The organism is Cribrihabitans neustonicus (assembly GCF_048820895.1).
GTDB classification, from domain to species: Bacteria; Pseudomonadota; Alphaproteobacteria; order Rhodobacterales; family Rhodobacteraceae; genus Cribrihabitans_A; species Cribrihabitans_A neustonicus.
In genome coordinates this window covers 1-57671 of the sequence record NZ_JBMERQ010000014.1, presented here as the reverse complement: position 1 = coordinate 57671, position 57671 = coordinate 1, and the positions used below count along the sequence as shown (strand labels likewise).

Here is a 57671-nt window from a genome sequence, read left to right as displayed (position 1 = left end):
GGGCCGACGATGGCGCCCATCCCGGCGACGATGCCGCCCATGAAGCCCGCGCCGATCCCGACCTGCCAGGCAAGCATCGGATCGTTGGTCGCCCAGTAGATCGGCCCGATAACGCCGAACAGGTAGACGAACATCACCGGGGTCGAGATGCCATAGGGCAGCGCGGTCACGTCGCGGCCTTCCTTCTCGGCCACGCGTTTGGCAAGCCAGGTATAGACCGCGATGCCCGCGAGGATCGCCACCGCGGCGCCCGGCACGATGCGGCCAAAGACGATGTCCGCCGGCATGTTGAAGACGAACTGGCAAATCCCCGCCAGCACGATCAGATTAATCAGGTTGTCCGTGAAAAGCGCCCAGAACGCACTGAAGTCATTGCGCGCGAACAGCTTGTAAGTGTAGCTCCGCCCCGAAGTCATGGCGGCCTCCTCCTCTGTGAGGATGCGGTCTTACCGGCCGGAATTCTCCGCCGGCTCTCCCTCCGCACCCGGTTGATTGCCCTCTCCGGGCAGGTCGTTGCCTCCTTCGGAGGCGGTCGCGGCAGTTTCAGAGGTCAAATCAGCAATCACTTCCGCTGCCACGAAGGCTGCGATGACGCTGGGCCGCTTGTCGCGGCTGCCGCTTGCCCCGATGGGGCATATCAGACGGTCCGTTCCCAGACCGCCGCAATGGTCCCGGCACCAGCGGCGGAATTTCTCCCGCTTGGTGGCCGAACCGATCAGGCCGACGTAACCCGCATCACCGCGCTGCAACGCAGCGGAGGCCAGCAGGAAGTCGAGCGCGTGATCATGGGTGAGCACGATAAAGGCGCTGCCCGCAGGGGCATTGGCGATATCGATCTCGGGGATCGCGCTCTGGCGGATTTCCACATCCGCCTGGCATAGGGCCAGTTCTTCGGCGCGCTGGTCGATCAGGATGCAGCGCACCGGCAGGTGCTGGAACAGATCCGCCAGCGCCCGGCCGACGTGGCCGGCGCCCATCACATAGACATGCGGCAGCGCCTGATCCTCGGTCCGGGCCTGGGCTGCCGCTTCGTCGCGGTCCGCCTGACACATCTGCACCAGCGACATTTCCACCCGGCCGCCGCAGCACTGGCCAATTTCCGGCCCCAGCGGCACGTCGAGAGTATCCGCCGCCAAACCCTGCACCAGCATCCGCCGGGCGTGGTCAATGGCGATGTATTCCAGCTGGCCGCCGCCAATGGTGCCCCACAGGCCGTCCGCCGCAACGAACATGCAGGTACCGGCCTCGCGCGGGGAAGACCCCCGCACGCGGGTGAGGCGGACCTGCACCACTTGCTCGTGGCGGCCCAGAAAGTCCTGCAGGGAGGGGCGGCGGGCCATGGCTCAGCCCTGCCCTTTGAGGGTTTCGATCGCCAGCAGCACGCGCTCCGGCGTCGCGGGCGCATCCAGCCGCGGGCAGACCTTGTAGTCTGCGGTGCTGGCCACCGCCATCGACAGCGCTTCGAACACTGAGATGCCGAGCATGAAGGGCGGCTCGCCGACGGCCTTGGAGCGTTTGATGGTGCGTTCCTTGTTCACCGACCATTCCGCCAGATTGACGTTGAAGACGCGCGGCCGGTCGGAGGCCAGCGGGATCTTGTAGGTCGAAGGCGCATGGGTGCGCAGGCGGCCTTCGCCGTCCCACCACAGCTCCTCGGTCGTGAGCCAGCCCATGCCCTGGATGAAGGCGCCCTCGACCTGGCCCTTGTCCAGCACCGGATTCAGCGAGCGGCCCACGTCATGCAGGATGTCGGTGCGCTCGACCCGGTATTCCCCGGTCAGCGTATCGACGGACACTTCCGAGCAGGAGGCGCCATAGGCGTAGTAAAAGAACGGGCGCCCCTTGCCGGCCGCGCGGTCCCAGTGGATCTTGGGCGTCTTGTAGAAGCCCGCCGCAGACAGGTGCACGCGGGCCATGTAGGCCTCTTTCACCAGCCTGTCGAAAGGCACCGCGGTTTCGCCCGCCCAGACGGTATTGGCGCGGAACTCCACCGCATCCTCGGCAACGCCGTATTTCTCCGCCGCGAAGGCGACCAGCCGCGCCTTGATCTGCTCGGCCGCGTCCAGCGCTGCCATGCCGTTCAGATCGGAGCCCGAAGACGCCGCGGTAGCGGAGGTGTTCGGGACCTTTTCGGTCGTGGTCTTGGTGATCTTGATGCGTTCGAAATCCACCTGGAAGGCATCGGCCACCACCTGCGCCACCTTGGTGTTGAGGCCCTGCCCCATCTCGGTGCCGCCGTGGTTCAGGTGGATCGAACCGTCGTTGTAGACATGAATCAGCGACCCCGCCTGGTTGTACCAGGTCGCGGTGAAGGAGATGCCGAATTTCACCGGGGTGAGCGCGATGCCCTTCTTGATGATCTTCGACTGCTTGTTGAAGGCGATGATCTCTTCCCGGCGCTTGCGGTACTCGGCGCTGTCCTCCAGCTCACCGATCAGCCGGTCGAGGATATTGTCCTCCACCTTCTGATGGTAAGGCGTGAGGTCCCGGCCTTCCTCGCCATAGAAGTTGGCCTTGCGCACATCCAGCGGGTCCTTGCCAAGCGCGTAGGCGATCTCCTCGATCATCCGCTCCGCCGCGACCACACCCTGCGGGCCGCCAAACCCGCGGAAGGCGGTGTTGGAGACGGTGTTGGTCTTCATCGGGTGGCTTTCAAGCCGCACATGCGGGTAGAAATAGGCGTTATCCGCATGGAACAGCGCGCGGTCCGTGACCGGCCCCGACAGGTCCGAGGAATAGCCGCAGCGCGCGGCAAAGGCGCTCTCGACCGCCTGGATGCGGCCGGTGCCGTCGAAAGCGACGTCATAGTCCACCACGAAGTCGTGGCGCTTGCCGGTGGCAGTCATGTCCTGGTCGCGGTCCGGGCGGATCTTCACCGCGCGGTTTAGCTTCTTCGCGGCAATCGCAGCCACGGCGCAGAACAGGTTCATCTGGCTTTCCTTGCCGCCAAAGCCGCCGCCCATGCGGCGCACGTTGACCGTAACGGCGTTGTTAGCCACGCCCAGGACATGCGCCACCATATGCTGCGCCTCGCTAGGGTGCTGGGTGGAGCAATGCACCGTCACATCCTCGTCCTCGCCCGGGATGGCAAAGGCGATGTGGCCTTCCAGATACATGTGGTCCTGGCCGCCGATGGTGATCCGGCCCTTCAGCCGGTGCTCGGCCGCAGCCTGGCCCTCGGCCACGTTGCCGCGCTCCAATTTCAGAGGGTCGGTGATATGCGGGTAGCCTGCTTCCTGCGCCTCGATCGGGCCGAGCGCGTGGGGAAGCACCTCGTATTCGATATTGGCAAGCTCTGCCGCACGGCGCGCCGCGTCGCGGGTCTCGGCTACCACGGCAAACACCGGCTGGCCGTGGAACTCCACTTTCTCGGTAGGGAAAACCGGCTCATCATTTTTGCCGGTGGGACTGATGTCGTTAACGCCCGGCACGTCATCGGCGGTCAGCACGTCGACCACCCCAGATGCTGCACGCACCGCGGAAAGGTCCATGCTGATGATCCGCCCATGCGCCACGGTCGACACACCCAGGTAGGCGTGCAGCGTGCCCTGCGGCTCGGCGATGTCGTCGGTGTATTCGGCGCGGCCAGTCACATGCTTAATCGCGCTGTCGTGCTGGCGGTCCAGATGTACGGCGCCGCTGATGGTCTGATGGTCTTTCATCTGATCGTTCCCTTACGCGATGGCCAGCCGGACCGGCCCGGCGGCGGTGCCGCCATGTTCCAGACAGAAGCGGCGCAGCAGGTTCCTGGCGGCCAGCATCCGGTACTCCGCCGAGGCGCGCCAATCGGTGAGCGGGCGGAAGTCGCGGGACATGGCCTCGGCCGCCGCGTCGAATGCCGCGTCGCTCCAAGTTTGGCCGATGAGCGCCGCCTCGGCCGCCGTGGCGCGTTTCGGCGTCGCCGCCATGCCGCCGAAGGCGATGCGGGCGCCTGTTATCACACCATCAGCCACGGTCACGCTGATGCCCGCAGCAACCGAGGAAATATCCTCGTCCCGGCGCTTGGAGATTTTGTAGGCGGCGTCGATCTGCCCTTCCTTGCGGCGCGGGATGCGGATCGAGGCGACGAAATCGCCGGGTTCGCGGTCTTGCTTGCCGTAGTCGATGAAAAACTTTTCCAGCGGCAGGGTACGGCTGCCGCCCTGTTTCTGCAGGGTCACCTCGGCGCCCAAAGCGATCAGCACCGGCGGCGTGTCCCCAATGGGCGAGCCGTTGGCGATATTGCCGCCGATGGTGCCCATGTTGCGCACCTGCCAGCCTGCAATGCGGTCCCAGAATTCGCGCAGATGCGGAAAGGCCTCTCGGATCGCTGCTTCGCTCTCGGTATAGGTCACGCCAGCGCCGATGGTCAGCGCATCGTCCGTCAGCTCGACGTCCTTCAGCTCTTCCAGATGGGTGACAAACACCACCGGAGAGATCGGGCGCATGAATTTGGTGACCCACAGGCCCACATCGGTGGAGCCCGCCACGATCGTCGCTTCGGGGTTCTCCGCCAGCACCCGGGCCAGATCGGCCACGTCCTTGGGAAGGATCGCTCGGTCGTCCTCCGGGCCGGTCACTACTCGGGCCGCGGGCTGCAGCGCCTCCAGCCGCGCGGTGAGCGCCGCCCGCTCGGTGTTCAGGTAGTCATTGGCTGGGGTGCCGTATTCATTCACCGCCAGCGCCGCCCGTACGATCGGGGCATAGCCGGTGCAGCGGCAAAGGTTCCCCTGCACGGCGGTCTCCACCTCGGCCTCAGTAGGCTGCGGCTTCTCCATCCACAGCGCGTAGAGCGACATCACGAAGCCCGGCGTGCAGAAGCCGCACTGGCTGCCGTGATATTCGACCATTGCCTGCTGCACCGGGTGCAGCCGCCCGCTCGGGCCCGAGAGGTGCTCAATCGTGACAACGTGGCAGCCGTTCAGTGACGCCAGGAAGCGGATGCAGGCGTTCACTGCCTCATAGCGCAAGCCACCCTGATGCAACCGTCCGACCAGAACCGTACAGGCGCCGCAATCGCCCTCGGCGCAGCCTTCCTTGGTGCCGGTCAGGCGCTTGTCGAGCCGCAGGTAATCCAGCAATGTTTGGGTGGCAGGCACGTCGCGCACCGTGACCTCCTGCCCGTTCAGCAGAAAGCGAATGTCGTTTTGGTGTTCCATCTGGCCTCCAAGTAGTCGCTGGACAGCAACTTTATCTGTTGCGGTGTTTTTACCCTGTCTGACTGCCACGATTAATGGCTGCATTCGCGAAATGCTTTCAACACCGTGTTGAAAATGGATAAGCTAGAAAGTGCCTAACCGGCGCAAGGCTGGGGCGGAATCGCCTGCAAAGCCCTTGCGTCCGGGCCTCCGCCGCACCTCCGCCGGGCAGCTAAAGGACCGTTAACCATGTCATATCTGGAGTCGCTCAGGGTTTTCACCCGGGTTGTCGAGCTGGGCAGCATCACCTCGGGCGGGCGCGACCTGCGGCTGACGCCGGCGGTTGCCAGCAAGCGCATCAAGGAGCTTGAGAAGCACTTGGGCGTGCGACTGTTCAACCGCACCACCCGCTCGCTGACGCCGACCGAGGTGGGAAAACTGTTCTATGCCGAGGCCAAGAAGGTGCTCGAATCGATCGAGGACGCCGAATCGGTGGTGGCGCATTTCTCCGAAGCGCCGCGCGGCGTGATCCGGGTCACAGCGCCGCTGGGCGTCGGACGCCGTATCATCGCCCCGCTGGTGCCTGGCTTTGTCGAGGACTACCCCGCCACCGAAATCCGCATGCGGATGTCGGACCGCAAGGTGGACATACTGGCCGACGGGCTGGACGTGGCTTTCTTTATCGGGGTGCCGCATGATTCAAACCTGAAGATGCGCAAGATCTCCGATTGCGCCCGCGTGCTTTGTGCAGCGCCCAGCTATCTGGAGCGCTGCGGCACGCCGCAGGTGCCAGAGGATCTGATCGGACGCCACAACTGCCTGCTGCTGCGTTATCCGCGGTCGCCGGAGTATTTCTGGATGCTGGAAACCGCAGACGGGCCGCGCAAGTTTGAGGTTTCGGGCAAGTATGATGCCGATGACAGCGACGTTCTGACGGCCTGGGCGCTGGACGGGCGCGGCATTGTCAACAAGCCGCGCTTCGACGTTGCCGCGCATCTGCGCGATGGGAGTCTGGTCGAGGTGCTGCCTCAGACGCCGCCGGTTTCCACCGTTTTCGGCTGCCTCTATCCGCACCGAAAGCTGCAGGATCCAAAGATCCGACTGTTCGTGGACTATGCGGTGAAACACGGGCTGGCAGCGTTCCGCCGCAGCGAGGCGGGCGGCTGAAGACCGCCCGCGCCCCGGTCAGCTGCTCAAGCGCGGCGACACTGTGAGTATCTCCAGGATCGGGCAATCGGGCCGCTCGTCGCCTGCGCATTTCTCAACCAGAGAGGCCAGCGTCGCGCGCATTTCCTTGAGCCCTGCGATCTTGGCGTCGATCTCCTCCAGTGTCTGCTCCGCCACCTGCTTCACATCGGCACTGGCACGGGTCTTGTCGTCGTAAAGTGCCAGCAGGTGGCGGCAGTCCTCGATGGAAAAGCCGAGCGACCGTGCACGGCCGATGAAGACCAGCCGGTGCAGCTCCTTCTCGTCGAAGGCCCGGTAGCCGTTAGTGCCGCGGCGGGGCCGGATGAAACCGATGTCCTCGTAGTAGCGGATGGTCTTGGCCGGCAGCCCGGACCGTTTGGACACGTCACCAATATTCATTGCTCTCTCCTTTCCTGCGGCTTATTCAGCGGGGCTTGGGCGCAAGCCCGCCTGGCGGGCCGCATTCTCCGTCTCGGGCCGGGCCAAGACAGGACGCATCCAGCGCAGCCGCAGTGCGTTGCTCAGGACGAAAACGCTGGAAAGCGCCATCGCGCCTGCGGCCAGTACCGGCGACAGCAGCTGTCCGCCAAAGGGGTAGAGCGCGCCGGCCGCGACCGGGATCAGCAAAACATTGTAGCCGAAGGCCCAGAACAGGTTCTCCCGGATGTTGCGCATGCTGCGCTGGCTGACGTGGATGGCGTTGACCACGCCGCTCAACTCGCCCGACATCAGCACCACATCCGCGGTCTCGATCGCCACATCTGTGCCGGTTCCGATGGCAATCCCCACGTCCGCGGCCGCGAGCGCGGGCGCGTCGTTGATGCCGTCTCCGACAAAGGCCAATTTGCCGCCGCCGGCGCGAAGTTCCTCCAGCGCGGCGACCTTGCCCTCGGGCAGCACCTCGGCCACCACGTGGTCGATGCCCAGCTTGTCGGCAATGGCGCGGGCCGTCGCGGCGTTGTCGCCGGTGATCATCGCGACCTTCAACCCCAGATCGTGCAGCGCCTTGATCGCGCCCGGCGTCGCGGGTTTAACCGGATCGGCAACGGCGATAACCGCGGCAACCGTGCCATCAATGGCCGCATAAAGCGGCGTCCGCCCCTGTCCGGCCAAGCTGGCACCCTGCTCTGCCAGCCTGCCAAGCTCGATACCTTCGCGTGCCATCAGCCTGTCGGCGCCAACCAGCAGCCTCCTGCCTTCCACAGTAGCCCGTACCCCGTATCCGGTAATCGAGTCGAAATCCTCCACCTCGGGCAAATCGATCCCGCGGCTCCCGGCGGCTTCCACGATGGCGCGGGCAATAGGGTGCTCCGAGCGGCTCTCCACCGCCGCAACCACGCGCAGCACCTCCTCTTCGGAGCGGTCCGCCGCGGCGATGAGATCGGTCAGGGCAGGCTTGCCCGCGGTCAGCGTCCCGGTCTTGTCAAAAGCCACCACGGCGCTTTCCTGAAGCTGCTGCAGCGCATCGCCCTTGCGGAAGAGCACACCCATCTCCGCCGCGCGGCCAGTGCCCACCATGATCGAGGTCGGCGTGGCCAGGCCCATTGCGCACGGACAAGCGATGATCAGCACCGCCACCCCGGCAATCAGCGCAAGGCTCAGCGCCGGCTCCGGCCCGAACAGCACCCAAAGCAGCACCGTCAGCGCCGCAACCGCCATAACCGCGGGCACGAACCAGGCGGTAATGCGGTCCACCAGAGACTGAATTGGCAGCTTCGCGCCCTGAGCCTCCTCGACCATGCGGATGATCTGCGCGAGCATCGTGTCGCTGCCCACCTTCTCGGCCCGTACTATAAGCGCGCCGGTGCCGTTGACGGTTGCGCCAACCACCTGCGCTCCTTCGCTTTTCTGCACCGGCACCGGTTCGCCGGTGATCATGCTCTCATCCACGTAGGAGCCGCCGCTCAGCACCACGCCGTCAGTGGCGATCTTCTCGCCCGGGCGGACATGGATGATGTCGCCCGCCACGATTTCATCGACCGGGCGATCCTGAATCTGTCCGTCCCGCTCCACCCGGGCGGTCTTGGCACGCAGCCCGGCCAGCTTGCGAATCGCCGCGCCGGTGCGGCCCTTGGCACGGGCCTCCAGCATCCGGCCCAGCAGGATCAGCACAACGATAACGGCCGCGGCCTCGAAATAGACGTTGGCCGTGCCTTCGGGCAGCACGCCCGGCGCGAAGGTCGAGACCAGCGAAAAGCCATAGGCCGCCGATGTGCCAAGCGCTACCAGCGAGTTCATGTCCGGCGCCCCCTTAAAAAGCGCCGGGAAGCCGCGGGTGTAGAACTGCAACCCGGGGCCAAAGAGGACCAGCGACGTCAGCAGGAATTGCAGGATATGACTCGTCTGCGTGCCGATTGTCTGCGCCACCAGCATATGCATGCCCGGAATCACGTGGCTGCCCATTTCAAGCACAAAGACCGGAAGCGCCAGAACCGCCGCGACCAGCGTGCGCCGGGCGAGCTCGCGCGTCTCCTCCGCCTTGCGGTCCGCCGCAGCACCCGGGGCTGCCGTCTCCGACCTGACCTCAGCCGGATAGCCCGCCTCGGTCGCCAGCGCAGCGATCTCCTGCGGGGTGGCAAGGCCCGCGGCGTAGCGCACGGTGGCGCTCTCATCCGCGAGGTTCACCGAAGCTTCCAGGACCCCGGCGCCCGCTGCCAGCGCGCGCTCGACCCGGCCCACGCAAGAAGCGCAGCTCATGTTGCGGATCTCCAGTTTCACGCTGGCATCCGCAACCGGATATCCGGCCTCCGCGAGAACGGCAGCAAGCTGCGCCGCCGTAGCCGCGCCATCGTGGCTCACCTGCACGGTTTCACCCGCCAGATTGACCGCCGCTTCGCGCACCTCCGGCACAGCCTTGAGCGCCCGCTCCACGCGACCCGCACATGAGGCGCAGCTCATACCCCCGACCTGAAACCGGAGAGTCCCATTTTCTGCCATGACATCACCCTTGTCTGAACCTGAGTCGGATATAGGGCTTCCAGTGACTGGAAGGTCAACGGGCTTCAACCCCTCCCGCGAAAAAACATGGCCCTCCTCCGCCCAGCCAGGCCTTGCCTCACCCGTCGCAACTCCAGAAACCGCGGTAGCTGGCGGTGGGGCCAGGCTCAAGAACGAAGGTCAATTCGCTGTCAGCGCGCCAATCGGGATCCTCGAGCAACTGAACCGTCATGCTCATCCCATCAGCGGCAAACTTGCCCTGCTGCCCGCCGGGTTCAAGCTGCAGGATCACACCATTGAGCTTGGCGGCGGCCGCCGTGCCGCCTTCAGATGCCCAGAGGATCGGTTCAGCAGCCGCGGTGCGGCGGAAAGTGCAGAAAGGCTCGCCCTGCAGCACCTGGCGCGCCTCGCTTTCTGTCAGCGGAGCAGGGTCGAGATCCGCCAGCAGGGTGTTTGCCAGCGCCTCTTCCACCGTGCCCGGACGCGGTGCCGGGTCCTCATATACGGCGGTCACCACGTTGCCGGCCTCGAGATCGGCGATCAGGGCGCGCATTTCGGCGATTTCTTTCTGCTGCGCGGCGATGATTCCGTCCGCCATCTTCTTCACGCGGGCATCGCGGATTCCGGCCCGCTCTGATGTCATTACCGCGATGGAATGGTGCGGAATCATCGCCCGCATGTAACTTTCACCACCCACTGTGGCCTGACTGCGAACCAGCCAGAGAGAAACCGCGAAGACCACCGCGCTGCCAGCGAAGATGGCGATATTGATGGCGCGGCTGGAATACATCGCCGCCATGTAGGCCAGCATAATGAACGCCATCGCGGCGCCCATCAGCACCGCCATATAGGCGCGGGTTTCGCTGAAGAAGAGGTGCTCCCACGCGTATGTGTTCAAATACATGAGAATGAACATGACGATGACGGAAGTCAGAATCATCGCCGCAAACCGGGCATAACTCATAAGCATCTCCTGACAATATTGCCTTCTATTCCAACGCCCTTCCTGCGCTGGAAGGTTCCCGGCTTGCCGGTGGAGGAGGGTATGGCCGATGCAATAGCGGACGCGCCCGGCCTTCTGTCGGCTGCCTTTTCCCACCGATTGCCGCTGTGGCGGCGTGAGATACGTGCCAGGGACGGGAATATAATTGACAAAAGAACTAAACAATTTTACGCGGCGCCCTCGAAGGAGTTGCCGATGTTTTTCGACCTAGCCGAATTGAGCGCGTTTGGCGCCCGCCCCTGCCTGATCACCGCCGCCGGCGAAACTCTGTCTTATGTCGGCCTTGCAGAGGCTGCGGGCCAGTTCGCCCGCCACCTGCCGCAGGACCGCTGTCTGATTGCAGTGGAAACGGCCGCCGAGCCGGAGGCGATCATTGCTTATATCGGCGCACTGTCCGCAGGCCATGCGGTGATGCCCCTGCCCGGCGGCGACGCCGAAACCGCCGCCCGGCTGGCAGAACGCTTCCGCCCGGCCGCGAGCTTCTGTTGCGAGGCCGGACGCTGGCAGGTGAAGTCCTACGCGCATGAAGCCGCCAGCCTGCATCCGGACCTGACGCTCCTGCTGCAAACCTCGGGCAGCACCGGCCACGGCCGCGGCGTACGGCTCTCTGCGGCGGCGGTCGAGGCCAACGCCCGCGCCATCGCGCAATACCTCGGCCTCACTCCCGGCGACCGCGCCGCGGTGATCCTGCCACTGCATTATTCTTACGGGCTTTCGGTTTTGCACACGCATCTGGCCGCCGGCGCGAGCCTGTGGCTGGCTCCCGGTTCGGTGCTTGAGCCGGGGTTTGCCGCCGCACTTGACGCCTCGGGCGCAACCAGCCTTGCGGGCGTGCCGCATCACTTCAAACTGCTGGAGAGCGCAGGATTGGCGGAAACTTTGCCAGAGAAGCTGGATACACTGACGGTTGCGGGCGGCGCGATGGCTCCGGAGCAGGTGCGCGCTTGGGCCGCCCGGATGAATAGCCGCGGCGGCCGTTTCTTCGCAATGTACGGCCAGACCGAGGCCACCGCCCGCATCAGCTACCTGCCGCCGGAACTGGCTCTCGAAGCGCCCGGCGCCGCGGGACGCGCCATTCCCGGAGGCCGCCTGCTGCTGCGCGATGCCGCGGGGTATGAAATCACCACGCCCGAAGGCGAAGGCGAGCTGATCTACCGCGGTCCGAATGTGATGATGGGCTACGCCGAGAGGGCTGCTGATCTGAACCGAGGCCCGGAACTAGCGGAGCTGGCCACCGGCGACCTCGCCCGGCGCGATGCGGACGGGCTCTATTACATCACCGGCCGGCTCTCCCGGATGTCCAAGATTGCTGGCCTGCGCATCGGCCACGACGCATTGGAGCGCGCGCTGGCTGCCGAAGGCTTGGAAACCGCGGTCTGGGGCGGCGACAATGGCCTGTCCATCGCCGTTGCCGGAGCCCGGGGCCAGGCTCCGGAGGCCATTGCCGCCCGCGCAGCCCGGCTCACTGGCATCGGCGCGCAGCATTTCACCGTGTCCATGCGCGGAACGCTGCCGCGGCGCGCCAATGGCAAGGTGGACTACCCCGCGCTGAAAGCGCAAGCCGCCCCGGCGCGGCGGGCGAAGGATGTTCTCTCTGCGTTCCAAGCCGCCTTTGCCCCGCAGAGTGTCGGCCGCAACGACAGTTTTGCCTCCCTCGGCGGCGACTCCCTGCGCCATGTGGAGCTGTCGCTGGCGCTGGACGAACGCCTCGGCGGCGCGCCTGCGGGCTGGGAGGAAATGACGGTTGCCGAATTGGAGCGGGCCAGTCCCGCGAAGGCCGCCTCCCTGCCCTTCGATCTGGTGGCACGGGTGATCGCGATCCTCGCCGTCGTGACCGCACACCAGACCCACTGGCCGGTCTACGGCGGCGCCGCAGCAATGGTCATCCTGATGGGGATGAGCGTTGCGGGCTTCCGCTGGGATGTGTTGAAGTCCGGCGATCTGAGGGGCTTCCTGAAGCCGGTGGCGGCGGTGCTGCTGCCCTATTACCTTATCGCCGCAGCCTATGCGGTGGCGTGGCAGCAGGTACCCTGGGCATCAGTCTTCCTGGCCGGAAATTTCGCCTTCACCCTGCCCGAAACCCATCTGATGCTGCCCTACCTCTACTGGTTCGTGGAGGCTTATGTGCAGATGACCCTTCTGGTCGCAGCGCCTTTTGCGGTGCCCGCGGTGCGGCGCTGGCTGGTGCGGCAGGGGGCGTTCCGGGCGGGGCTCTTGCTGCTCGTCTTTGCCGTCGCGCTGCGGCTGATCGTGCCGGAGCTCTGGCAGATCGGCGGGCGGGCGCAGTTCACTGTGCCTTGGGTGCTTTACCTTTTCGCTCTCGGCTGGTGCATCACCACCGCCAACCGCTCCACACAACGGCTCCTGGTCCTGGGCGCGGCCTGCGTGATCATGCCCGCCGCAGCCTACCTGGGCGGCAACTGGTACGGCGGCTGGATCAAATACATGTGGCTGCTGGCGCTGATTGCCGGGCTTCTGTTCATCCCCCGGCTGCCGCTGCCGCGGCTGGCGGTGCGGCCGCTGATGCGGCTGGCGCAGGCGGCCTTTCCGATTTACCTTCTGCACCGTTTCGTGCCCGAGCTTTTAATGCCGATGGCGGGCCTCGAGGGCGGTGGCCCGGTGATCGATGCCCTCGCGGTCTTTGGCGGTATCGCCTTGGGCCTCGCCGCGGCTGCCCTGCAGCGCCAGCTGGTGCAAGCCTGGGCCGCCCGCCGCCCCGGGATCTCCACAACAGTGGAGGCTTAACCGGTCGGCGCGGGCCGGCGCAGTTGTTTTTTCAGCCAGCTTTCAAACTTCTGCACTGCTGCCGAAGGCGTGCAATGCGGGCGCACCAGGAAATAACGCTTGCGCGAAGCAAGCACCGGGCCAGGAAGCTGCTTCAGCTCGCCCGATGCAATTTCCCGCGCCGCCATGTCGTAAGGCACCAGCGCTGCGCCCAGCCCTGCCACGGCGGCGGTGATCACCATCGAATGCTGGTCGAAGTAGCGCCCGTCGTAGCGCGGCACCGAGCAAAGGCCTGCAAGCACGAACCACTCGGCCCAGGCTTCGCCCCGGCTGTCCAGATGCAGGAGCGGCGCGCGCGCCAAGTCCGCCACTGCCTCCAGCCCGTGCGCGGTGGCAAACGCCGGCGCGCAGACCGGCACGACTTCCTCACCGAAAAGCGGCGCCATATGGGTTCCTGGCCAATTGTCCATTCCGTAGTGGATGGCGAGATCAAAACCCTCCCGCGTGATGTCGAAAGGCGCGAGCCGGGTCGAGAAGCTCAGCTCCACCTCCGGGTGGCGGCGGAAGAAATCCGGCAGCCGCGGGATCAGCCAGAGGTTCGCAAAGGCCGGCAGAACCGCCACCCGCAGGGCCGAGCGCCCTGCACCGGCTGCGGCGGCCTTCTGCAGCGAGGCCCGTAGACCCGCCAGATCCTGAGCCAAGTCAGTGGCCAGCCCCTGACCCGCGGCGGTCAGCGCCACACCGCGGCCCGATCGCTGAAACAGGGTGAAGCCCAGCTCGGCCTCCAGCTCCTTCACCTTCTTGCTGACCGCGCTTTGTGTGAGCCCAAGCTCCTCTCCCGCGGCGGTGAAACTTTGGTGGCGGGCCGCACTTTCGAAACAGCGTAGATGCATCAGTCCCGGCAGCCGCACTTCAAACCGCCTCCGCCGCGATCTGTCGCAGAAGCCATTCGCGGAACTGGATCAGCGGATAATCCGCCGCATGCTCCGGCGGCCAGACCAGGAAATATTCGCCCAAGGTCACCGGCTCCCCTTCGATTGCCTGCACCAGCCTGCCCTGCGTGATCTCGTTCCCGGCCAGGAAGTCTGGCAGCAGCGCAAGGCCCAGCCCATGCACCGCTGCCTGTGTCATGGCGGAAGACTGGTCAAACAGCATCCCCCGCAGCTTTTCTGCCCGCACGCCGTGCTGCGCGAACCATTGCTCCCAGCAATCGGGGTGAGTTTCCAGATGCAGAAGCGGGTAATTCAACAGCTCATCCGGCCGCACTGCTGCCTTGTCCATCAGCCCCGGTGCGCAGACCGGCAGCACGTGTTTCGGCATAAGCGGCAGGTATTCCACCGCCGGCCAGTCGCGCCGGCCGTAATGGATCGCGGCCTGCGCGGTGCCCGCACCGAAGTCAAAGGGCAGGTTGTGGGTTTGCAGGTTCACCGTGATGCCGGGATGGGTGGCGACGAAATCCTTCAGCCGCGGCGCCAGCCAGTGCAGCCCGAAGGACGGCAGGATCGAGAGGTTCAGGCTGCCGCCATCCGGATTGGCCCGCAGCTTGACCGAAGCCTGCGCCAGCCGTGACAGGATTGCGCGCGCTTCCTTGGCGAAACCAGCGCCTGCCGGCGTCAGCTGCATCCGCATCTCACCGCGCACGATCAGGGCCACCCCCATCTGCGCCTCCAGCTGCTTGAGCTGGCGGCTGACCGCGCTCTGCGTCAGCGCCAGATCCTCCGCCGCGGCGGAGGCGCTTCCCAGCCGGTCCACCGCCTCCAGCGCGAGCAGCGAGGGGATAGAGGGGAGAAAGCGGCGCGGGGCGATCATATGAGCTAATCTCATGGGGCCTGGATTAAGTTTCAATAGCAATCGCGCCAATCCGGTGCAATTGCTTAGGCCGAAGCGGTGTGAAGGGGAAACCCGCCGCAAGCGCGCTAAAGTTTTCCTCATGCCCGCTCGCCACTTTCAGAAGGAACCCGAGATGTCCCATGCCGAAATCCTCACCGCCGCCGGATTGTCCGAAGATGAGCTCACCGGCGGGACGCTTGCCGTCACCACACCGGTTGACGGCAGCGAGATCGCCCGACTGATGCCCCACACAAGGGCGGAAGCCGATGCCGCCATTGCTGCGGCGAAATACGCCTTCAATGCCTGGCGCCTGGTACCCGCCCCGCGCCGGGGTGAACTGGTGCGGCTGATCGGCGATGCGCTGCGCCGGGAAAAGGAAGCGCTGGGACGGCTTGTCACGCTGGAATGCGGCAAGATCTGCCAGGAGGGGCTGGGCGAAGTGCAGGAGATGATCGACATCTGCGATTTCGCTGTGGGCCTTTCGCGCCAGCTTTACGGGCTTACCATCGCCTCCGAACGTCCGGGCCACGCGATGCGGGAGACCTGGCACCCGATGGGGACCTGCGGCATCATCACCGCCTTCAACTTCCCCGTCGCGCCCTGGTGCTGGAACGCGGCGCTGGCGCTGGTCTGCGGCGATCCGGTGATCTGGAAGCCCTCGGAAAGGACTCCGCTCACTGCGCTTGCGGTGCAGAAGATCTGCGAAGGCGCGATGGCGGAGTTCGGCAGCGACGCGCCCGAGGGGCTGATCCAGGTGCTGATCGGCGAGCGCGATCTGGGCGAGGCGCTGACCGCGTCGCGCGATGTCGCCATCGTCTCCGCCACCGGGTCGGTGCCGATGGGCAAGGCGGTCGCCGCGGCGATGTCCGAACGCCTTGGCCGCACCATCCTGGAGCTGGGCGGCAACAACGCGATGATCGTGGCGCCATCGGCTGATCTGGAAATGGCCCTGCGCGCCATCGTCTTCTCCGCCGTCGGCACCGCCGGGCAGCGCTGCACCTCCCTGCGCCGCCTGATCGTGCACGAAGACATCTATGATCAGCTGATCCCTCGGCTGGCCAAAGCCTACGAAGGACTGCCCATTGGCGATCCGCTGGACGAGGGCACGCTGGTCGGCCCGCTGATTAACCGCGCCGCGCTGGATGCGATGGAGGGTGCGCTGGAGCGCGCCAAATCGGAGGGCGGCACCGTGCATGGCGGCACCCGCGTGCTCGGGGAAGAATACCCCGGGGCCGCCTACGTCCAGCCCGCCATCGTCGAGATGCCCACCCAGACCGCCATCATGCATGTGGAGACATTTGCCCCGATCCTTTACGTTGTGAAGTACCGTGATCTGCACCAAGCCATTGAAATACAGAACGAAGTGCCACAGGGCTTGAGCTCGTGCATTTTCTCCACCGACGTGCGGGAGACGGAATATTTTCTCTCGGCAGCCGGGTCGGATTGCGGTATCGCGAATGTGAACATCGGGCCTTCGGGGGCTGAGATCGGTGGTGCCTTCGGAGGCGAGAAGGAAACTGGCGGCGGGCGCGAAAGCGGGTCGGACGCCTGGAAGGGCTACATGCGTCGGCAGACCAACACCGTAAATTACTCGCGCGAACTGCCGCTGGCACAGGGCATCAAGTTTGACATCTGAGCTGTCCGCAAGCCTCTGGCACGACACCTGCCGCGAGACCGCCGCCTTCCCCGCGCTGGCAGGGGAGGCGGAGGCTGACCTGGTGGTGATCGGCGGCGGCTATACTGGCTGCTCTGCGGCGCTCACCGCAGCAGAGATGGGGGCGAGCGTCAGCCTCATCGAGGCGGAATGCATCGGCAGCGGCGGCTCGGGGCGCAATGTCGGCCTGGTGAATGCGGGGCTTTGGCTGCCGCCCGGGGACATCAACGCCATCCTGGGCGAAGAGGCAGGCCGCCGCCTCACGGCGCTTCTGGCGGGCGCGCCAGAGATGGTGTTCTCCCTCATCGACCGCCACGGCATCAGCTGCGAGCCGGTGCGCAACGGCACGTTGCACTGTGCCCATGCGCCTTCAGGCATGGGCAGCCTGAAGCGCCGCCACGCCCAGCTCACCGCCACCGGCGCGCCGGTCGAGCTGCTGGGGCGGGAGGAGACGATGGCGCGGACCGGTACGCAAACCGTGCATGGCGCCCTATTCGACCCGCGCGCGGGCACCATCCAGCCCCTGGCCTATGTGCGCGGCCTCGCCCGTGCCGCTGCCGCGGCCGGCGCGCAGATCTGCACTCGGTCGCCTGCCGTCAGCATCGCCCGCGACGGCGGCGCCTGGCGCGTTGCCACGCCCCGCGGTCAGATCCGCGCCCGTCGCCTCATAATGGCTACCGACGCCTATGCACGCGAAATCTCCGGCTACAGCTCACCGCAGGTGATCCCGGTGCACTACTTCCAAGCCGCCACCGCGCCGCTGCCGGAGGCCCTGCGCGCGGCAATCCTGCCAGGCCGCGAGGGTTGCTGGGATACAGCGCTGGTGATGTCCTCCTGGCGGCTGGATCAGGCCGGACGGCTGGTGATCGGCGCGATGGGCTCGCTCGGCCACATCGGCAGCCCGCTGCACCTCCGCTGGCTGCAGCGCAAGCTGGCGGCGCTATTCCCAGCGCTGCGCGGCACGCCTTTGCACCAGCATTGGCACGGGCGCATCGCGATGACGGCGGAGCACCTTCCCAAGATCCTGGAGCTGGGCGGCGGGCTTGCCTGTTTCGGCTATTCAGGCCGCGGCATTGGCCCGGGCACGCTGTTTGGCGCACGGATGGCGCAGGCCTTGCTGGAGAATGATCCATCCTGCCTGCCGGTGCCGATAACTCAGCACCACGCCATTCCTCTCGCCTGTCTGCGCAGCGCCTATTACGAGGCAGGCGCCACGCTGACGCATTTGATCAGCAACCGCTGAACCAATGCGGGCTCGCGGGCCGGTCTCAGTTGCAGGCTGCCACCGCCTGACCGAGATCCCGCAGCAGCGCCGGGTAGAACTGTGCGCCCGGCTCCAGATGGCTGCCCATCGGGTCCAGCACCGCGGTGCCCGCGCCGGAGCCCTCGGCCACGGCAGCCACCAGACCGGGGTTGAACTGCGGCTCCGAAAACACGCAGGCCACGCCCAGCTCCCCGGCCGCGTCGCGCAGTTCGGCGATGCGCGACGGGCTGGGGCTGGCGGCATCGCTCATCGCAATGGCACCCGCGGTGCGTAGTCCGAAGCCCGCCTCGAAATACTGGTAGGCATCGTGGAAGACGATCACCGCCCGCTCCCGCACCGGCGCCAGCGCGGCAGAGACCTCCTCCGCGGCAGCCGCAATTTCGGCCTTTCCCGCGGCCGCATTGGCGGCATAGGCTTCGGCATTGGCGGGATCGGCCGCAGCCAGTTCCGCCGCGACCACGTCCAGCCAGACAAGGGCGTTCTCCGGCAGCAGCCACGCATGCGGATCGGCGCCGGTGTGGGCGTGGGCGAGACCGTCTTCAAGGCTGACTTTCGCCTCCTCGCTGACCTGGCCGCCGTCCTCCTCATGACCCGCTTCGTGAGCGTGTCTTTCTTGATCGTTCTGCACTTCGGGATCAGCATGGGCATCGTGGCCATCCGACGCGTCGTGGTCGCTGTCAGCCGCAAACAGCGCGCCGCTGCGCACCTCCATCACCCGCGTGCCCGGTGCCGAGATCAGCTCAACCTGAGCCGCGTCCGAAGCGAGTTCCGAAAGCGCGTCCGTCAGCCAGGGCGTCAGCGGCTCGCCCAGCCAGAACACCACGTCAGCCTGGCTTAGCGCACGGGCCTCTGACGGGCGCATCGCGTAGCCATGCGGAGAAGCGCCCGGCGGCACCACCAAGTCGGGCTCGCCCAGCCCCTGCATGACCCGGGCCACCAGCCCGTGCACCGGCAGGATATCCGCTGCTACCCGCGGGACCTCCGCCCGGGCCGCGCCCGTCAGCGCGGCCGCCGCCAGCATCGCCACCACCGGCAGCCGCCCAGCTCTGCTCCAAATTCTCATCCCGGACCCTCATGTGATCTTATAACAATTGCCGGGCTTGATAGATGTCATAAGATAACATATCAAGCCCCAAATCCGCCCGCCGCAGCACAGGTGCCCGAATGCAGCCCATCGGCTTCGAACCCCATGATCACAGAAGCTGCATCGACAGCTGCATCGCTACGGTCGCTGCGAACTGCCAGGCCCGCGGGCTGCAGCTGACCCCGGTACGGCGGCGGGTGCTGGAAATTCTGCTGCAGGGCCACCGGGCGCTTGGCGCCTACGAAATCCTGGACCGGCTGCGCGACGAGGGGCTGGGCTCGCAGCCCCCGGTCGCCTACAGAGCTCTGGATTTCCTCGTCAAAAACGGATTTGCCCACAAGATAGAGCGGCTCAACTCCTTTGTTGCTTGTGCTCACCCGGGCGAGCAGCACAATGCCGCTTTCATGATTTGCCGCGCCTGCGATGCGGTGGCAGAGGCACGGCGCAGCGCCTCCCAGGGCGAATTGGGCGAGGCAGCGCGAGAGGCAGGATTCGTGATCGAGCGCACCGTGGTTGAGGCCGAGGGCCTCTGCCCGAAATGCAACGGGGAAGGCCGCTCATGAGCCTGATCACGCTGGAAGGTATCAGTGTCGCCCACGGTGGCCAGAAAGTGCTCTCGCGCGTCGGGCTGACGGTATCCGAGGGCGAGATTGTGACTGTGGTGGGCCCCAACGGCTCCGGCAAGTCGACGCTGCTGCGCGCCATCATCGGCGCAGTGCGCCCGTCCGAGGGCCGGGTGCTGCGGGCGCCGGGTTTGCGCATTGGCTATGTGCCGCAGAAATTGCATATCGATCCCACTCTGCCCCTGACCGTGCGCCGCTTCCTCAGCCTGCCGGTGCCGGTAAGCGACTCGCGCGCCGCGGATGCGCTGGAGCAGGCGGGGTCCGGCATGCTGGCTTCGCGGCAGATGGCCGGGCTTTCGGGCGGCCAGTTCCAGCGGGTGCTGCTGGCGCGGGCGCTGCTCAGCCGCCCGCAGCTCCTGATCCTCGACGAGGCCACCCAGGGGCTCGACCAGCCCGGCTCCGCCGCCTTCTACCAGCGTATCGAGAAAGTTCGCCAGGAGCTTGGCTGCGCGGTGCTGATGGTGAGCCACGAGCTGCACGTGGTGATGGCGGCCTCGGACCGGGTTATCTGCCTTAACGGCCACGTGTGCTGCGAAGGCGCGCCGGAGCAGGTCGCCTCTGCGCCCGAATACCGCGCGCTGTTCGGCACCGGAACCAAGGGCGCACTGGCCCTCTACAGGCACGAGCACAACCACAGCCACGATCACGATTGCGCCCACAATCATCAGCCGGAGGCTGCGGAATGAGTTTTCTCGACGATTTTCTGATCCGCGCCGCGCTCGCGGGAATCGGTGTTGCTCTGGCCGCAGCGCCCTTGGGCTGCTTTGTGGTCTGGCGGCGGATGGCCTATTTCGGCGACGCCACCGCACATGCCTCGATCATGGGGGTGGCACTGGCACTCAGTTTCGAGACCTCCATCTTCACCGGCGTCCTGGTGACGGCGCTGGCGATGGCGGCGACCGTCTCGGCGCTGGCGGGGCGCGGCTATGCGATGGATACGCTCCTGGGAGTGCTGGCGCATTCCTCGCTTGCGGTTGGTCTGGTTGCGGTCTCGTTCCTGCATGGGGTCAGGATCGACCTGATGGCCTATCTCTTCGGCGACATCCTAGCGGTCAGCCGCGGCGATCTCGCGGTGATCTGGGGCGGCGCGGCGCTGGTGCTGGCGCTGCTGTGGTGGCGCTGGCAGGCGCTCCTGACCGCAACACTGAGCCCCGACCTCGCTCATGCGGCAGGCATCGACCCGCGGCGCGAGCAGATGGTACTGACGCTGGCACTGGCACTGGTGGTTGCAGTCGCGATCAAGGTTGTCGGGGTGCTGCTGATCGCGGCGATGCTGCTGATCCCCGCCGCCGCCGCCCGTCCCTTTGCAGCGACGCCCGAGCGCATGGCCGCCATCGCCGCCCTGCTCGGCGCGGCTGCCGCCGCGGGCGGGCTGCAGCTGGCCTTCGTCTTTGACACACCGGCCGGACCCAGCATCGTCTGCCTGGCGGCAGCGCTGTTTGCGGCTGCTTCGGCCGGACGCTTGGTGATCGGGACCGCCGGGCGCTGACGTTGGATCGCGAGCAAACAGCAGGAACCGCGGCCGGCGCGCCACCCGAGCTTTTGTCTCTGAACCGTGTGCCGCCCGCTTAGGTGACGCGGGTGGCGGGCGGCAATAAGGCTCCCGCAGATATTCGAACATGTGGGCATAGGAAGTGCATTATGCCGCCGCTCCGCTCGGCGAACCCACTTTAACCTCCTGCTTTGGCTGGCGCGGGAGTGGCAGGTTGCGCCAGGTTCTGGAGCCAATCAGCTGCCGGTCTGCTGAAGCGCGCTGTCCCCGGTCCATTTGCTGATGGTTTCCGCCAAGGCCGAGCGCGAGATGGGCTTGGTCAGGAAATCGTCCATTCCGGCGGCCAAGCATTTTTCCTTGTGGCCACCCAGAACATTGGCCGTGAGCGCGATAATCGGGCATTTGGCGCGGCCCGCCTCGGCTTCGAACTGGCGCATCTCCGCGGTCGCCTCGATACCATCCATCACCGGCATCATCATATCCATCAGCACGATGTCCGGCGGATCGGCCCGGAACCGCTCGACCGCCTCCGCCCCGTTCTTCGCAATGCTGATCTGCAGCGGCGCGTCCTTCAGCATTTTCGTTACCACCAGCTGGTTGGTCAGGTTGTCCTCAGCGAGGAGCAGTTTCAGCACACTTCCAGGCGCCCGCACGGCGGACTCCGGCAGACGGCGCACAGCCCGGGGTGCGGGCGCGACGGAAGCAGCGATCTGCAACGGCGTCCCGCGCGGGGAAGCCGGGGCGGCCCCCGCGCGCAGAGCCGTGCTGATCACCTTGCGCAGCTGGCCCGCGCGCACCGGTTTCAGCGCAATCTCGCAAGGCGCCAGCGCGGCACCGCCCTGGCGGATCGTGCCGTGGTCCGAGGAGGACAGGATGATCAGAGGCAGGCGGGCGCCCCTTGGCATCCTCCGGATTCTGCGGGCCATCTCCAGCCCGTCGATGCGTGGCATCTGGTAGTCGAGAATGGCGAAATCGAAACGCCGCCCCTCCAGTTCGGCGTCGGAAAGCAATTCCAGCCCAGCCTCAGCAGAAGCCGCGGTAGAACAGGTTGCGCCCCAGGCGGCCACCCGCTCGGTCAGAATGGTCCGGTTCACTTCCAGATCGTCCACCACCAGCGCATGCAGCCCGGACAAGCGCTCGAGCAGTATGCAATCCTCGGCCGGCTCTTCCCCGGCGGGTTCCAACGGCAGCCGCAGGGTGAAGGAGGAACCTTCGCCAACAGTGGACTTCACCTGGATCGAACCGCCCATCAGGTCCAGCAGCCGCGAGGAAATTGCCAGCCCGAGCCCTGTGCCCTCAAAACTGCGGCTGGCAGAGCTTTCTGCCTGCTCGAAGGCGCGGAAAATCTGGGGCAGCTGGTCTTCGGCGATACCGATGCCAGTATCGGTGACGGTGATCTCCAGCAGGTAGCCGCCGGCCTCCTCGCTGCCGGTCACATCGATGCAGACATAGCCCTCCAGCGTGAATTTGACGGCGTTGCCCGCCACGTTGGTGACAACCTGCCGGATCCGCCCGACATCGCCCAAGAATCGTTCCGGCAGGGACGGATCATAGCGCAGGGTCAGCTCGACACCGTTTTCCGAGGCCTTCGGCGACAGCAGCGTGACCACATCCTCAATTGCGGTCTGGAGGTTGAAGGGGCCCCGCTCCAGCTCGACCTTGCCCGCCTCTATCTTGGAAAAATTGAGGATGTCGTTAATGATGGTGAGCAGCGCCGAACCCGATTTGGCAATGGTGCGGGCGTATTCCTTGCGGTCGCCCTCGAGACCGCTGTCAACCAGCAGCTCCGCCATGCCGATTACCCCGTTCATCGGCGTGCGGATCTCGTGGCTCATGTTCGCGAGAAACTCGGATTTCGCCCGGTTGGCGGCGTCGGCTGCCTCCCGCGCGTGTTCAAGCGCAAATTCGCGCTCGTCGCGTTCCGCAAAAGTGTCCTCCAGCACGCCAACAGAGAAGTTCAGCGCTTTGAATTCGCGCGAGGCATACCATGGCAAGGGTTCACGCGGGCTGCGCAGCCCGGTAATCGCATCCGACATCCGCCGGTGGATCATCTGCAGCGGCCGCAGCGCCAGCACATTCACCAGCAGCAGCACCAGTAGCGACAGCAGCAGCACCGCCACCATGGTCCAGACCGTGGCGCGGCGGGCCCGCCCTTCCACCAGCGCGGCGCCGTCCTCGGTCGACCATTGCACCAGCATGGTGCCGAAGACCGCGCCTTCCAGTTCGATCGGGCGTTCGTACATGACAAAATTGCCGGAGGGCGGCACCGCGGCAGCCTCGGCTTCCGCCAAGAGATCACCTGTGGGATTGCGGATCTGAATCGAAGCGATTTGCGGGTTGCGGCTCACCGCTTCGATCAGGCCGGTTTCCAGAACGGGCACGTCCTCGACGATGATCGCCTCGAGCATCAGCCCGCTGAGCAGCGACACGGTGAGCCGGGCCTGCTCCGCCAGCTGTTCTTCCAGCCGCTGCTCCTCCTGGTTGCGGGCGGCCTCGCCAACGGCGAAACCGACCACCCCGGCCGCAAGCAGCAGGGACACAACGATCTGGAAAAGAATGCCGCTACGTGTCATGCAATCGGGGACTCACTGTCAGAAGGCCAGGCTGCGGTCCATGGCGGTGCGGATGATGTCGTAGTCGCTGTCAGCTCCTTCCAGAAAACCGTTCTTGGCGATCCGGCGCACGAACTCCTCATTTTCCGAACTGAGCATGACCCGGCGCATCGCCTGCAGCACGTCTTCCGGCATGTCCGGCGCCGCGAGCCAGGGTTTGGTCACGTTGTCAAAGCTGGCGAGCACCCGCAGCGGCACGCCCTTGGCAACCAGCTTTTTGTAGGTGCTTTCCTTCAGGGCGCCGGCCGCGAACTTGCCCGCGCCAACCGCTTCGCCCACCAGGTCGTGGCGGCCGAGATAGGCATAGTCCCGCAGGTTAGCCCCGGAGATGCCGGCATCCAGAAGGTAGGACTGGGAGAGGTAGCGGCCGATGGTCGACAGCTCATCACCGAAGGCAAAACTGCCGCCCGCCAGTTCGGAGACCGATTGGAGCGGGCTGTCGCGGCGCACCACGATCACGCCCTTGAACCGCTTGGCGCCGTCCTTGGATTCCATCGCGATAATGCGGATCCCGGGGTTTTCCTCCATCACATGAACATAGGAGGCGGGCCCGAAGCGGGCGAAGTCGACCTCCCCGCTGGCCAGATGCTGGATGCCTTCGCCGTATTCCTTGGCCACCTTCATGCGGATCGAAACCGGCTCGCCTAGCTCCTCGCTCATCCGCTTGGCCAGAAACACCAGGAACGGCTGATACTTGCGCACTGTAGTGGTGGGCTTGTCCGCCGCGTAGGTGCCGAACACCAGTTCGGTCTCCGCCCGGCCGGCGCCAGGCAGAGCGGCGAGCAGCGCCGCGATCAAAACACCGCCGGCGTGCGCCCGCGATGCCAAGGTGACAAAACCGAAGATACCAGTAACTAAACTTAACCCTTTCACGGCTCTAGCCTCCTGACCAACACAGCCTTTGCCGGCCCTTCCGCGGCCAGCCCTCGTTACATGGCACAGTGACGAGAACACAACGTTAACAAGGCCGCAACTCGCAGAAAATTTTTACGGCTCTTTTACTCTACACGATCTATGTTAACCCTTCGGTAATAAATTTGTCCTCTTTGTGGAAAATTAGACATAAATCAAAATGACAGCAGAAGCGCACCCTACAGGAGCGAAAGTGACATTGCCCTCTCAGCCGCCGGCGCGGCCCAGATCCTCTTCTCGTTTTCGCCAAGTTGCTGCAGCGGCACTTGTTTTATCCGCAATACCGATGTCCGCCATGGCGATTCCCTCTCCGGAACTGGTGATCGGCTCGGTTTCCTCCCTGTCCCAGGTTCTGGCAGTAGGTGTCGCCATGGTTTCCGGCCTGGGCGCCGTGATCGCGGCGAAGCTGGGTTTTGCTCCCAAACCGGGCAAAACACCCGCACGCTACCCGGTGAAGCTGATTTTGATCCTCGTGCTCCTCGCACTCGCGCTTGCGGCGGGCAACTACTGGCAATACAGCACCCAGCGGACCGCAGAACAAATGCGGCTGCAGGCAACGCTTACCCGTCCGGCGCAGTTTGACGGCACAAAAATCAAAGATGCAAGCCTGAAGGAGACCAGTTTCTCGAAACAGGCAGGCCACCCGCTCGCAGTAACCACGGAGCAGGCCGCGGCGCTGATCGGTGACGGCAGCACCCTGTTCTATGACATCCGCGAAACCGCGGAAAACCGGATGGGCACGCTGCCCGGCGCCACCCATGTGCGGTTCCCCGACTTCCTGCAGTCCCAGCCGGTGCAGCCGGGCCAGAAAGTGGTGCTGTTCTGCCATAATGGCAACCGCAGCTCGGAGACCTGCGCCAAGCTCGCGGAAATGGGCATCGACTGCAGCTTCATCGCCGGCGGCATCGAGAAGTGGATCGTCGAGGGGCGGGATTTCTCCGACAAGGACGTGGAAACGCTCTCCGACCTGCGCGCCATCCCTGAGTATCCGGGCAAGGACGTGCTGCTGAGCACCGAGGACTTCAAATCGCTGCTTGGCACCGAGGAATTGCAGATCGTCGATACCCGCTATCCGGGAGACTTTGCCACCGGCCACCTGCCCGGCGCCGTCAACATTCCGATCCGCAAGATGACGACGGAAGCGCTGATGCAGCGGATCGCGGAGCTGGACCCGGACAAGCCGACAATCGCGGCCTGCTACGACCGCCGCAGCTGCTTCATGAGCCAGGTGCTCGGGCTGGAATTGACCGAGAAGGGCATCGACTTCCGCGGCCGCTACACGCTGCCCTGGGAGTATTTTGCCGCCCCCGCGCCGAAGCCGCATGTGCAGGACTGGCTGGCCGAGCAGCAAACAACCTTGTGGGATCAAGCGATTTCGGCGCTGGCGGCGGGCCTGCTTTGGGTGCATGAGCGCAGCCACATCCTGCTGGGCTTGCTGGCTCTGTCGCTGGCAACACGGCTTCTGGTGCTGCCGGTGGCGCTGAAATCCGAACGCGACCAGATCGTCACCAACGCCACCGCGGATGAGATGAAGGCCCTGAAGGCAAAGCTCGCCCATGATCCGGTGCGCAAAGCGCGCGCGGTGCAGGCGTTCTATGCCGACAAGGGCCTGACGCCAATGAAGAACCTCACCGCGCTTCTGTTCCTGCCGGTGATGATGCTGGGGGTTTCCGCCGCGCAGGAGGCGAGCGCAAGCTTGCAGACGCCCTTCCTGTGGATGGCTGACCTCGGCGCGCCGGATCCGCTGTTCGTCCTGCCGGCTCTGTTCTGCGCACTGGCGGCTGTATACCTGCTCTGGGCGGTGGCCAAGTCGCGGCGCCAGAAGCAGCTGTGGATGGGGCTCGGCCTGCCGGCGCTGTTTGCGATGGTATTCAGCCTTTCGGCGGCGGCGAATGCCTATCTTTGCTTCAGCCTGAGTCTCCTTCTGGTGCAGCGCGCCTATGTGACCGGCCTGCACCGCAAGCTGAGTGACGTGCTCGCATCGCGGGCCAAGAAACGCAAGCTGGCCAAGCTGCCGCGCGGCGTGATCCCGATGGGCTGCAGCGAGGAGCTGGCCGGCGCCGGCAACAAGGCCCTGCGCTTGTCGGTGATGAAGAATGCGGGCTTGCCGGTGCCGGGCGGGGTGATCCTGCGCGCCGATGCGATTGCGGATTATACCGCGATGAGCACCGCGCAAAAGGAAGACTTTGCGCTCCGCATCTTCCGTATGGCGGGCGGCAAGCCAGTGGCTGTGCGCAGCTCCGCCAGCAACGAGGATGGCGCCGGGCAGAGCTTCGCAGGCGTCTTTGACTCCGTGCTCGACGTCACCGGGGAGACCATGCGCTCGGCGTTGGACGAAGTGGTCGAAAGCTTCACATCCGCCCGCGCCGCCAGCTATGCGGGTGAAAGTGAAGGCGCTGGTCAGGGCAACATCGTAGTGCAGGAAATGGTGCCGGCGGAGTATGCCGGCGTCATGTTCACCCAGGACCCGATGGCGCCAGGCATGCGCATGATCGAATATGTCGAAGGCTGCGGCGAAGACCTTGTTTCCGGCCGCGTCACGCCCACCTCCCTGCGCTTTGGCCGCTATACCGGCCTGCCCGCTGCGGAGGACCAGGATCAGACCCTCGACATGGCGCCGCTGCTCGCGCTCGGCAAGCGCATCGAGGAGATTTTCGGCTGCCCGCAAGACGTGGAGTGGGCCTATGCCGAAGGGCGCTTCCAGATCGTGCAGAGCCGTGACATCACCACCCTCAGCCTTGGCAGCGACGCCGAGCGGGTCCGCCTGGCGGAATGGCGCGAGGTGCTGGACCGCTACGCCGACGCCGGCCCGGGCGATGTCATCCTGGAGCAGGACGAGATGTCCGAGGTCCTGCCCCGTCCCACCCCGCTCAGCTTCTCGCTGATGAGCGAACTGTGGGCTCCCGGCGGCAGCGTCGACCTTGCCTGCCGCGAACTCGGCGTGCCCTACGGTTTGCCGGAGGGGTGTGACGGCCACCTGGTTAACCTGTTCGGCAAGACTTATGCAGACGTCGGCCTGAAGCAGAAAATGACCCTGAAACTGAGCGCGGCCAAGGCAAAGCAGATGCGCAAGCAGGCGCGGCCGATGACCGCCCGGTTCCGCAGCAACGTGATCCCTGCGCTGAGGGACAAGCTGGCGATCTGGCAGGCGGTAGATTATGCCGCCCTGCCACAAGACAAGCTGGTGGAGACTATCGGCACGCTGAAGGAGATGTTCATCCGCGACATCTACCTGGAGGCCGAGAAGATCAACATCCTGGCCGGGTTCACTATGGGCGAGGCCAGCACCGCCGCGGCTGGAGATACGGCGCTGCGTGCTCACCTCATGCATGCCGAACTGCCCAATGCGCCCTCCAGCCTGCTGGCCTCTTGCCAAGGCAAGGACGCGATGGCCAAGGCAATGCGGCTGATGGGGCACCGGGCTATCTTTGACTATGAACTGAGCATTCCGCGCTACCGCGAGGCACCCGCGTTACTGGAACCCCTGCTGGAAGACAAACTGGTGCCGATCGGAGCGGTGCCTACTCCAGCCAATTTGCCCGAGGAACTCGACGACGCGATCGCCATCGCCATCGCCTTTCAGGACCTCAAGGAGCAGGCCAAACACGAGGCGCTGCGGGTGGTTGCGGAACTGCGCCGCGCGGTGCTGGCGCTGGGGGAGCAGAGCGGGCTGGGCGACCTGGTGTTCCAGCTCAGCTTTTCCGAAATGCTGGCGGGCGATTGGTGTGCCCCGGCTGAGCTGCGGGCTCTGGCCGAAGAGCGCGCGCGGACTGAGGCCCTGCGCAAACCCTCTGCCCCCTCCGGGGTCTCGCTCACCCTGCGCGACTGCGAGTTGCTCTCGCTCGGTGCTCAGGTGGAGGACGCGGACGGCGCCTTTGGCGGCACCTGCGTTGCGGGCAGCGGCCGCGTGACCGGGCGGGTATTCTGGATGGAAGACGAAAGCAGGATCGATCCTGCCGCTTTCGAGGACTTCCGGGATGGCGATATCCTGGTCTGCCGGATGATCAATCCTGCTTGGCTGCCGCACGTCCAGCGCTCCGGCGCCGTGCTGAGCGAAGTTGGCGGCTGGCTCAGCCACATGGCGATTGTTGCCCGGGAGAAGGACATTCTGATGCTGGTCGCCTGCAAAGGGCTGGACAGTCTTCGCCACGGCGCGACGGTGACGGTCGGAGAAGATGGCCTGATTGAACCGCAGGAGGAGAAGGGCCTCAGGGTGATCTCCGCGTGATTCCGGTATACGCAGCCGAAAGCACTTGTCCTCACAGTTAGCCAGCTGGCGCTTATCGGTTCTCAAAACGGCAGCTTCCGCCCGGCCGCAGGCCGGGCGGCGTCCGGTCCTCCCCCCGGGAAGCCGACTTGCAGTATCCCGCTGCACGACTCAGCGCTCTGCGCCGCAATCGCTGCCCCGCTCAAATTTCGCCCGCGTTCCGCACGCCCGGCAGGATCCGATGGCTGTTCCGGGAGGATAACATCCGTTCTGCCCTTGCCATTTTTCGGACGTCTGCTCTGATGCGCACATGGACCCGCATCTTGACCCCAAGCAGCCCGCCCGACTGATCCAGCACCTGAAGGCGCAGATGGACGCGCTGCCGCCCAAGTTGAAGGCGGCGGCGAAATACGTGATCGACAACCCCGGCGACTTCGGCCTCGATCCCGTGCGCACTTCAGCGCAAAAAACCGGCATCAGCGCCAACGGTTTCGTGCGCCTTGCCCAGCACCTCGGCTTTGACACATTCGAGGCCTTCCGCGCCCCCTTCCGCGCGGCGCTGACCACCCAGCGCGAGGCAGAGCTTGGCCAGGACTGGCTGGACCGCTTGGGCAGCGAAGGCCCGGCGGGGGCGCTGCAGGCGGCGGCGGCGCGCAACCAGCTCAACATCACCTCACGCTCGTTGCGGCTGATGACAGCGGCGCGCACCGAAGCGATTGTCGCCGCGCTCACCTCGGCGCGGCGCTGCTTTGTGACTGCGAGCCGATCCTCCTACGCGCTCGCCTACTATTTCCACTATGTCGGGCGAATGGCGCTGCCCGCCCTGGAATTGGTGCCGCGCCACATGGGCGCCGCGCTGGACGATCTTCTGGACATCGGCCCCGAGGACTGCCTGATCGCGCTGACCTTTGCCCCCTACTCCGCCGGCACGATCCAGGCGCTGCGGCTTGCCGCGGAGCGCGGCGCCAGGGTAATCCTGATTTCCGACAGCGAAGTGATCGCGCCGGGCATCCGCTGCGATCACGTGCTGGCGGTGGCGGCGAATTCGCTGCATCCTTTCGGCGCGATCGGCGGGGCGATGGCGGTGCTGGAATGCTTGCTGACCCATCTGATCGAGGCAGGCGGGGATGAGGCCCGCCGCCGCATCGCCGCATATGACGCGCTACGCCAGGACAGCGGCGCATATTGGAGCGGCCCCAAGCTTCCGCGGGTAGGCGGATAGCTCAGGGCGCCAAATCCAGGCGCAGCCGCGCGCCCGGCTCCGCGTCTCGGCGACCGCGTCAGCCATCCCCCTCGACGTGCAGGTTCTTTGCCTCGTATTCGGCTCGGGTGGCGCGCTTGTGATCCCCTGCCAGCCGTACCGCAGCCAGCGCACGGTCGATATAGATCTCCGAGCGCATCGGCCAATCAAGGGACTCGCTGAACATTCCGGGCATCAGGTCGTAACCGGGGTTTTCCCCCTTCAATGTCCGCATCCAAAGGTGGGAACCGCATTTGCCGCAGAAGGCGCGTTCGGCAAACTCGCTCGACTTATAAAGTGTCACCGGCCCTTCTACTGTCACCGCTTCGCCCTCGGCCTCGAAACAGAGAAAAAGCCCCCCGGTCCACCGCTGGCACATGCGGCAGTGGCAGGCCCCCGGCCGCGGATCATGCGCACCTTGGACGCGGATTGTCACGCTGCCGCAAAGACAGCGGCCTTCAAGAACGTCGCTCATTTTCCTTCCCTCTCTGCCCGGCGTCGATGCCGGCACCACTCAGCCTAGCGCAAGGGTGCAGCCAAGAAAGGGCGTTTGCGGATAGCACGCGGCACCTCTACTGCCGCGGCGCCTCACCGCGGTCATAATCTGGCACTTTGCCCGCCATCACAGCCGCAGGTCCGACTCTTCGGCCGCCAACACATACTTCAGGTCATAGAGCACTGCGCCTTCCAACCCGAACCCGCGGATGGTTTCCGCGCCCATCTGCCGGAATTCATCGTGCGCCACTGCCAGAACCACCCCGGCATAGGCCCCCTGCCCCGGCTCTGCCGTCAGAGGCAGCCCGTACTCTGCTTGAGCCGCGGCCGGATCGGCGAGGGGATCGTGCACATCGACAATAAGCCCGTAGTCCTCAAGCCCGCGCACGACGTCGATTACGCGGGTATTGCGCAGATCGGGGCAGTTCTCCTTGAACGTCAGGCCCATCACCAGCACGCGTGCGCTCTGAAGCGCCAGCCCGCGCTTCAGCATCCCCTTTACCATCTCTCCGGCCACATAGGCGCCCATGCCGTCGTTAAGCCGCCGCCCGGCCAGAAGAATCTCCGGGTGATAGCCCAGCTGCTCAGCCTTATGAGTAAGGTAATAGGGGTCGACTCCGATGCAGTGCCCGCCGACCAGCCCGGGCCGGAACGGCAGGAAGTTCCACTTGGTGCCCGCCGCGCGCAGCACAGCCTCGGTGTCCAGCCCCATGCGGTTGAAGATTTTTGCAAGCTCGTTGACCAGCGCGATGTTGATGTCGCGCTGGCTGTTCTCGATCACCTTCGCCGCCTCGGCCACACGGATGCTCTCGGCCTTGTGGGTGCCGGCCGCCACCACTTCGCGGTAGAGTGCATCAACCCGTTCCGCCGTTTCAGGTGTCGAGCCAGAGGTGATCTTCACGATATCCTTCAACCGACGCGACTTGTCGCCGGGGTTGATCCGCTCGGGGCTGTAGCCAACAAAGAAGTCGCGGTTGAAGGTGAGCCCGGAGCGCGCCTCCAGCACCGGCACGCAGTCTTCCTCCGTGGCGCCGGGGTAGACCGTGGATTCGTAGATCACCAGGTCACCCGGCTTCAGCGCGTCTCCGACGATCTCCGAAGCCGAGACCAGCGGCGCGAGATCCGGGCGGTGGTTGGCATCGACGGGCGTTGGGACGGTGACGATGTAGATGCTGCAACCGGCGATCTCCTCCGGGTCGAAGGTAAATCTCAGATGCCGAGCCGCGGCCAGTTCTTCAGCGCCGAGCTCCCGGGTGCGATCCTGGCCCGCACGCAATTCCGCGACCCGATCCGGGCTGATGTCGTAGCCCACCACAGGGCGGTGCTGCCCGAAGGCCGCCGCCAGCGGCAGCCCGACATAGCCAAGGCCGATGATGCAAATCCGTTCCTGTGCGCGGCTCATCCGGGCTGCTCCTGTTCCTTCCGAGGGCAAACCCCCGCAGTGGCTAATAAATCCTTGGCGCCCGCGGATTCAACCCGTGCCGGCTAGGCCACCACCACCACGGCAGAGACATCCGGGTCCACGTCGCGGCAGGCGGCCAGCAGGCGCTGGGTCAGATGCGCGGCGACGTAATTGGCATGGAAACGGCTCGGCGCCTTCAGCGTCAGCCGCCCCCCTGCCCTGCTGTCGCGCGCAAGCCCCTGGATCCACGAAGCATAGTTGGCCGGGTCTTCCGCGTGCAGCACGGCCTTCGCCAGGCTCCACTCGCTGCCATCGGAGACATCTGGCGCTGCCGGTGTGGTTCCGGGGCGCAGCGGGACCACATTGGGTGCGGGCTCCTCGGCGCCTTGCATCCGGTGCTGAAAATCGGGGCCCACTGCACTCCAGGACGGCTGCGTATCGTTGAGGAGACGGTCGATATCAATGCCATATTCGGTCACTCGTCCCCGCGCGCCCTGGCGCTTGACGATGAGCCAGCCGCGGCCGCGCAGCTTTGCCATCTCGCGTTTCACCGTGCGCTCGTCCACGTGCCAGAGCCGGGCGATCTCGCGCTGGCCGACCGCCAGTTCGTCGCGCTGCCAGTTGTAGCGGGCGGTGAGCAGAGTAAGAAAGCGCAGCACCAGCTTCTCGGCCGGCTTGCCTTCGGCCAGCGCATAAGCCCCCAGCGCGGTGAGGATATCGTATTTCAGCGCTGACGCATTGCGTCCCGCAGGCCGTCTGGCAAGCATTGCCGTCCCCGTTTCTGCCTCCCCTGCCCTGCCGGGCTGGAGTATGCTGCCTCAGTCTCCCCGGTTCTGGTTTGCCGGGATTTGCGTTGGCCGGTCTGGGACCGAACTCAACGCTATTCGAATTGTGTATCCGATTTGCGTCCGGACTGACGATTCTGTCAAGCGCTGGGTTCAATTCATTTCAAACCCAATCCCTTTTTCGAATGAAAAATTGGTATCAATGGTATTGGAGGACATTCAGGCTGTCCCCCAATTGCCCGGAAATGTCCCCCAATTAGCAGTAGTTCACCGCCGGGTGTCCCCCTAGATCTGGCTATATCAGCGTCCGGTCAGCGCTGTGCGCCGCTCGATCCTTTGTCACGGAGCCGAATCGCGGATCCCCTTGATTCCCGGGGTTTTGCGCCCCTGTGTCCCCGCGGGGACAGGACGTTCTTTCCCACGATATTAGGTTTTGCGTTTTTTGCAAATTCCGCGTAGATGGATTTCGAGGCCGTATTTGCGTCCGCTGGCCGGGCGCTGCCAAGAACAAAAGACACCGTATAAATATACGCGCAGACCGAGGAGCAGTGATGTTTACCCATGAAGACCTGTCCAAGATGCAGGCGCAATCGCTCAAGATGCAGAGTTGGATCCGCCAGCAGACTTTCTCGCCCGAAATGGAAAAGACGCTGCGACGCTTCTCCTCCTGGGAGGTCGCCGAGCTGATCTTCCGCGTCAACCAGTCAACCCTGCGCGGCCGGCTCTCCACTGATCCCTCGCTGCCGCAGGGCCATGTGGAGGAAGACGGCCGCCAGCGCTGGTATTCGCTGGACGAGATCAACGAGCTGCGCCGCCGCATCAAGATCAACCGCAAATCCCTGCTGCCGAAACGCCCCGCCAACAAGCGCGCACTGAGAGTGGCGATCTCCAACTTCAAAGGCGGCGCCGGCAAGTCGACCGTGGCGCTGCACTTCGCCCATGCCGCGGCCCTCGACGGCTACCGGGTGCTCTGTGTCGACTTCGATCCGCAGGCAACGCTGTCGCACTCGATGGGCCTCAGCGACGTGACGGAGGATTACACCGTGTGGGGCATCATGGCACGTGACTTGGTGAGGGAGACGGAGCGGATGAATGCCGGGCTGCGCGGCGCGGAATCCGGCGCCGCCCTGCCTCAACGCCAGCTGCCCGAAGCCATCACCGGCATGGGACTACAGGATCTGCGGGTGAGCGACTTCGTGAAATCCACTTCCTGGCCTACCATCGATCTGATTCCAAGCTGTGCGAACGCCGCCTTTGTTGAGTTTGCCTCCGCCCAGTACCGGCACCTGAACCCGGAGTGGTCTTTCTTCGCTGCAGTCTCCCGCTACCTCGACCAGCTGCCGGCGGAAGACTATGACCTGATGATCTTCGATTGCCCGCCCGCTATCGGCTACCAGTCGATGAACGCGGTCTTTGCCGCCGATATGCTCTATATCCCCTCTGGCCCAGGTTACTGGGAATACGACTCCACAACCTCCTTCATCGGCCAGCTCTCCGAAGCGCTGGAGGATCTCTCCGCTTTCAACGGCGTTGTCCCCGCGGGGACATTCGCGCTGCCCAAGGTCTTCCAGGACGTCCGCTTCCTGCTCACGCGCTACGAGTCCGGCAACGACCTGCACCGGGCAATGCGCTCGGCCTTTATGAAGGTCTTCGAAGGCAGGATGACCGAGCACCCGATCGAGATGACCCGAGCGGTGGAGCAATCCGGCCGCTTCCTCAGCTCGATTTACGAGATCGACTACCGCGATATGACACGGGAAACCTGGCGGCGGGCGCGGGCTTCCTTCGACCAGGCGTATGACGAGTTCAAGGCCTACGCGCTCGAAGCTTGGGACAATCTGGAGGATGAGGCATGAGGAAGCGCAGGGTCTTCGACGTTAACTTCCCCGCTGATCCCGCTCCTGTCCCTGCGGGGACAAAGACGCCGGAAGCGGAAGAGAAACCAGGCGAGAGCCGCCGCGGCCCGATGGCCACAGCGATTTCGGAAAATGCCGGCGCCCTGCGCGCCCGGGCCCAAGCCGAGCAGAACATCCGTGCCGAGAACGACCGGCTGGCGCATGAGTTCGTGCGGCTGAAAAAGCTGGGGCTGGTGGTCGATCGCATCCCGCTCGGCAAGATATCGATGGAGAAGCTCATCCGCGACCGTTCTGCCACCCGTGATCCGGACCTGGAAGAGCTGAAGGAGTCGATCAAGGCGGTTGGCCTCTCCAATCCGATCCGGGTCGAGGAGACGGAGACCGGCTATGAGCTGGTACAGGGGTTCCGCCGCTTTCAGGCTTACCGCGAGCTGCACGAGGAAACCGGCGATGAGCGCTATGCCGAGATCCCGGCCGGCCTCGTGGCGCGCGGGGAAACTCTGCAGGGGCTATACCGGCGTATGGTCGATGAAAACCTGGTTCGGCGCGACATTTCTTTTGCCGAAATGGCCCAGCTGGCTCTGAACTACGCCTTGGACGAAGCCACCGGCGCAGAGGATGTGGAAGCAGCGGTGAACGTGCTCTACGCGTCCGCCGGGCGGCAGAAGCGGGTCTATATCAGGCATTTTGCCACGGTTCTGGAGGCTACCCAGGGGTTGCTTACCTTTTCCGAAACGATCCCGCGGGCACTGGGGTTGGAGGTGCGCAAGCGCCTAAGCGAAAACGAGGCCGCGGCTGAAACACTACGGATGATGCTGGAGCGCGAGCGTCCGGCCACGGCCGAGGCCGAACTGGCGCTTTTGCGGCGCTTTGCCGATGACCGCCCTGGACCCGCCGTCAAACCGGCCGGGGTGCCCCGGCCGGGTGTCGCGAAAACCACGCTTCGCTGCACTGTCCCCGCGGGGACAGTCCGCTGCCAGGCCCGCGACGGCAAGATCGAGATGGCGATGGACCGGGACTTTTCGGAGATCGAACGGCACAAACTGGAAGACGCGATCGCCGCATTCTTCCGTGCCCTGGAAGAAGATTGAGGCCGGTACGCCGGTGTGCGAAGACGATGGCCCGGCAGGTGCGCCGGGCCTTTTCATACTGGGTCTATCCCGTCGGGACGCCCGGTGGAATGTTGTTAGCTCCGGCCGGGTTCAGTTGAGCACGCGGGAGGCGATTCAGTCTGGTCGTCCACAATTTGAATGCCTCCTTGCTTTCCAGGTCGGCGCCGCTGTCGGCTGATACCTCACAACCTGCTTCAGAATATCCGTGACACGCTGTTGAGCTGACGGGCGCGGGAGAGAAGGTGAAGTTCATACCGCGTGAGAGGTTGCCGACGCGTCCGGCGCAGGAAGCACGGTGGAATGCCGCCACCGCGGCGGAGTTCCACGCCCGGGCCTCCGTTTGCACAGCGAACGCCCCTTCTGTCCCCGCGGGGACGGCCCTGGTTCCGGCACCTTGTCGGGGCAGGCGTGCTTCCGGCCGACCGGCCCGACTTCGGTGAATGGTTCCTTGGTGATCGTCCTGGGCCATTTCCTATCCCCGAATTCGGGCTGAAGTCCGCTAGACTGAGGAGGATCCGCCGCGCCGAACGCGGTCGCGTCCGAAACCGCGGTACTATAACGGGACCGCTTAGACCGGCACAGGTTCCGCCCAAGGGAGGGCCCTGCCGGCGGGTGAAGGGCCATGCTGCGTTGCAGCAAAGCCCCCAAGTTCCGCAACTGGCTCACCGAACGCGAATCTGTCCGGCGCCTACGCTGCTTGCGGTGTAGTACGAAGCCAGTTTAGCGCCGATTCCGACACGGGTAGACTCGCGGAACCTGGGCCGGAGCGGCTCGATTTCGCGAGGCTACCCGTGATGATTGAGGGAAGGCGGCCCGCACCATCTGCCGGCTTCAGGCGCCAGCGGCCAGCCAACTGTCCGAAGGGAAATCGCTGCGGGGCAGGGGGGACGAGCGGGGGAGACGTGCGGGAGGAGGAATGGCGGAGATGCGCAGTAAGAGAATAACCGACCGATACCGGGGAGATCTTTGCCAGTTGGCAATTTTGGTCATGACGCCGTTACGAATCTCGAAATTCGGGGCCCGCCTCGTCTATCGCCCGCGGTCTGGCAGGCCCACGGCCTGAGATCACGAATACCGCAGGCCACGCCCAATAACATCCCTGTTAAGGGGGAGCGTCGGCACGTTTAGGCCGCCGGGCATTCCAAAGAGCGCGCGAGCGGCCGGCTGCCGCCGTCATGCATGTCGCGTCCTGCCAAACCTTCGCCCCAACAAGGCGCAGGTTATGACAGCTTCAGGTCCGGTCTGCCAGAGCGTGAGAGGGGTGGGCCGGTCTGCGGACCAGCGGCAAGCAGCACAAGACGCAAGCTGCTTGTCTATGGACAGCACCGCGCAGGCGTGCGCGGTGCCGAAAGTTCACGCGCCCGCCATGCTGCTGGCGGACTGCAGCCGTTCGCGCAGCTTTTCAAGCGTAACCCCGCCAGCGGCAGCGGGAAGGTCGGCAGGCCCCTCTTGGTCGACCTGATCCTGGACTCGTTCGAAAAATCCGGACAAGCCCGCCAGTGTCTGAATCACCAGGTCGAAGTCCTGCAGGGCGCGCAGTTCCTGGCTGGTGGGGGCGGTGCCGCGCTCCAGTACGTCCAGGACAACATCCTCCAGCGCCTGGATCTGCGTGCGCAGCTGCCGCATTTCCCACGCCGACGCGGCGCAGAGTTCGCTGAGAGCTTTTCCGGGGCGCTCCATAATTAAAGCCGCCCGACGACTTGTTCGATCGCCTGTTTCATTGTCGCCACGGTGAAGGGCTTGCGGATGATGTTGTTCAGGCCCAGCTTCTTGCCAACCTCGATGATTTCAGGTGTCGGCTTGCCGGTCACCAGGATGAAGCCGACCCGCTGGGTGACCTGATGGCCGCGCAGCGCCTGAAGCAGGCCGAGACCGTCCATGCCCGGCATGTTATAGTCGGACAAAACCAGGTGCACTGGGGTTGCGGCCAGTTTCTGAAACGCCGACTGGCCGTTGTTTTCCACCATGTAATTCTTGATTCCGATCTCATCCAGGCACTGGGTGAGAATGCCGCGGCTTGTCGACATGTCATCCACAACCATGACACGGAGAGAGTCTTTCAAGCTCATTTTATTTTCCTTCTGCTCAGCTTGCATGCCCGCCCGGGGAGCTCCGGCCGGGATGTGCGTTGATGTAGGTTGTGATCCCGGCCGTCTTCAGGCTTTGTGCTGCGGGGCCCGACATCCGTTCGGAGTGGCCGATGAAGATGTAACCGCCTGGGTTCAGGGATTTCTGGAAGGCCTGCCAGACCTTCTGCTGGGTCGGATTGTCGAAATAGATAGCCACGTTGCGGCAGAAAATGGCGTCGAACTTTCCTTTGAACGGGAATGGCTCGATCAGGTTGAGCACACCGAAGGTAATCAGCTTGCGCAGGCTTTCCGGGAAGCGGCCGTCTTTGTCGCGCGCGGGCAGCAGTTTGCGGTAGGCGGGGTCGATCTGTGCGAGCTCGTCTTCGGGGTATTTCGCGGCCTGGGCCCTGCGCACCACAACCGGGTCGATGTCTGTGCCGAGGATCTTGAAGTCAAGCTTTGCCGCTTCCGGACAGAGGTCAAGCACGATCATCGCGATCGAATACGGCTCCTGCCCGTTGGAGCAGCCCGCCGACCACAGCCGCACCCGTCCGCCGCGCCGCGCCTGTTCGATCAGAGGCGGCAACACGTCGTTGCGCAGCGTCTCGAAGTGGTGCGGCTCCCGGAAGAAGTGGGTCACATTCGTCGTCAGCAGCGACAGCAGTCCGCTGCGCTCCTCCTCCGCGTTCGGCCCGTCGAGGCTTTTCAAATACTCCTTGAAATCCGTGATGTTGCGCTGCCGGAGCTTGCGCGCCAGCCGCGAGGAAACCAGCGGCTTCTTGCTTTTCGCCATCGCCAGGCCGAAGTGCCGGTGCGCGTACTGCGCAATGGACTCGAATTCCTGGTCGGACAGCGAAAAGCCGTCTGCCTGGGGAGCGATGGGGCCCTCTACGCTCACAGCATCACCTGCTCCGGAGCCGAGATCACCGCATCAAGGTTGATGATGCGCACCATGGTGTCATCGTGCGATATGATGCCCTGGATGTATTCCATGGTGTTGCGGCTGTCGACTGGCGGGGTTTCCTGGATGTCGCCCGGGTTGATCGAGATAATCTCGGACACCGATTCCGCCAGCAAGCCCACCGGCTTGCCGTGCACCGATACCACGATCACCACGTTCCGCTCGCTGGCCTCAGTCTGTTCCAGCCCGAAGCGCGCCGAGAGGTCGTATATCGGGATCACCGCGCCGCGCAGGTTCATCACCCCCAGCACATCGGCAGGAGCATGGGGCAGGATGGTCACAGGCGACCAGCGGCGGATTTCGCGGATTTGGGTGATCTTCAGGCAGAACGCCTGACCCGCTACCGTGAAGCTGACAAACTCGCTTTGTTCGGCGTGTTTGACTTCGTGATCAGTCTGTTTAACTTCAGCTTGCGATTGCATTGCTCATTCTCCGCTCGGTGTCAAAGGCGGCTGCCGTAGGCGACGCCGCAATGATGCTCTCCGGGTCTAGGATCATGGCAATCTTGCCATCCCCCAGGATGGTGGCCGCCGCGACCCCGGGGATCTCGCCGCAGACGCCGTCGAGGCTCTTGATGACCACTTGGCGCTGGTCATGGATGTCATCCACCGCCAAGGCGCAGCGCTGGCCGGTTTCGGTTTCCACCAGGAGGTAGACTCCGCCCTGGCGGCCGCTTTCGCGGTAAAGGCCAAGCGCGCCGGCCACATCGCAGATCGGCACGAAATTGCCGCGGATCGACAACAGGGTGCCGTCGGCGCCCAGGCTGTTAATCATGTCGTCGCTTCCGCGCATCGTCTCCACGATCGAGGTGATCGGCACCACCATGGTCTGATCGGCCACCGACACCACCATGCCGTCCATCACCGCCAGGGTCAGGGGCAGGATGATGGTGAAGGTCGACCCCTTGCCGGGGTTCGAGGTGATGTTGATGCGGCCGCCGAGACCGGTCACCGCGTTTTTCACCACGTCCATGCCGACACCGCGGCCGGAGAGGTTTGAAACCTCCTTGGCGGTCGAGAAACCGGGCAAGAACAGGAGGTTGTCGATCTCGTTGTCGGTGAGCTCGGCATTCTCCGGAATCAGCCCCTTCTCGATGGCGATTTCCTTCACCTTCTGGCGATTCACACCGGCGCCGTCGTCCTTGATTTCGATGCAGACGCTGCCGGAGCGGTGCGAGGCCGTGAGGCGGATCTCGCCGGTGGTGGGCTTGCCCGCTTCGGCGCGGCCTTCGGGTTTCTCGATGCCGTGGTCGACCGCGTTGCGCAGGATGTGCGTCAGCGGGTCGGACAGCCGTTCGATCACCGTTTTGTCGACCTCGGTCGCTTCGCCTTCGGTTATCAGCTTCGCGGTCTTGCCGGTTGCCGCCGACGCTTCGCGCACGATGCGAGCCATGCGCTGGAACAGCGGTTTCACCGGCTGCGCGCGGATCGACATCACGCCTTCCTGAATGTCGCGGGCAAGATTCTTGAACCCCTCCAGCTCCGTTTCGACATCCCTGGTGTCGGAGACGTTGAGGTTGGCGATCTGCTGCGCCAGCATCGAATGGTTGATGATAAGTTCCCCGACCGCGTTAATCAGCCGGTCCACTCGCTCGAGCTCGACGCGCAGAGTAGGCTTGGGACCGCGCTGCTCCTGGCGGCCGCCTTCGGCCTTCTGGCCTGCGGCTTTGTCAGCGCTCTTGTCACCGGCCACGACCGGAGCCGGGGCGGCGTCGGGTTCTGCTGCGGGGGCCGGCGGGTCAAAAGGGGCGGCGAGCGTGTCTCCGCTGCTCTCGTCCGGTGTGCCGAACATCGCATCCAGCGCGGCAATGGCATTGGCTTCCGCCTCGGCATCGCCGTCGCCTTCGATGGACAGCTCGCAGAGGCCTTCGACAAATTCGAAAACCGCCTCGACCACGGACCGCGGCTCGGAGGTGACCAGAACAAGATTCCAGGCCAGGTAGCTTTCGCCCTGATCCATCGCATCAAAACCCGGCAATTCGGATTCGTCGAGTTCCACAGTCAGCTTGCCCATTTCCTGCAGCGCCTGGAACAGGAAGAAGGGTTCGTTGCCGGTGCCGTACATCTCCTTCAGGGGATGGAAGCGAATCCGGTAGGTTTCTTCCTTGGGCGCGGCCGGGCCGCCGAGATCGGGCAGATCGACCGGGCCGCCGAGGCCCATCGGCTCGAACGTAAGATCTTCCTCCTCCTCGGGTATATACTCGTCCAAGGCCTCGAGCAGCACGTCGTGATGCGCCTCGTCAATCTGGCCGCCGTCGCGCGCCACTTCAACCAGCGCGGACAGGTGGTCGCTGGCGCGCAGCAGCAGCTGGATCAGTTTCTCGTCGAGATCCAGCCGGTTCGAGCGCACCTCGTCGAAGACGGTTTCGAACCGGTGTGCAAAAGCTACCAGATCATCCAGGCCAAATGCCCCCGCGCCACCCTTGATCGAGTGCACAGCACGGAAGATCGCATTGACCACCTCGGGGTTGTGATCGCCTCCTTCGATGGCGGTCAAACCCTCATCCGTTGCTTCAAGGAGCTCTTCGCACTCCTCGAAGAAGGTATCCTGAATCGACCCCGACATCTCAGGCCGCGGCTCCGGTGACCCGCTTCAGCGCGAAGATCAGCGAAGCGTCGTCGAAAGGTTTGGTGATCCATCCGGTGGCGCCGGCGTTGCGGGCGCGGGCCTTCATCTCCGGCGCGCTTTCGGTCGTCAGAACGAGGATCGGCACCTTGGAGTTGATGCCGTCGCCGCGCAGCTCTTCGATCACGCCGAAGCCGTCGAGGTTGGGCATGTTGATGTCAGTTATCACCACATCGGGGGCCACGTCGGGGTACATGTCCACACCCTCACGGCCGTCCACGGCGCAGTGATATTCGAACCCGGCTTCCTCCAGGGTCGCGGCGAGCAGATTCCGGATCGTGCGGGAATCGTCGATTGCCAGGACTTTGGTCTTCATGCTGTATCCTCGTCTTCAAATCGGTTTGGCTCCAGCCCCAGAAGGTTCAGGGACTTGCGGCAGGATTCGGTCACATTGGTGACCGCAAACCCCACCCCCTCGGACCGCCATTGCTGTTCCGCGCCAAGCAGCAGCTGCAGGCAGCGCGAGGGCATGACCGCGGTGTTTTTGCAGTTGATTTCGACCGGCTGGGTGCGGGCCCCCTGCAGGAAGGCGATCAGCGGATCGAGATCCGCGAAAGCATTCGGCAAATCCAAAAGGTGATGTTGCGTTTCCGTGCTCATGTTCGGCGATTCGCACCCCCGTTGTCGGCGATCAGTTCGAGTTCGATGCTCAAATACTTAGGGCCCGGGCCTTAATATTTGATTGCCGCCAAAGCCTGCCTGGATGCATTTATAAGGAGGCCGCGGAGCGAAAGCCGCACGCCAAACGCTGCCAATTTTAGATGTTTCGGGCCGGGTCCGCGAAACCGCCCGTCCGTGCTCCCGGCGATCGCGCCCCTGGGGCGGCTGCCACTCCGTTTTCCGGCAAAAGGCGGCAAAATCCATACCTCGTAAGCGGCAAATTAACCCCTGCAAGGCCATCGTCGTGGCCATTGATTTTGCGGAAGCCTAGACCGCAATCCCTCAGGAGGACGGAATGAAAGCGCTTAATTCGCTTAAGCTGGCACATAAGCTGCCATTGTTCGTGGTTGGGTTCGGCGTGCTGCTGACGGTGATTCTGGTCACCATCGCCACCACCAGTTTCCAGCGCAGCGCGGTGGAAAACGCCGAAAGCCAATTTAACTCGATGGTTGCTGACCGGAGATACTCGGTCCAGAAGCTGCTGGATGGCATCCATGCCGATGTGCAGACCCTGGCGGCCGTGCCCTCGACCGCCACGGCGGTCGAATGGCTCACGATGACCTGGAACGGGCTGGATGGCGACCCCGGCGTGGTGCTGCGCAAGGCCTACATTGACGACAACCCGAACCCCGCTGGACAGAAACATCTGCTCGCACGGGCGGCAGGCGAGTCTCCGTATCATATGCATCACGAGAGCTTTCACCCGGCCTACAAGACGCTGATCGAGACCAAGGGCTACTATGATGCCTTCCTGATTAACCTCGCGGGGGACGTGGTCTATTCGGTCTTCAAGGAGAGCGACTTTGGCACAAATATGTACAGCGGCCCCTACAAAGATACCGGACTGGGCGCCGTCTACCGTCAGGCCGTCGAAGGCGGCCGGGGAGAGGTTTTCTTCGCCGATCTCAGCCCTTACGCGCCGAGCAATGGCGCCGCGGCCGGTTTTGCGGCCGCGCCGATCGTGAATGACGCCAACCTGACCGTTGGCGTGCTTGCCGTGCAGCTGCCGGTCGAGCTTCTGGCCAATATCGTCAACAACGCTGACGGACTCGGAGAGACCACCCAGATTTACATTGCGGGTCCCGATCTCCTTGCGCGCACACCGGCGCGCGAGGAAGGCGGCTTCGAGGTGCTGGCGCCGCTGCCGGATACGGAGCAGGTTGTGAATGCTTTCGATGGCAAGTCCCACATGCTGCAGCAGGCCGAAGGGTTAAACGGACAGAGCGTGCTGGCATACTCGGCGCCGCTCAAAACCGAATTTGCCAATTGGGCCATCATCGCCGAGCAGGACTGGGACGAGCTGATGGCTCCGGTGGCACAGGACCGGAACCTGCTGCTTGCGGTCTCAGTCTTCTGCGCCGCGGCGATGTCGCTCCTAGGCTGGCTGTTTGCCCGCTCGGTTACCCGGCCGATCGACCGCATCTGCACCGATATGGAAGCGGTGTCCTCGGGCAATCTTGACACCGAGATCACTGCGGCCAGCCGTTCGGACGAGATCGGCAAGATCGGCAAGACGCTGGTCAGCATGCAAGCCGACCTTCAACAGGCCCGTGAAGCCGAGGAGGCCCGGGCGGCACAGCAGCGCGAGCAGCAGAAAGTCGTGGAGAGCCTGTCTGCCGGACTTGTCCGGCTGGCCGCGGGTGATTTCTCGGAAACGATCCGGGAGACTTTCTCTGACGATCACGAGCAGCTGCGGCATGATTTTAACCGCACGGTTGAAACCCTGAATGGTACCGTGGTGCAGGTGGTCGAGGCGGCGGGCAGCATCCGCAATGGCGCTGCCGAAATCAGTCAGGCCTCGGACAACCTTTCTAATCGTACTGAAAGCCAGGCAGCGACGCTGGAGGAAACCGCAGCTGCATTGGATGAGCTGACTGCGAGCGTCAGATCCGCCGCGGAGGGCGCGCGTTCCGTGGAAACCACCATGGGTGAAGCCAAGGCCGAGGCCGAGGCAAGCGGAGAGGTGGTCCGAAACGCCGTCGCGGCAATGACCGAGATCGAGCAATCCTCGAAGCATATTTCTCAGATCATCAGCGTGATTGATGATATCGCTTTCCAGACCAACCTGCTGGCGCTGAACGCTGGTGTGGAGGCCGCGCGTGCAGGCGAAGCGGGCAAGGGTTTTGCCGTGGTCGCGAGCGAGGTGCGGGCTCTGGCACAACGCTCGTCGGACGCGGCAATGGAAATAAAGACCCTGATTGGCGACAGTTCGAAGCAGGTCGAACGCGGTGTCGATCTCGTCGGCAAGACTGGCGAAGCGCTGCAAAGCATCGTCGCCCAGGTCAGCCATATCTCGCAACTGGTTTCCGGGATCGCCGAAGGCGCCGCCGAACAATCTACCGGCCTGGGAGAGATTAACACAGGGATGTCGCAACTCGATCAGGTCACCCAGCAGAACGCGGCGATGGTGGAACAGTCCACCGCGGCCGGGCACATGCTGAACAGCGATGCTGCCAAACTGGCCGAGCTGGTGGCCCATTTCCGTATCAGCGGCAGTAGATCCTCGGGCTCCGCTCCGGACGCCAAACCCAAAGCGCAGGATGGCCCGGCGCCGGCTGCCCCCACCGCCCATGGCGGGGACAGCTGGGAAATCGAAGCCAGCCCTGCGCCTGCCGCCGCGGTTGCCGCCAGGGGCAATGCCGCCCGCGAACTCTGGCAGGACTTTTGACGAAAGCCGGGAGGCGCCGCCGCTTAGTGGCGCCTCCCAGACTCTGGCAACCTGCGCAGGTCACACATCCCGCGCACAGCAGTAATTGGGGAACCCATTGTCTTCTCACAGCCTATTGATCATTACCACTGACCGGAACTTTGCCCGGTCGCTGCAGACCCACATGGAAGCTGCCAACCCTGGCATGAAGGTCTTCCTGGCCAATAACCTTATGATGGCCTACAATCAGGCCGAGGCGGGCCAGCCGGACTTCGCCTTTGTTGAGGACGGATTCACCAAGCTGCCCGAATTCGAAATGATGATGGCGCTGTTTTCCGCCATGGACACTCGTTGGGTGTCGGTGATGGATGATCTCGCCGCGACGCCTGCGCGGAAATCCTCACCGCTCCTGAACAGGGGCGCGGGTCTTTTCGAACTGACGAAATCGGCGCACCCGCGGGAGTTTGCGCAGTACTTCGACATGATGGTCAGGGCGCCGCGCCGCGGGCACAGCCCCGCCGGCACCCCCGCTGCGGGCGCCGGCACGGCAGCACAGACCTTCAAAAAGCTGATACTGATCGGGTCCTCGACCGGCGGCGTCGAAGCTTTGCGCAGCGTTCTCGTCGGCTTTCCCTTCGACTGTCCGCCGACACTGATCGTGCAGCACACCGGGCGCAATTTCGGCCAGGGGCTGGTCTCGCTTCTGGACAGGATTTGCCCAGCCAAGGTGCGTACGGCGGAGGACGGGATGAAGCTGGAGCCAGGCCACGTCTATGTCGCCGCGGGCCAGCGCCGCCACTTGGGGCTTTCCAGCCGCAAGCCACTCAGCCTGCGGATGAAAGAAGGTCCGGCAATTTCTGGTCATACGCCTTCTGTTGACGCTCTGTTCACTTCTGCCGTGCCATATGGAAAGGACATCGTCGCCGCCATCCTCACCGGGATGGGACAGGACGGAGCCCGGGGGCTACTGGAGCTTCGCAAGGCCGGGGCAACCACCTTTGCCCAGGACGAGAAGTCCTCGGTTGTCTACGGTATGCCGCGGGTCGCTTGGGAAATGGGCGCGGCGCTGAAACAGATTCCGCTGGCGCGGATGGCAGGAACACTTCTTCAGGCTTGCAAGGCTTGACACGACCGCAGGAAGGATCACCGTTTTGACTTCTGTTTTCACAAACTCTACGACTGTTACGGTGCTGCAAGGGGAATACCGCGTGACAACCGATCAGCGGACGGTGTTCTCCACGGTACTCGGCTCCTGCATCGCGGCCTGCATCTTCGATGCCGAAAACGGGGTTGGCGGGATGAACCATTTCTTGCTGGCCAATGCCCGCCAGGGCGGGGCAGCTAATGCGCGCTACGGCATCCACGCGATGGAACTCCTGATCAACGGCATCATGAAGAAGGGTGCAAGCCGTGCCAATCTGAAGGCCAAGGTATTTGGCGGCGCGAAGATGTCGGTCAACCTGTCGGATATCGGGGCTTCGAATGCGGAATTCGTGCAGCGTTTCCTGCGGGATGAGGGCATTCCTTGTGTTTCCTCCAGCGTCGGCGGCACCTCGGCGCGCAGGGTGCGGTTTCATGCGGTATCCGGCAGCGCGCAGCAGACCCAGGTCAAGGATGACCGGCGGCTGGGAGAACAGGAACGCGCGGCGGCTCGTCCGGCAGCGGCCCCGGCACCGGCGGAAGGTGCGGGCGCAGTCACGCTGTTCTGACCGCTTCTTACGCCGGGGCCGCCCAGCACCGTCTGCGGCGTAGCCCGGTTCAGGGCTGCGGTGTAAATATCTGTTTGCCCGGCCAAGCGCGCGGCGGTACTTCCTTGGGGCAAACCAAATGACCGGGGTCCGATGCGCCTGCTGCTTTTCCCGGCCCGCCGGGGCCATATCAGCCGCGTCTCCACATGCCAGGGCGTTGCCACACTGGTGCTGGGGCTTCTGTTGCTGTGCCATCCCGGATTGGCGCTGGCGGGACAGATCACCGTCTTTGCGGCCGCCAGTTTGAAAACCGCGCTGGATGCCGCCTCCGCCGAGTTCGAGGCGGAGACAGGCACTGAAGTTACCCTGTCCTACGGCGGCTCGCCCATGCTGGCACGCCAAATCACGCTGGGTGCGCCGGCCGACGTGTTCATTTCGGCCAATCCCGGCTGGATGGACCATCTGCAGGGCAGGGGGCTGATCGAAGCCGCGGCGCGGGAGGATCTTCTGACCAACCGGCTGGTGCTGATTGCCCATGGCAAAGACGCGCCGCCGGTAGATCTGGCCCAGGGGCCGGAGCTGGAAAGCTTGCTGCAGGGAGGCCGTCTGGCAATGGCGCTGGCGGAGGCGGTTCCGGCCGGCATCTACGGCAAGGCGGCGCTGGAGGCGCTGGGGCAGTGGGAGACAGCCGCCGCCAAGACCGCTCAGGCTGCCAATGTGCGTGCCGCACTGGCGCTGGTTGCATCGGGCGAGGCGCCCTACGGCATCGTTTACGCCACCGATGCAGCGGCAAGCGATGCGGTAAGTATCGTTTACAGCTTCCCGCCGGAAAGCCACCCGCCGATCCGCTACCCGGTTGCACCGGTGACCGGCCGCAATACCGGCGATGTGCCAAATTTCCTGACCTACCTGCGCGGCCCGCGGGCGCGGCGGATTTTCGAAGACCACGGCTTCGGAGTACTTCCGAAGTGACCGGGCTCGCAGAATGGCTGGGACCGCAGGGGTGGCAGGCAATGGCGCTGTCTTTACGGGTGTCCTTTTGGGCTACGCTGGCGGCGCTGCCGCTGGCGCTTGGCACCGCATACGCGCTGGCGCGCTGGCAATTTCCGGGCCGGCAGGTGCTGAACAGTCTGGTGCACCTGCCGCTGATCCTGCCGCCGGTCGTAACCGGCTACCTGCTCTTGCTGCTGTTCGGTACCCAGGGTCCGCTGGGGGGGCTATTGCAGAGCTTCGGCATCGTGCTGGCCTTCCGCTGGACCGGCGCGGCACTGGCAGCGGCGATCATGGCCTTTCCCCTGATGGTGCGCGCCATGCGGCTTTCGATCGAGGCGGTTGATCCCAAACTGGAACAAGCCGCCGCCACGCTTGGCGCGCCGCGGGTCCTGGTTTTCGCCACGATCACTCTGCCGCTGATCCTGCCGGGGGTGATCGCCGGCACGGTACTGGGCTTTGCCAAGGCGATGGGGGAGTTCGGCGCCACGATCACCTTTGTCTCCAGTATTCCGGGGCAAACGCAGACGCTGCCTTCTGCGATTTACACCTTCCTGCAGGTGCCGGGCGGAGAGGCTTCGGCGCTGCGGTTGACGCTGGTGTCGATCGGCGTGGCGCTCACCGCACTGGCTTTGTCGGAATGGCTGGCCCGCCGGGCGGCGGCGCGGGCCGGGGGGCGGTGATGCTGTCGGTCGAATTGCGTCATGCGCTGCCGGGCTTCGGGCTGGACATCCGGTTCGAGGCGCCGCCGGGCATCACTGTGCTGTTCGGCCGCTCGGGCGCAGGCAAGACAACGGTGATCAACGCGGTAGCCGGGCTGGCGCGCCCGGACGCAGGCCGGGTTGCGTTGGATGGCAAGGTGCTTTTTGACACCGAAGCGGGCCTCTGGGTGCCGCCGCACCGGCGCCGCATTGGCTATGTCTTTCAGGAGGCGCGTCTGTTTCCGCATCTGACCGTCCGGCAAAACCTGCTCTACGGTCAGTGGTTTGCTCCGCACGCGGCGCGCCGCGAAAGCCTGGAGCGGGTGACGGAGCTGCTCGGGATCGGAGACCTTTTTCACCGCCGCCCCGGCCCGCTCTCGGGCGGGGAGAAGCAGCGGGTAGCGCTTGGCCGCGCGCTCCTGTCGGCACCGCAGCTGATCCTCGCGGATGAGCCGCTCTCGGCGCTGGACGAGGCGCGCAAGGCGGAGATCCTGCCGTATTTCGAGCGTCTTAGAGACGAAAGCGGCATTCCCATCCTCTACGTCAGCCACTCCGCTGCGGAGGTGGCGCGGCTGGCAACTACAGTGGTTGTGCTGCAGGATGGCAAGGTGCAGCGGCAGGGCACGGCGGCGGAGGTGCTTGGGGATTCCGCGGTGCTGCCCACCGGCGTGCGCGGGGCAGGGGCCTTGTTGCAGGCCCGGGTTCTGCGCCACCACACCGACGGGCTGACGGAACTGGATGCCGGAGGCCTCGCGTTGTTCCTGCCGCAGATAGCCAACGAGGCGGGCAGCAAGGTGCGGGTCCGCATCGCCGCGCATGAGGTGATCCTTTCGCGCCGGCGCCCCGAAGGTCTCTCGGCTCTCAATATCCTGCCCGGCACGGTGGAACACATCCGCACAGGGGATGGGCCCGGCGCGATGGTGGCGCTGCAAACCGCGGCGGGCCGGCTGCTGGCGCGGGTCACCCGGCGCTCCGCCGAGGCGCTGCAGCTGGCGCCCGGTGTGGACTGTCATGCCATTGTGAAAACCGTCTCCATCGCGCCGGAGGATATTGGCGGTCAAGGCTGAGGCGCACAGTCTATATCAAAAAAACCAGAACAATCCTTCAGGTATTCTTGGTACGGAAAAAAGTTGGTTGTCTCCCCAAGCCGGGTATCAATGAAGGCAGCATGTTATTTCAGACAAGGCTGCGCCATGACCAAACGATCCTACTACGCTCCGGAAGGCGGCCTGCCGCCGCAAACGCAGCTGCTCACCGACCGCGCCATGTTCACCGAAGCCTATGCGGTGATACCCAAAGGCACCATGAGCGACATCGTCGCAAGCCTCCTGCCGTTCTGGGACAAGGCGCGCTTCTGGGTGCTGTCCCGGCCGCTGTCGGGCTTTGCCGAGACCTTCTCGCAATATATCGCTGAGGTGCAGCCGGGCGGGGGAAGCAGCCGCCCCGAGACCGAGCCGGGCACCGAGGCTGTGCTGTTCGTGGTGAGCGGCAGCATGACGCTGATCATCGACGGCACCGCGCATGAGATGGAAGAGGGCGGCTATGCCTACCTGCCGCCGCAGGCGGAATGGGCGCTGCACAACAACAGCCCTGCGCCGGTCCGGTTTCACTGGATCCGCAAGGCCTATCAGGCGGTAGCAGGGCTGGAGATGCCGGAAGCCTTCGTCACGAACGAAAGCAGCATTGATCCGAGCCCGATGCCGGGCACCGAGGGCAAATGGGCGACTACACGCTTTGTCGACCCGAACGACCTGCGCCACGACATGCATGTGACCATCGTGACTTTCGAGCCGGGCGCGGTGATCCCCTTCGCCGAGACCCACGTGATGGAGCACGGGCTTTACGTTTTGGAAGGCAAGGCGGTCTACCGCCTCAACCAGGACTGGGTCGAGGTTGAGGCGGGTGATTACATGTGGCTGCGCGCCTTCTGCCCGCAGGCCTGCTATGCAGGCGGGCCGGGTAAGTTCCGCTACCTGCTTTACAAGGACGTGAACCGGCATATGCCGCTGGCGCCGCAGCGCTAAGGCGGCTTCACCCGGTCTTCAACCGGGCGGGCCGTACTTTGCCAGCGGCGCTCCCAGACCGAAAGACAGTTTTTGCGCGGCGCCCTTCACCAGGGCGCCGATTTCGCTGATGCGGGCATCGGGCATCCGCGCCGAGGGGCCGGAAACGGAAATGCCCGCCAGCACTTCGCCTTGCATGCCGTAGACCGGAGCCGCCACACAGCGCATACCAGGCGCTTTCTCCTCGTCATCGAAAGACCAGCCGCGGCTGCGGATCTGCGCCAGGTCGGCGCGCAGCGCTTCCGGAGAGGTCAGCGTCTTGGCGGTGAACTCTTTCAGCTCGCGGCCGCGCAGGAAGCGGGTGAGCTGGTCCTCGGCAAAACAGCTGAGCAGCGCCTTGCCGATGCCCGAGGCGTGCATCGGGGAGGTGGTGCCGGGCGGGAAGAAGGCGCGGATCGATTCATGCGTTTCCACCTGGCTTACGAACATCACGTCGCTGCCGCTCTCAATACCGAGGTTCGAGGTCTCGCCGGTAGCCTCCATCAGCTCGCGCATCACCGGCCGCGCCCGTTCGATCACGCTGGAGCGGCGCAGGAAGGCGGAGCCGAGCCGGAAGGCCATTGGGCCTATGTGCCAGGTCTGAGTCTGCGGCTCCATTTCGACGATCTGCCGCGCTTCCAGCGTTGCCAGCACGCGGTACATCGTCGCCGGGGATTGGGCTAAGTTCTCCGATATCTGAGTGAGCGTCATGCCACTGGCGCCTGCGAGCGCGTCCAGCACATCGAGCGCCCGGTCCAGCGCCTGAATGGTGGCCGGGCGGGTGGTGGAATCGAAGTTTTTCGGGCGGCCCTTGCGGCGGGGCGGCTGCGGCATTTCCAGGCCTCCACGAGGAAAACGATAAGCTGCTTATGGATATTGATGAAAATCGCTTCTGTACAGTGAAAAAACATAAGTAACTGTTATGCCTAAATAATTACGCAAATTCTATGTTTGTGAAATATTTTTTCAAAAAAATTTCTCCGCGCGCGGGTTGGGTATAGAGTGAATGAAACAGCCACAGGAGGGTGCGCAATGAGCTTTCAGAACCCGGTTTTCATCCCCGGCCCGACCAATATGCCCGAAGTCCTGCGCAAAGCAGTGGACATGCCGACGCTGGACCATCGCTCGCCACTGTTCGGGCAGATTCTGCACCCGGCGCTGGCCGGCGTTAAGAAGGTGCTGAAGAGTGAAGAGGCGGCAATCTTCATTTTCCCCTCCACAGGCACCGGCGGCTGGGAGACGGCAATCACTAACACGCTCTGCGCCGGCGACAAAGTACTGGCGGCGCGCAACGGCATGTTCAGCCACCGCTGGATCGACATGTGCCAGCGTCACGGGCTGGACGTACAGGTGGTCGAAACCCCCTGGGGTACGGGCATTCCGGCCGACCGCTATGAGGAAATCCTGACTGCCGACAAATCCCACGAAATCAAGGTGGTTCTGGCGACCCATAACGAGACCGCAACCGGCGTCAAATCCGACATCGCTGCTGTCCGCCGCGCGCTCGACGCGGCCGGCCACCCGGCGCTGCTGTTTGTCGATGGCGTCTCCTCGATCGCCTCGATGGACTTCCGCATGGACGAGTGGGGCGTCGATATCGCCGTCACCGGCTCGCAGAAGGGTTTCATGCTGCCGCCGGGCCTTGCTATTGTGGGCTTCTCGCCCAAGGCGATGCAGGCAGTGGCCGGCGCGACCCTTCCGCGCACCTTCTTCGACATTCGCGATATGGGCAAGTCTTACGAGAACAGCGCCTACCCCTATACCCCCGCGGTCGGTTTGCTGAACGGACTTAAGCTCAGCTGTGATATGCTGCTGGAGGAGGGGCTGGAGAACGTTTTTGCCCGCCACCACCGGATTGCCGAAGGCGTGCGCGCCGCGGTCAAGGCCTGGGGGCTGGAGCTTTGCGCCGTATCGCCCGACGTCTACTCCGACAGCGTCAGCGCGATCCGCACGCCTGAGGGCTTTGACGCCAACAAGTTCGTGAGCCTCGCGGCCGAGAAATACGGCGTCGCTTTCGGCACTGGCCTTGGAGAGGTCGCCGGAAAGGTGTTCCGCATCGGGCACTTGGGCAGCCTCACCGACGTGATGGCGCTCTCGGGCATCGCCACCGCGGAGATGGTGATGGCCGATCTCGGCATCGGCATCACCCTGGGCTCCGGAGTGGCGGCGGCGCAGGACTATTACCGCGGCAACAGCGGCGCCAGCACGAAGGCCGCCGCGTAATGAAGGATAACGCCATGCAGATACCGACATACGAGGACATGCTGGCCGCGCATGAGCGCATCAAACCGCATATCCGCCGTACTCCGGTGCGCACCTCGGACTACCTCAACGAGCTGGCAGGCTGTCAGTTGTTTTTCAAATGCGAAAACTTCCAGGAGCCGGGCGCCTTCAAGGTGCGCGGCGCCACCAACGCGGTGTTCGGGCTGGACGACGAACAGGCTAAGAAAGGCGTGGCGACGCATTCCTCGGGCAACCACGCATCCTGCCTCAGCTACGCGGCGATGCTGCGCGGTATTCCTTGTAACGTGGTGATGCCGCGCACCGCTCCGCAAGCCAAGAAGGATACAGTCCGCCGCTATGGCGGCGTGATCACCGAATGCGAGCCGTCCACTTCCTCCCGCGAGGAGACCTTTGCCCGGGTGCAGGCAGAGACCGGCGGCGACTTTGTGCATCCCTACAACGACCCGCGGGTGATCGCGGGGCAGGGGACCTGCTCCAAGGAACTGGTGGAACAAACGGGCGGGCTCGACATGGTGGTGGCGCCCATTGGCGGCGGCGGCATGATCTCGGGCACCTGCCTGACCCTTGCGACGCTGGCGCCGGAGACCCAGGTGATCGCCGCGGAGCCCGAGCAGGCCGATGACGCCTACCGCAGCTTCAAGGCGGGCTACATCATCGCCGATGATGCGCCCAAGACCATTGCCGATGGCCTCCTGGTGCCGCTGAAGGACCTGACCTGGCATTTCGTTTCCAATCACGTGAGCGAGATCTACACCGCATCCGATGCCGAAATCATCGACGCAATGAAGCTGATCTGGAAGCACCTGCGGGTGGTGATGGAGCCATCCTCGGCGGTGCCGCTCGCCACCATTTTGAAAAACAAGGAAGCCTTCGCGGGCAAACGCGTGGGCGTGATCATCACCGGCGGTAATGTCGATCTCGACAAGCTGCCCTGGATGAACAGCTGACTTTGGGGAACAAGACAATGAACGCACAGACCAATTTCGACGAACTCACCGTGGGCTATGACGTCCCGGCTGTCCCGGGTATGGACGAGGCCGATATCCAGACCCCTGCGCTGGTGCTCGATCTGGACGCGCTGGAGCGCAACATCAAAAAGATGGGCGATTACGCCAAGGCCCACGGCATGCGCCACCGGGTGCACGGAAAGATGCATAAGTCGGTAGATGTTGCCAAGCTGCAGGAGAAACTCGGCGGCGCGGTGGGCGTCTGTTGCCAGAAGGTCTCCGAAGCCGAGGTCTTCGCACGCGGCGGTATCAAGGACATTCTGGTGTCGAACCAGGTGCGCGACCCCCTGAAGATCGACCGCCTGGCACAGCTGCCCAAGCACGGCGCGCGCACAATTGTCTGTGTCGATGACATCGGCAACGTCGCGGACCTGTCGGCGGCGGCAAAAAAGCACGGCACCGAGCTGGAGGTCTTCGTCGAGATCGACTGCGGCGCGGGCCGCTGCGGTGTGACCACGACCGATGCCGTGGTGGAGATCGCCAAGGCCGTGCAGGCTGCGGATAACCTCAAGTTCAGCGGCATCCAGGCCTACCAGGGTGCGATGCAGCACATGGACAGCTACGAGGACCGCAAGGCCAAGCTGGACATCGCCATCGCCCAGGTTAAGGACGCGGTGGATGGGCTGAAGGCCGAAGGCATCGAGTGCGAACTGGTTTCCGGCGGCGGCACCGGCTCATATTACTTCGAGTCGAACTCGGGCGTTTACAATGAGCTCCAATGCGGCTCCTACGCCTTCATGGACGCGGACTATGGCCGCATCCTCGACAAGGACGGCAACCGCATCGACCAGGGCGAATGGGAAAACGCCTTCTTCATCCTCACCCAGGTGATGAGCCATGCCAAGGCCGACAAGGCGATCTGCGACGCCGGGCTGAAAGCGCAGTCGGTGGACAGCGGGCTGCCCGTCATTTTCGGCCGCGACGACGTGGAATACGTCAAGTGCTCGGACGAGCATGGCGTGATTTCCGACCCCGATGGCGTCTTGAAGGTCGGTGAGAAGCTGAAGCTGGTGCCGGGCCACTGCGACCCGACCGCCAATGTGCACGACTGGTACGTCGGTGTGCGGAACGGCAAGGTCGAAACCGTTTGGCCGGTTTCGGCCCGCGGCAAGGCTTACTGAGAACGATCCCCGAACTGGCGGAGGTGCGCATGCCGCCCTCCGCCGGCTTTTTTCCTGAGGAGAAGCAACAATGTATATTGTGCCCGAAAAGGCCATCGCGGATCTGGTCAGCCGCAAGGACGCATTCGACGCGGTCGAGAAGGTCTTTGCTTCGATGTCCAAGCGCTCGGCCTACAACTTCCCAGTGATCCGCGAAGCGATCGGTCATGCCGATGCGCTTTACGGCTTCAAATCCGGCTTTGACCGCGACGCGCTGAACCTTGGGCTGAAGTCCGGCGGCTACTGGCCGGGAAACGAGGCCAAGGGGCTGACCAACCACCAGTCCACCGTCTTTCTGTTCGACGCGGACACGGGCAAATGCCGCGCCGTGGTGGGCGGCAATCTCCTGACTGCACTGCGCACCGCCGCCGCCTCGGCCGTGTCGATAGCGCATCTCGCACCCCAGGACGCCAAGGTGATCGGCATGATTGGCGCTGGCCACCAGTCCGCCTTCCAGCTGCGCGCCGCTTTGGAGCAGCGCAAGTTTGAAAAGGTGATTGGCTGGAACCTGCACCCCGAAATGCTGTCCCGCTTGGAAGATGTGGCCAAGGAAGCCGGCTTGCCGTTCGAAGCGGTAGAGCTCGACCGGCTGGGGGCCGAGGCCGATGTGATTATCTCGATCACCTCCAGCTTCGATCCGATCCTGCTGGACAAGCACGTGCAGGGCCCGACCCACATCGCCTGCATGGGGACCGACACCAAGGGCAAGCAGGAGGTCGAGGCGGCGCTGGTCGCGCGCGCCACCGTCTTCACCGACGAAATTGCCCAATCGGTCAGCATAGGCGAATGCCAGCACGCGATTGCGCAGGGACTGATCCAGGAAAGCCAGATCAATGAGATCGGTGCGGTGATCAACGGCGACCATCCGGGCCGGACCAGTGCGGAGGAGATCACCCTGTTCGATGGCACCGGAGTTGGGCTCCAGGATCTTGCAGTGGCCGGCGCCGTGGTGGAGCGCGCCATTGCGGCCGGAGTCGCCATCGAAGTGGATTTCTGAACCCGCAGGTTCCGCCCCGAGACACGAAAGAACCCGGTGCGCCGCACCGGCCGGGGCCTCGCGCGCATCTGTGCGGGGCCCTTTTCATGCCGTCATGAAGGAGAAACCCAAGATGGCTCTGGACGACAAATCCGCCAGTAAGCGCCAGGAGGCGCTCGACTATCACGCCTACCCGAAACCCGGGAAGCTGGAGATCCGCGCGACCAAGCCGATGGCGACGGGCCGCGACCTGTCCAATGCCTATTCCCCAGGCGTAGCCGAAGCCTGCCTCGAAATCGCCGCCACCCCGGCGGATGCTTCCCGTTATACCGCCAAAGGCAACCTGGTGGCAGTGATCTCCAACGGTACCGCAGTACTGGGACTCGGCGACATCGGCGCGCAGGCGTCGAAGCCGGTGATGGAGGGCAAGGCGGTCCTGTTCAAGAAATTCGCAGGCATCGATTGTTTCGACATCGAGGTGAACGAGACCGACCCCGAAAAGCTGGCTGATCTGGTCGCTCGGCTGGAACCGACTTTCGGGGCCATCAATCTCGAAGACATCAAGGCGCCCGATTGTTTCGAGGTGGAGCGGCTTTGCCGCGAGCGGATGAACATCCCGGTTTTCCACGACGACCAGCACGGCACCGCCATCGTCGCGGCTGCGGCGCTGCATAATGCGCTGATCGTGGCGAAGAAAGAGATCGGAGAGATCAAGGTCGTCGCGCTCGGCGCCGGCGCGGCTGGGATTGCCTGCCTCAAGATGCTGATGGTGATGGGGGTGCCGAAACACCATATCACCATGCTCGACAGCAAGGGCGTGGTGCACTCGGGCCGCAGCGATCTGAACCCGCAGAAGCAGGAATTCGCCCGCGAAACCGATTTGCGCACCACTGAAGAGGCGCTGGCGGGGGCCGATGTCTTCCTTGGCGTCTCCGGCCCCGGGCTGCTGACCAGGACGATGGTCGCCCGGATGGCAAAAGATCCAATTATCTTCGCGCTTGCCAACCCGACGCCCGAAATCATGCCGGAGGAAGCCCGCGCCGCGGCTCCCGGCGCGCTGATCGCCACCGGACGCAGCGACTATCCGAACCAGGTCAACAACGTCCTGTGTTTCCCCTTCATCTTCCGCGGCGCGCTGGATGCCGGGGCGACCGAGATCAACGATGCGATGAAGCTGGCCTGCGTGGAGGCCATCGCCGGGCTTGCGCGCGCGACTACTTCAGCCGAGGTGGGCGAGGCCTACCGGGGTGAACGCTTGTCCTTCGGGCCGGAGTATCTGATCCCCAAGCCCTTTGATCCCCGCCTGCTGCCCACCATCGCCACCGCAGTTGCCCGCGCCGCCATGGACTCTGGCGCCGCAACGCGGCAGCTGGATCTGGAAGACTACCGCAACCGGCTTCAGGGCGAGGCCTTCCGCTCCTACAGCATCATGCGCCGGGTGTTTGACGCCTCGCGCAGTGCCGCCCGCCGCATCGTCTTTGCCGAAGGCGAGGATGAACGCGTGCTGCGCGCGACCCAGGCCATGGTCGAGGAAGGCAGCAGCCGGCCGGTGCTGATCGGCCGCCCGGACGTGGTGGAAGCGCGGCTGGAGCGGGAGGGTCTCAGCATCCGCGCAGGCACCGAGTTCGAGCTGGTGAACCCGGAAAACGACCCGCGCTACCGTGACTACTGGCAGAGCTACCACCAGCTGATGCGCCGCCGCGGCGTGACCCCGGATCTGGCCCGCGCCATCCTGCGCACCAACAGCACCGCAATCGCTGCCGTGATGGTGCAGCGGGGCGAGGCAGACAGCATGATCTGCGGCACTTTCGGCGAATACCGCTGGCATCTGAACTATGCCGCCCAGGTTCTTTCCACGGACGAGCTGCATCCGGTCGGCGCCCTGTCGCTGCAGATCCTTGATCAGGGTCCGCTGTTTGTTGCCGACACTCATGTGCATGTCGAACCCACCGCGCAGCAGCTGGCAGAGGTGGTGATTGGTGCTGCCCGCCACGTGCGCCGCTTCGGGATCGAGCCGAAGATCGCGCTCTGCGGCGGCTCGCAGTTCGGCAATCTCGACAGCGCCTCGGGCCGGGTGATGCGGGGTGCGCTAGAGATCCTCGACGGCACCCGCCTCGACTTTGAGTACGAGGGCGAGATGCACACCGATGCCGCACTTGACCCCGATCTGCGCGAGCGGCTGTTCCCTGAAGGGCGGCTTTCGGGCAAGGCCAATGTGCTGGTTTATGCCAATGCCGAGGCAGCGGGCACCGCGCGCCATCTGCTGAAATCCATCGGCGGCGGGCTGGAGGTCGGACCGGTGCTGATGGGCATGGGCAACCGGGTGCATATCGTGACGCCTTCGGTCACTGTGCGGGGTTTGTT

At 64.5% G+C, this 57671-nt stretch carries 46 protein-coding genes (1 of these 46 running past the window's edge); 23 read left to right on the top strand and 23 right to left on the bottom strand.

The window, feature by feature from the left end:
• The 4 genes in view from ACOHWE_RS18235 to xdhA are tightly spaced (at most 30 nt apart) and all read right to left on the bottom strand, a layout consistent with a single transcriptional unit that may run on beyond the window.
• Positions 1-416 carry the 5' end (the start) of a xanthine/uracil/vitamin C permease gene (locus ACOHWE_RS18235; RefSeq protein WP_420668156.1) on the bottom strand. It extends 1177 nt beyond the left edge of the window, so only the first 416 of its 1593 coding nucleotides appear in the window; it begins with the start codon at positions 414-416; its stop codon lies off the left edge, out of view.
• A 30-nt stretch (positions 417-446) separates the two neighbouring features.
• On the bottom strand, positions 447-1340 hold the full coding sequence (gene xdhC, locus ACOHWE_RS18230; protein ID WP_420668155.1) for a xanthine dehydrogenase accessory protein XdhC: 894 nt from the start codon (positions 1338-1340) through the stop codon (positions 447-449).
• A 3-nt stretch (positions 1341-1343) separates the two neighbouring features.
• Positions 1344-3662 (bottom strand): xanthine dehydrogenase molybdopterin binding subunit, encoded by a 2319-nt coding sequence (gene xdhB / locus ACOHWE_RS18225; RefSeq protein WP_420668154.1) that lies wholly within the window; start codon positions 3660-3662, stop codon positions 1344-1346.
• 12 nt (positions 3663-3674) lie between these two features.
• Positions 3675-5138 carry a xanthine dehydrogenase small subunit gene (gene xdhA / locus ACOHWE_RS18220; RefSeq protein ID WP_420668153.1) on the bottom strand — a complete coding sequence of 488 codons (1464 nt, stop codon included), beginning with the start codon at positions 5136-5138 and terminating at the stop codon, positions 3675-3677.
• 228 nt (positions 5139-5366) lie between these two features.
• Here xdhA and ACOHWE_RS18215 point away from each other — a divergent pair, with 228 nt between their 5' ends.
• Positions 5367-6284, top strand: a complete 918-nt coding sequence (locus tag ACOHWE_RS18215; RefSeq protein WP_420668152.1) for a LysR family transcriptional regulator — start codon at positions 5367-5369, stop codon at positions 6282-6284.
• Between the two features lie 18 nt (positions 6285-6302).
• Here the strand turns inward: ACOHWE_RS18215 and cueR are convergent, their stop codons facing one another.
• The 3 genes from cueR to ACOHWE_RS18200 all read right to left on the bottom strand — a co-directional run bounded on the left by cueR (position 6303) and on the right by ACOHWE_RS18200 (position 10206).
• Entirely contained in the window at positions 6303-6704 is a 402-nt protein-coding gene (cueR, locus tag ACOHWE_RS18210; protein WP_420668151.1) for a Cu(I)-responsive transcriptional regulator, read from the bottom strand.
• A 21-nt stretch (positions 6705-6725) separates the two neighbouring features.
• On the bottom strand, positions 6726-9242 hold the full coding sequence (locus ACOHWE_RS18205; RefSeq protein WP_420668150.1) for a heavy metal translocating P-type ATPase: 2517 nt from the start codon (positions 9240-9242) through the stop codon (positions 6726-6728).
• A 118-nt stretch (positions 9243-9360) separates the two neighbouring features.
• Positions 9361-10206 carry a DUF305 domain-containing protein gene (locus ACOHWE_RS18200; RefSeq protein WP_420668149.1) on the bottom strand — a complete coding sequence of 282 codons (846 nt, stop codon included), beginning with the start codon at positions 10204-10206 and terminating at the stop codon, positions 9361-9363.
• A gap of 234 nt (positions 10207-10440) precedes the next feature.
• Here ACOHWE_RS18200 and ACOHWE_RS18195 point away from each other — a divergent pair, with 234 nt between their 5' ends.
• Complete coding sequence (locus ACOHWE_RS18195) at positions 10441-12990, top strand: AMP-binding protein (protein WP_420668148.1); 2550 nt, start codon at positions 10441-10443, stop codon at positions 12988-12990.
• Here the strand turns inward: ACOHWE_RS18195 and ACOHWE_RS18190 are convergent.
• Both ACOHWE_RS18190 and ACOHWE_RS18185 read right to left on the bottom strand, forming a co-directional pair.
• Positions 12987-13862 (bottom strand): LysR substrate-binding domain-containing protein, encoded by an 876-nt coding sequence (locus ACOHWE_RS18190; protein WP_420668147.1) that lies wholly within the window; start codon positions 13860-13862, stop codon positions 12987-12989. The two genes, ACOHWE_RS18195 and ACOHWE_RS18190, sit on opposite strands and share 4 nt — an antisense overlap.
• Positions 13863-13881: 19 nt before the next feature.
• On the bottom strand, positions 13882-14778 hold the full coding sequence (locus ACOHWE_RS18185) for a LysR substrate-binding domain-containing protein (RefSeq protein WP_420668170.1): 897 nt from the start codon (positions 14776-14778) through the stop codon (positions 13882-13884).
• Positions 14779-14932: 154 nt separating this feature from the next.
• Between ACOHWE_RS18185 and amaB the strand changes: the two genes are divergently transcribed.
• Both amaB and ACOHWE_RS18175 read left to right on the top strand, forming a co-directional pair.
• Positions 14933-16435, top strand: a complete 1503-nt coding sequence (gene amaB, locus ACOHWE_RS18180; protein ID WP_420668146.1) for an L-piperidine-6-carboxylate dehydrogenase — start codon at positions 14933-14935, stop codon at positions 16433-16435.
• Positions 16425-17696: an NAD(P)/FAD-dependent oxidoreductase gene (locus ACOHWE_RS18175; protein WP_420668145.1), complete on the top strand. Its 1272-nt coding sequence runs from the start codon at positions 16425-16427 to the stop codon at positions 17694-17696. Before amaB ends, ACOHWE_RS18175 begins: the two co-directional genes overlap by 11 nt.
• A gap of 25 nt (positions 17697-17721) precedes the next feature.
• On the opposite strand, the gene ACOHWE_RS18170 is transcribed toward ACOHWE_RS18175, so the two are convergent.
• On the bottom strand, positions 17722-18780 hold the full coding sequence (locus tag ACOHWE_RS18170) for a zinc ABC transporter substrate-binding protein (protein ID WP_420668144.1): 1059 nt from the start codon (positions 18778-18780) through the stop codon (positions 17722-17724).
• A gap of 101 nt (positions 18781-18881) precedes the next feature.
• Here ACOHWE_RS18170 and ACOHWE_RS18165 point away from each other — a divergent pair, with 101 nt between their 5' ends.
• The 3 genes from ACOHWE_RS18165 to ACOHWE_RS18155 are packed head-to-tail and all read left to right on the top strand — an operon-like array spanning position 18882 to position 20913.
• A complete protein-coding gene (locus ACOHWE_RS18165) occupies positions 18882-19364 on the top strand; it encodes a transcriptional repressor (RefSeq protein WP_420668143.1) in 483 nt (160 codons plus the stop codon).
• Complete coding sequence (locus tag ACOHWE_RS18160) at positions 19361-20110, top strand: ATP-binding cassette domain-containing protein (RefSeq protein ID WP_420668142.1); 750 nt, start codon at positions 19361-19363, stop codon at positions 20108-20110. The genes ACOHWE_RS18165 and ACOHWE_RS18160 overlap by 4 nt, the downstream gene beginning before the upstream one ends.
• On the top strand, positions 20107-20913 hold the full coding sequence (locus ACOHWE_RS18155) for a metal ABC transporter permease (protein ID WP_420668141.1): 807 nt from the start codon (positions 20107-20109) through the stop codon (positions 20911-20913). The genes ACOHWE_RS18160 and ACOHWE_RS18155 overlap by 4 nt, the downstream gene beginning before the upstream one ends.
• A gap of 239 nt (positions 20914-21152) precedes the next feature.
• Here the strand turns inward: ACOHWE_RS18155 and ACOHWE_RS18150 are convergent, their stop codons facing one another.
• Positions 21153-23489, bottom strand: coding sequence for a response regulator (locus ACOHWE_RS18150; protein ID WP_420668140.1), 2337 nt, complete (start codon positions 23487-23489; stop codon positions 21153-21155).
• An 18-nt stretch (positions 23490-23507) separates the two neighbouring features.
• Positions 23508-24356 carry a PhnD/SsuA/transferrin family substrate-binding protein gene (locus ACOHWE_RS18145; protein WP_420668169.1) on the bottom strand — a complete coding sequence of 283 codons (849 nt, stop codon included), beginning with the start codon at positions 24354-24356 and terminating at the stop codon, positions 23508-23510.
• Between the two features lie 370 nt (positions 24357-24726).
• Here ACOHWE_RS18145 and ACOHWE_RS18140 point away from each other — a divergent pair, with 370 nt between their 5' ends.
• Entirely contained in the window at positions 24727-28668 is a 3942-nt protein-coding gene (locus ACOHWE_RS18140) for a PEP/pyruvate-binding domain-containing protein (RefSeq protein WP_420668139.1), read from the top strand.
• Between the two features lie 289 nt (positions 28669-28957).
• Positions 28958-29869, top strand: coding sequence for a MurR/RpiR family transcriptional regulator (locus ACOHWE_RS18135; RefSeq protein WP_420668138.1), 912 nt, complete (start codon positions 28958-28960; stop codon positions 29867-29869).
• Between the two features lie 58 nt (positions 29870-29927).
• On the opposite strand, the gene ACOHWE_RS18130 is transcribed toward ACOHWE_RS18135, so the two are convergent.
• The 3 genes from ACOHWE_RS18130 to ACOHWE_RS18120 form a co-directional block, all read right to left on the bottom strand.
• Positions 29928-30362 (bottom strand): GFA family protein, encoded by a 435-nt coding sequence (locus ACOHWE_RS18130; protein WP_420668137.1) that lies wholly within the window; start codon positions 30360-30362, stop codon positions 29928-29930.
• A gap of 147 nt (positions 30363-30509) precedes the next feature.
• Positions 30510-31784 (bottom strand): Vi polysaccharide biosynthesis UDP-N-acetylglucosamine C-6 dehydrogenase TviB, encoded by a 1275-nt coding sequence (gene tviB, locus ACOHWE_RS18125; RefSeq protein WP_420668136.1) that lies wholly within the window; start codon positions 31782-31784, stop codon positions 30510-30512.
• An 83-nt stretch (positions 31785-31867) separates the two neighbouring features.
• The gene (locus ACOHWE_RS18120) at positions 31868-32551 is read right to left on the bottom strand and encodes a DnaA N-terminal domain-containing protein (protein WP_420668135.1); all 684 of its coding nucleotides are present in this window, start codon (positions 32549-32551) and stop codon (positions 31868-31870) included.
• Between the two features lie 569 nt (positions 32552-33120).
• On the opposite strand from ACOHWE_RS18120, the gene ACOHWE_RS18115 reads away from it, so the two are divergent.
• Positions 33121-34425, top strand: a complete 1305-nt coding sequence (locus ACOHWE_RS18115; protein ID WP_420668134.1) for an AAA family ATPase — start codon at positions 33121-33123, stop codon at positions 34423-34425.
• On the top strand, positions 34422-35516 hold the full coding sequence (locus tag ACOHWE_RS18110) for a ParB/RepB/Spo0J family partition protein (protein ID WP_420668133.1): 1095 nt from the start codon (positions 34422-34424) through the stop codon (positions 35514-35516). Before ACOHWE_RS18115 ends, ACOHWE_RS18110 begins: the two co-directional genes overlap by 4 nt.
• A 1374-nt stretch (positions 35517-36890) precedes the next feature.
• Here the strand turns inward: ACOHWE_RS18110 and ACOHWE_RS18105 are convergent.
• Genes ACOHWE_RS18105 through ACOHWE_RS18075 form a run of 7 tightly spaced genes read right to left on the bottom strand, consistent with a single transcriptional unit; the run spans position 36891 to position 41792 of the window.
• Positions 36891-37163: a hypothetical protein gene (locus ACOHWE_RS18105; RefSeq protein ID WP_420668132.1), complete on the bottom strand. Its 273-nt coding sequence runs from the start codon at positions 37161-37163 to the stop codon at positions 36891-36893.
• A gap of 56 nt (positions 37164-37219) precedes the next feature.
• Complete coding sequence (locus tag ACOHWE_RS18100; RefSeq protein WP_420668131.1) at positions 37220-37606, bottom strand: response regulator; 387 nt, start codon at positions 37604-37606, stop codon at positions 37220-37222.
• A gap of 16 nt (positions 37607-37622) precedes the next feature.
• Complete coding sequence (locus ACOHWE_RS18095; protein ID WP_420668130.1) at positions 37623-38504, bottom strand: CheR family methyltransferase; 882 nt, start codon at positions 38502-38504, stop codon at positions 37623-37625.
• Positions 38501-38989: a chemotaxis protein CheW gene (locus ACOHWE_RS18090; protein WP_420668129.1), complete on the bottom strand. Its 489-nt coding sequence runs from the start codon at positions 38987-38989 to the stop codon at positions 38501-38503. The genes ACOHWE_RS18095 and ACOHWE_RS18090 overlap by 4 nt, the downstream gene beginning before the upstream one ends.
• On the bottom strand, positions 38973-41132 hold the full coding sequence (locus tag ACOHWE_RS18085; RefSeq protein ID WP_420668128.1) for a chemotaxis protein CheA: 2160 nt from the start codon (positions 41130-41132) through the stop codon (positions 38973-38975). The genes ACOHWE_RS18090 and ACOHWE_RS18085 overlap by 17 nt, the downstream gene beginning before the upstream one ends.
• Before the next feature lies 1 nt (position 41133).
• On the bottom strand, positions 41134-41508 hold the full coding sequence (locus ACOHWE_RS18080) for a response regulator (RefSeq protein ID WP_420668127.1): 375 nt from the start codon (positions 41506-41508) through the stop codon (positions 41134-41136).
• Positions 41505-41792, bottom strand: coding sequence for a hypothetical protein (locus ACOHWE_RS18075; protein ID WP_420668126.1), 288 nt, complete (start codon positions 41790-41792; stop codon positions 41505-41507). Before ACOHWE_RS18075 ends, ACOHWE_RS18080 begins: the two co-directional genes overlap by 4 nt.
• A gap of 355 nt (positions 41793-42147) precedes the next feature.
• On the opposite strand from ACOHWE_RS18075, the gene ACOHWE_RS18070 reads away from it, so the two are divergent.
• The 7 genes from ACOHWE_RS18070 (at position 42148) to ACOHWE_RS18040 (ending at position 49902) form a co-directional block, all read left to right on the top strand.
• On the top strand, positions 42148-44520 hold the full coding sequence (locus tag ACOHWE_RS18070; RefSeq protein ID WP_420668125.1) for a methyl-accepting chemotaxis protein: 2373 nt from the start codon (positions 42148-42150) through the stop codon (positions 44518-44520).
• Positions 44521-44683: 163 nt separating this feature from the next.
• A complete protein-coding gene (locus ACOHWE_RS18065; RefSeq protein WP_420668168.1) occupies positions 44684-45625 on the top strand; it encodes a CheB methylesterase domain-containing protein in 942 nt (313 codons plus the stop codon).
• 25 nt (positions 45626-45650) lie between these two features.
• Positions 45651-46208, top strand: coding sequence for a chemotaxis protein CheD (locus tag ACOHWE_RS18060; protein WP_420668124.1), 558 nt, complete (start codon positions 45651-45653; stop codon positions 46206-46208).
• Positions 46209-46340: 132 nt separating this feature from the next.
• Complete coding sequence (gene modA / locus ACOHWE_RS18055; RefSeq protein WP_420668123.1) at positions 46341-47159, top strand: molybdate ABC transporter substrate-binding protein; 819 nt, start codon at positions 46341-46343, stop codon at positions 47157-47159.
• Between the two features lie 41 nt (positions 47160-47200).
• Positions 47201-47860, top strand: a complete 660-nt coding sequence (gene modB, locus ACOHWE_RS18050; protein WP_420668167.1) for a molybdate ABC transporter permease subunit — start codon at positions 47201-47203, stop codon at positions 47858-47860.
• On the top strand, positions 47860-48945 hold the full coding sequence (gene modC, locus ACOHWE_RS18045) for a molybdenum ABC transporter ATP-binding protein (protein WP_420668166.1): 1086 nt from the start codon (positions 47860-47862) through the stop codon (positions 48943-48945). The genes modB and modC overlap by 1 nt, the downstream gene beginning before the upstream one ends.
• A 126-nt stretch (positions 48946-49071) precedes the next feature.
• The gene (locus ACOHWE_RS18040) at positions 49072-49902 is read left to right on the top strand and encodes a bifunctional allantoicase/(S)-ureidoglycine aminohydrolase (RefSeq protein WP_420668122.1); all 831 of its coding nucleotides are present in this window, start codon (positions 49072-49074) and stop codon (positions 49900-49902) included.
• Positions 49903-49920: 18 nt separating this feature from the next.
• On the opposite strand, the gene bhcR is transcribed toward ACOHWE_RS18040, so the two are convergent.
• Positions 49921-50754: an HTH-type transcriptional regulator BhcR gene (gene bhcR, locus ACOHWE_RS18035; protein ID WP_420668121.1), complete on the bottom strand. Its 834-nt coding sequence runs from the start codon at positions 50752-50754 to the stop codon at positions 49921-49923.
• A 198-nt stretch (positions 50755-50952) separates the two neighbouring features.
• Here bhcR and bhcA point away from each other — a divergent pair, with 198 nt between their 5' ends.
• The 5 genes from bhcA to ACOHWE_RS18010 form a co-directional block, all read left to right on the top strand.
• Positions 50953-52143 carry an L-aspartate--glyoxylate aminotransferase BhcA gene (gene bhcA / locus ACOHWE_RS18030; RefSeq protein WP_420668120.1) on the top strand — a complete coding sequence of 397 codons (1191 nt, stop codon included), beginning with the start codon at positions 50953-50955 and terminating at the stop codon, positions 52141-52143.
• Entirely contained in the window at positions 52143-53111 is a 969-nt protein-coding gene (bhcB, locus tag ACOHWE_RS18025) for a beta-hydroxyaspartate dehydratase BhcB (protein ID WP_420668119.1), read from the top strand. The genes bhcA and bhcB overlap by 1 nt, the downstream gene beginning before the upstream one ends.
• Positions 53112-53128: 17 nt before the next feature.
• The gene (gene bhcC, locus ACOHWE_RS18020) at positions 53129-54292 is read left to right on the top strand and encodes a 3-hydroxy-D-aspartate aldolase BhcC (RefSeq protein WP_420668118.1); all 1164 of its coding nucleotides are present in this window, start codon (positions 53129-53131) and stop codon (positions 54290-54292) included.
• Between the two features lie 70 nt (positions 54293-54362).
• A complete protein-coding gene (bhcD, locus tag ACOHWE_RS18015) occupies positions 54363-55328 on the top strand; it encodes an iminosuccinate reductase BhcD (protein ID WP_420668117.1) in 966 nt (321 codons plus the stop codon).
• A 112-nt stretch (positions 55329-55440) separates the two neighbouring features.
• Positions 55441-57671: NADP-dependent malic enzyme (locus tag ACOHWE_RS18010; protein ID WP_420668116.1), on the top strand; the 2231-nt coding region annotated here is incomplete at its 3' end.

Excerpts from the sequence above, each read along its gene's own strand:
- ACOHWE_RS18140 (WP_420668139.1), top strand. The coding sequence starts at position 24,727 with ATGTCCGCCATGGCGATTCCCTCTCCGGAACTGGTGATCGGCTCGGTT.
- ACOHWE_RS18170 (WP_420668144.1), bottom strand. The coding sequence starts at position 18,780 with ATGAGAATTTGGAGCAGAGCTGGGCGGCTGCCGGTGGTGGCGATGCTG.
- ACOHWE_RS18070 (WP_420668125.1), top strand. The coding sequence starts at position 42,148 with ATGAAAGCGCTTAATTCGCTTAAGCTGGCACATAAGCTGCCATTGTTC.
- modB (WP_420668167.1), top strand. The coding sequence starts at position 47,201 with ATGGCGCTGTCTTTACGGGTGTCCTTTTGGGCTACGCTGGCGGCGCTG.
- bhcD (WP_420668117.1), top strand. The coding sequence starts at position 54,363 with ATGTATATTGTGCCCGAAAAGGCCATCGCGGATCTGGTCAGCCGCAAG.
- bhcR (WP_420668121.1), bottom strand. The coding sequence starts at position 50,754 with ATGCCGCAGCCGCCCCGCCGCAAGGGCCGCCCGAAAAACTTCGATTCC.
- ACOHWE_RS18120 (WP_420668135.1), bottom strand. The coding sequence starts at position 32,551 with ATGCTTGCCAGACGGCCTGCGGGACGCAATGCGTCAGCGCTGAAATAC.
- ACOHWE_RS18110 (WP_420668133.1), top strand. The coding sequence starts at position 34,422 with ATGAGGAAGCGCAGGGTCTTCGACGTTAACTTCCCCGCTGATCCCGCT.
- ACOHWE_RS18185 (WP_420668170.1), bottom strand. The coding sequence starts at position 14,778 with ATGATCGCCCCGCGCCGCTTTCTCCCCTCTATCCCCTCGCTGCTCGCG.
- ACOHWE_RS18165 (WP_420668143.1), top strand. The coding sequence starts at position 18,882 with ATGCAGCCCATCGGCTTCGAACCCCATGATCACAGAAGCTGCATCGAC.
- ACOHWE_RS18100 (WP_420668131.1), bottom strand. The coding sequence starts at position 37,606 with ATGAGCTTGAAAGACTCTCTCCGTGTCATGGTTGTGGATGACATGTCG.
- ACOHWE_RS18150 (WP_420668140.1), bottom strand. The coding sequence starts at position 23,489 with ATGACACGTAGCGGCATTCTTTTCCAGATCGTTGTGTCCCTGCTGCTT.
- ACOHWE_RS18195 (WP_420668148.1), top strand. The coding sequence starts at position 10,441 with ATGTTTTTCGACCTAGCCGAATTGAGCGCGTTTGGCGCCCGCCCCTGC.
- ACOHWE_RS18040 (WP_420668122.1), top strand. The coding sequence starts at position 49,072 with ATGACCAAACGATCCTACTACGCTCCGGAAGGCGGCCTGCCGCCGCAA.
- modC (WP_420668166.1), top strand. The coding sequence starts at position 47,860 with ATGCTGTCGGTCGAATTGCGTCATGCGCTGCCGGGCTTCGGGCTGGAC.
- ACOHWE_RS18130 (WP_420668137.1), bottom strand. The coding sequence starts at position 30,362 with ATGAGCGACGTTCTTGAAGGCCGCTGTCTTTGCGGCAGCGTGACAATC.
- ACOHWE_RS18090 (WP_420668129.1), bottom strand. The coding sequence starts at position 38,989 with ATGCAATCGCAAGCTGAAGTTAAACAGACTGATCACGAAGTCAAACAC.
- tviB (WP_420668136.1), bottom strand. The coding sequence starts at position 31,784 with ATGAGCCGCGCACAGGAACGGATTTGCATCATCGGCCTTGGCTATGTC.
- bhcB (WP_420668119.1), top strand. The coding sequence starts at position 52,143 with ATGAAGGATAACGCCATGCAGATACCGACATACGAGGACATGCTGGCC.
- xdhA (WP_420668153.1), bottom strand. The coding sequence starts at position 5,138 with ATGGAACACCAAAACGACATTCGCTTTCTGCTGAACGGGCAGGAGGTC.
- ACOHWE_RS18115 (WP_420668134.1), top strand. The coding sequence starts at position 33,121 with ATGTTTACCCATGAAGACCTGTCCAAGATGCAGGCGCAATCGCTCAAG.
- ACOHWE_RS18190 (WP_420668147.1), bottom strand. The coding sequence starts at position 13,862 with ATGCATCTACGCTGTTTCGAAAGTGCGGCCCGCCACCAAAGTTTCACC.
- modA (WP_420668123.1), top strand. The coding sequence starts at position 46,341 with ATGCGCCTGCTGCTTTTCCCGGCCCGCCGGGGCCATATCAGCCGCGTC.
- ACOHWE_RS18085 (WP_420668128.1), bottom strand. The coding sequence starts at position 41,132 with ATGTCGGGGTCGATTCAGGATACCTTCTTCGAGGAGTGCGAAGAGCTC.
- bhcA (WP_420668120.1), top strand. The coding sequence starts at position 50,953 with ATGAGCTTTCAGAACCCGGTTTTCATCCCCGGCCCGACCAATATGCCC.
- bhcC (WP_420668118.1), top strand. The coding sequence starts at position 53,129 with ATGAACGCACAGACCAATTTCGACGAACTCACCGTGGGCTATGACGTC.
- ACOHWE_RS18065 (WP_420668168.1), top strand. The coding sequence starts at position 44,684 with ATGGAAGCTGCCAACCCTGGCATGAAGGTCTTCCTGGCCAATAACCTT.
- amaB (WP_420668146.1), top strand. The coding sequence starts at position 14,933 with ATGTCCCATGCCGAAATCCTCACCGCCGCCGGATTGTCCGAAGATGAG.
- ACOHWE_RS18155 (WP_420668141.1), top strand. The coding sequence starts at position 20,107 with ATGAGTTTTCTCGACGATTTTCTGATCCGCGCCGCGCTCGCGGGAATC.
- xdhB (WP_420668154.1), bottom strand. The coding sequence starts at position 3,662 with ATGAAAGACCATCAGACCATCAGCGGCGCCGTACATCTGGACCGCCAG.
- ACOHWE_RS18075 (WP_420668126.1), bottom strand. The coding sequence starts at position 41,792 with ATGAGCACGGAAACGCAACATCACCTTTTGGATTTGCCGAATGCTTTC.
- ACOHWE_RS18135 (WP_420668138.1), top strand. The coding sequence starts at position 28,958 with ATGGACCCGCATCTTGACCCCAAGCAGCCCGCCCGACTGATCCAGCAC.
- ACOHWE_RS18080 (WP_420668127.1), bottom strand. The coding sequence starts at position 41,508 with ATGAAGACCAAAGTCCTGGCAATCGACGATTCCCGCACGATCCGGAAT.
- xdhC (WP_420668155.1), bottom strand. The coding sequence starts at position 1,340 with ATGGCCCGCCGCCCCTCCCTGCAGGACTTTCTGGGCCGCCACGAGCAA.
- cueR (WP_420668151.1), bottom strand. The coding sequence starts at position 6,704 with ATGAATATTGGTGACGTGTCCAAACGGTCCGGGCTGCCGGCCAAGACC.
- ACOHWE_RS18160 (WP_420668142.1), top strand. The coding sequence starts at position 19,361 with ATGAGCCTGATCACGCTGGAAGGTATCAGTGTCGCCCACGGTGGCCAG.
- ACOHWE_RS18105 (WP_420668132.1), bottom strand. The coding sequence starts at position 37,163 with ATGCGGCAGCTGCGCACGCAGATCCAGGCGCTGGAGGATGTTGTCCTG.
- ACOHWE_RS18205 (WP_420668150.1), bottom strand. The coding sequence starts at position 9,242 with ATGGCAGAAAATGGGACTCTCCGGTTTCAGGTCGGGGGTATGAGCTGC.
- ACOHWE_RS18215 (WP_420668152.1), top strand. The coding sequence starts at position 5,367 with ATGTCATATCTGGAGTCGCTCAGGGTTTTCACCCGGGTTGTCGAGCTG.
- ACOHWE_RS18200 (WP_420668149.1), bottom strand. The coding sequence starts at position 10,206 with ATGAGTTATGCCCGGTTTGCGGCGATGATTCTGACTTCCGTCATCGTC.